A 57,123-nucleotide genomic window follows, 5' to 3' on the forward strand; every position below is an offset into this window, starting at 1 on the left:
GGCCAGTGCCGGAGAACTCGACAGAGGTGACCGCCGCCGGAATCGCCCGGCTCGCGGGCGTCGGCCGCGCCGCCGTCAGCAACTGGCGCCGCAGGCACGCCGACTTCCCGAAGCCGGTCGGCGGCACCGAGGCCAGCCCTTCCTTCGCCCTGCCCGAGGTCGAGCAGTGGCTCCGCGACCAGGGCAAGCTCGCGGAGATCCCGCTGCGCGAGCGGGTCTGGCAGCAACTGGCGGGGCACCCGGGCGGGGCCGTCACCGCCCTCCTCCACGCGGGCTGCGCCCTTCTGCTCGTCCGGGACAGGCCCACCGCCTGGCTGGAGATCACCGCCGTATCGGACGCCCGGATGGCGGGGGTCCTGCCGGGTGCCCTGGACCACGTGCTCGCGGATCGCCTCGGAGCCGGGCGGGCCGTCCCCACGCCCGCCGAGTCGGAGCTGCTCCCGTCCGTGCCGCTGCTGCGCGCCGTCGCCGAACTCGCCGCTGAGACCGGGGCCCGGCAGGCCTTCGACTTCCTCTTCGGCCGGCAACTCGACGCCAACCCGCGTCAGTACACACTCACGCCTCCGGGTCTCGCCGAGCTGATGGCCGACCTCGCCCTGCCCGCACGGGACGCCGCAGGAGCGAGCGGCAGGCGCACCTCACGCACGGTGCTCGACCCGGCCGCCGGAACAGGCGCCCTTCTGCGTGCCGTCGGCCGTCCCACCGGGTTGTACGCCCAGGAGGCCGACCCCGACCTGGCGGCGCTCACCGCTCTCCGCCTCGCCCTGCACGCCCCGGGGGGCGGTGCCGAAGGGTCCGCACCGTCCGTACGGACCGGCGACACCCTGCGCACCGACGCCTTCCCCGGACTCACCGTGGACGCGGTGCTGTGCCACCCCCCGTTCAACGAGCGGAACTGGGGCCACGACGAGCTGGCCTACGACCCGCGCTGGGAGTACGGCTTCCCCGCCCGTACCGAGTCCGAACTGGCCTGGCTCCAGCACGCCCTCGCCCATCTCCGTGAAGGCGGCACGGCCGTGGTGCTGATGCCCCCGGCCGCCGCCTCGCGGCGCTCGGGCCGGCGCATCCGCGCCGACCTGCTCCGCCGCGGCGCGCTGCGCGCCGTGATCGCGCTCCCGGCCGGTGCCGCGCCGCCGTACGGCATCCCGCTCCACATCTGGGTGCTCCGCAAGCCCGGAGCCGAGCAGCCCCCGGCCCCCGAACTGCTCGTCGTCGACACGGCCGAGCCCGAGTCCGCGGGCACGACCTCCGGCCGTGACCGGCTGGACTGGCCCGCTCTGCGCGGGGCGGTGCTGGACGCCTGGACCGCCTTCGACGTGCCGGGACGCCGTGAGCCCGTCGAGGAGCGCCCGGGAACCAGCAGGGCGGTCCCCGTCATCGAACTGCTCGACGACGACGTGGACCTGGCCCCCGCCCGCCACCTGCCACCGCAGGCCGCAGGCGGCGGGGCGGCCGAGCTGGCGCGCGTACGGAAGCGGCTGGACGACACCCTGAAGCTGACCGCCCGGCTCACCCCGCCGCCCGCCGTCCCGGGCGAACCGGCCCGGCGGCCCTTCACCACCGTCGGTGAACTGGCCCGTGCGGGCGCCCTGCGCCTGCGTACGGGTTCCGGTGCGCCGGGCGGCGCCGCGCGGGTCCTCACCGAGCACGACGTCCTGGCCGGCACGGCCCCGAGCGGTACGGCCGCAGCGCCGACGACATCCACGGAGACCGAGCCGCTGCTCCTGGAGCCGGGCGACGTCGTCGTGCCGGTACTGGGCGGCGGCTCGGTGGCCAGGGTCGTCGACGAGGCCACCGCCGGAGCCGCGCTGGGCCGCAACCTCCAGCTGCTGCGCCCGGATCCGGCAGCCCTGGACCCCTGGTTCCTCGCCGGTTTCCTGCGGGCCACCGCCAACAACCGGCAGGCCAGCAGCTATGCCTCCACCGCGACCCGGCTGGACGCCCGCCGCCTCCAGGTGCCACGCCTGCCCCTCGCCGAACAGCAGCGTTACGGAGAGCAGTTCAGGGACCTCGCCGCCTTCGAGGACGCCCTGCGCACGGCCGGGAGGCTGGGCGGGCAGCTGGTGCAGGGGATGTACGACGGGCTCACGGAGGGCACGGTCGCCCCCGGGTGAGGTGAGCGGGGAGGCGCCGGGTGACGTCGGCCGGGAGGCGCGGGACGAGGTGAACCGTGACGGGAACCACAACGGTTGTGCACAACCCGGGACCGGTTGTCCGTGTCGGTGTATACGCTCACTGCACACGTCCGACCCACGCCCTCCGGGAGCAGCACATGCACGGCTACGGCTATCCGCCGGAGCAGCAGCCGAAGCGTCGTCCGTCCTCGGCCACGCTGGTCACGCTGCGCGTGGTCTTCGTCGCGCTCACCTTCCTGAGCTGTGGCCTCCTCGCCTGGGCGGCCATGCTGCGGCTGGCGATCGTGACCCGCAAGCCGCGCGACTGGTGGCTGCTCGCCCTCGTGTTCGCGCTGAACGTCGGACTCATCGTCTACCTCGGGACGTTGCCGGACGACGAGGAGGTGATGTCCGACGCCCAGGCGCTCATCATGCTCACCTGGATGCTGGTCGTCTTCGCGGGCACGGTCACCTACTACCTCTACGCGGAGATCCGCCACTACGGTCCGTACGGCGGCCCGCAGGGCGTTCCGTACGGCTACGCGACCCCGCACCCCGGGGCCTTGGCGTCGCCCGCCGCCGGATACGGACAGCAGACCGTGCCCGTCCCGCCCGCCGTGACGCCCGCCCCGTCCTACGGCTATCCGCCCGCCCCGCCGCAACGGCCGGCCGCCACGCCCCCGTCGGACACCCCGAGGCCCGCCGGGCCCCAGCGCCTGGACCAGGTGCGTGCCGAGCTCGACGAGCTGAGCGACTACCTCCGCAAGGAGGGTGACGGCCGGTGAACGGGCGTGTGATCGCCGGGCGTTACGAGCTGGCGACCATTCTCGGCCAAGGCGGCATGGGGCAGGTCTGGACGGCGTACGACCAGCGTCTCGACCGCAGGGTCGCGGTGAAGCTCCTGCGTCCCGACCGGGTCGCGGGCCCCTCGGGCAGCCAGGCCGCCGACGATCTGCGCCGCAGGTTCGTCCGGGAGTGCCGGGTCACCGCGCAGGTCGACCACCCCGGGCTGGTCACCGTCCACGACGCGGGGAGCGACGGCGAGGACCTCTATCTCGTCATGCAGTACGTCGAGGGCGCCGACCTCGCCGACCATCTCGCCGAGCACGACCCCTATCCATGGCCCTGGGCCGTCGCGATCGCCGCGCAGCTCTGCGCGGTGCTCTCCGCCGTGCACGCCGTGCCGATCGTCCACCGCGATCTCAAGCCGCGCAACGCGATGGTCAAGCCGGACGGCACGCTCACCGTGCTCGACCTGGGCATCGCCTCCGTCATGGACACCGACACGACCCGTCTGACGCACACGGGTTCACCGATCGGCTCCCCGGCCTACATGGCCCCCGAGCAGGCGATGGGCGGAGCCGTCGGCCCGTACACGGACCTGTACGCCCTCGGGGTGCTCCTGCACGAACTGCTGAGCGGGGACGTGCCGTTCGCGGGCTCCACCGCCCTGGGAGTGCTGCACCGCCATCTCTACGAGCCGCCGCTCCCGGTCCGCCATCTCAGGCCCGAGGTCCCCGAGGCGCTCGAGGCACTCGTGCTGCGGCTGCTCTCCAAGGACCCGCAGCACCGTCCCGCCTCCGCCCAGGAGGTGTACGAGTGCCTGCGGCCCCTGCTGCCCTCCGGGGGTTCGCCGGCCGGGCCGCTCGACCCGACCCGGCCCTTCCTCCGTCCGCAGGCGCCCTGGCCGGACCGGGCGGCGGTCCCGGCGCCCGCGCCCGTCCCCGCCCAGCAGGCACCGGCCGCACCGCACGAGCCGCCCTCCCGCCCGAACGTGGCGCAGGCCGTCGACGACGTGAAGCGGCTCCTGGGCGAGGGCCGGATCACCCAGGCCGTCGACATACTCGGGGGCATCCTTCCGGCCGCCGCGGCGGAGCACGGCGAGCACTCCCCGGTCGTACGGATCCTGCGCAAGCAGTACGCGGCCACGCTCATGGACGACGGGCAGTACCGCCGCGCCCTCCCGGAGCTCCGCCGTCTCGCCGACGACCGCACCGCGGAGGCGGGCCCCGCCGATTCCCAGACCCTGCAGTACCGCTACGACGCGGCGCAGTGCCTGGAGCAGCTAGGCGAGGCGGCCGCCGCGCTGGCCGAGTACCGCGCGGTCCTCCCGTACTACGAGAACGCCTACGCGCACTCCGAGGGTCCGGGGCGGGCCTTCGACATCCGTCATCGCATCGGTCACCTGCTGCTCGGGGTGGGCGACCACGCGGCGGGACGCGCCCAGTTGCAGGCACTCCTGTACGACACGGAGCGCACCTACGGCCCGCACCACCCGCTTCCCACGGAGCTGCGGCGCCAACTGACCCACCACCAGGACGTCCGCGGCTCGGTGTGAGCCCGGCGGCGCCCGAAAAGGGTGAGCCGACGGTGTTTTCGGCGCCGACCCCACACTGACGGGTCCGGAAATCGTTGGTCGAAGCAGTGGCCCGAATCACGTCCACTGCCTAACATCGATCACCGCAAGGCTTTGTGCACTGATGCACAAACTCTCCCCGGGAGGCTCCTTTGCACCGCCGTCGTCGCACCGCGCTCGCCCTTTCCGCCGCCGCGCTCCTCGCGGCCCCGCTCCTGACCGCCTGCGGCAGCGAGGCCCATCCGGGCGCCGCGGCCGTGGTCGGCGGCGACCGGATCGACGTGGCCACGGTCCAGGCGCAGGCGTCCGACGTGCGCAGCGCGCAGCGGACGTCGGAGCGGTCCGGAGAACTGGTGACGAAGTCGGGGCAGTTGAACCGGGCCAAGCTGCACAGCCTGATCTTCGGCCAGGTCCTGGACCGGGCCGCGAAGGACGCCGGGGTGACCGTCAGCCGTAAGGAGATCCAGCAGATCCAGGCCGCCGCCGCCGCGCAGTCCGGTGGTGACGAAGGGCTGCGGACGGTGATGCTGGAGCAGCGCTGGGTGGCCCCCGGCCAGATCGAGAACGACCTGCGCAAGGAGGTCCAGCTCCCGAAGCTGGCGCAGGCGCTCGGTGCCGATCTCCAGACCCCCGCCGGCCAGGCGGTCGTCGGGAAGGCGCTCACCGAGGCGTCGAAGGCCCTGCACATCGACGTCAATCCGCGCTACGGCAGCTGGGACGACGAGAAGGTCCAGCTGAGCACGTACAAGGCGCCGTGGATCACGCAGGTCACCACCTTCCAGGCGCAGGAGCCCGAGGCAGGCGCCTGACCCCGTCCGGCCGGAGGTAGGTTCGAGGCGTGAACGCTGAAGACCCCGGCCGTATCGTCCTGCTCACCGCCAGCCACCGGGTCGCGCCCGGACTGCTGTCCTGGCCCGCCTGGCAGACGCTGCACGCCGCCGAACGGGTGGTGTGCCCCGAGCGGGACCACCCGCAGCTGCCGTACCTGCGGGAGGCGGGCGTCGCCGTCGAGCACGCCTCCCCCTCGGCCGAGGAGCTGGTGGACGACTGCGCGGGCGGCCGGACCGTGGTGGTGCTGGTGGGCGGCGAGGGGAACCAGCCGCTCACCGACGGGCTGGCCCGCCTCGGCGGTTCCGGCCGCGTGCACATGCCGGACCTGGAGCTGCTGCCCGGTTCGTACGACCTGCCCGGCGCGCGCCTCCTGGACCTGGTGCAGGTCATGGACCGGATCCGGCTCGCGTGCCCGTGGACCTCGCAGAAGACCCACGAGGGCCTCGCGAAGTACGCCATCGAGGAGGCGTACGAACTGGTCGAGGCCATCGAGGACGGCGACAGGGACGAGCTGCGCGAGGAGCTCGGGGACGTGCTGCTCCAGGTCGTGTTCCACGCGCGCATCGCGCAGGAGGACCCGGAGGAGCCGTTCGGGATCGACGACGTCGCGGGGACGATCGTCGACAAGCTGATCCACCGGCACCCGCACGTGTTCGGCGACGAGACCGCCGAGACCCCGGAGGACGTCCGCGCGCACTGGCTGCGTACGAAGGCGATCGAGAAGCAGCGCGACTCCGTCACCGACGGGGTGCCGCTCGGGCAGCCGGGTCTGGCGCTGGCGGCCAAGCTCGGAAGCCGCGCCCGGACGGCCGGGATCGACGCCGCACTGCCCCAGGGGGACGGGGTCGGCTACCGGCTGCTCGCCCTCGCGGTGCGGGCCGAGCAGGACGGCATCGACCCGGAGGCCGCTCTCCGGGCCGCCGCCCGGGCCTACCGGGACGCGATCCGGGCGGCGGAAGGGCTCGGGGCAGGTCCCGATAGCGTCGAGGAGTGAACGACAGCCCCCGCACCGCCTCCGCGCCCGACGCCGCACCCGAACTCTTCACCTGGGAGTTCGCCACCGACCCGTACCCCGCCTACGCCTGGCTCCGGGAGAACAGCCCCGTGCACCGCACGCCGCTGCCCAGTGGGGTCGAGGCATGGCTGGTGACCCGGTACGCGGACGCCAGGCAGGCGCTCGCCGACACCCGGCTCTCCAAGAACCCGGCGCACCACGCGGGGTCAGCGAACGCCAAGGGGAAGACGGGTATCCCGGGGGAGCGCAAGGCGGAGCTGATGACGCATCTGCTGAACATCGACCCCCCGGACCACACCCGGCTGCGCCGGCTGGTGTCCAAGGCGTTCACCCCGCGCCGGGTGGTGGAGTTCGCGCCCCGCGTGCAGGAGCTGACGGACCGCCTCATCGACACGTTCGTGGAGGAGGGGAAGGCGGATCTCATCCACGACTTCGCCTTCCCGCTTCCCATCTACGCGATCTGCGATCTGCTCGGAGTGCCGCGCGAGGACCAGGACGACTTCCGTGACTGGGCGGGCATGATGATCCGGCACGGCGGCGGTCCGCGCGGCGGGGTGGCCAGATCGGTCAAGAAGATGCGTGGCTATCTCGCCGAACTGATCCACCGCAAGAGGGAGAATCCCGGTGACGACCTGATCTCCGGGCTGATCCGGGCGAGCGACCACGGCGAGCACCTCACCGAGAACGAGGCCGCCGCCATGGCCTTCATCCTCCTGTTCGCCGGCTTCGAGACGACCGTGAACCTCATCGGCAACGGCACCTACGCGCTGCTGCGCAACCCCTCCCAGCGCGCACGCCTGGAGCGGTCGCTCGCCGCCGGGGAGACGGACCTGCTCGCCACGGGCATCGAGGAGCTGCTGCGTTACGACGGGCCGGTGGAACTCGCGACGTGGCGGTACGCCACCGAACCCGTGACGCTGGGCGGACGGGAGATCGCGGCGGGGGACCCCGTCCTGGTGGTGCTGGCCGCCGCCGACCGGGACCCCGAGCGCTTCCAGGATCCTGACACGCTGGATCTCGCGCGGAGTGACAATCAGCACCTCGGATACGGACACGGCATCCACTACTGCCTGGGGGCGCCGCTGGCCCGGCTGGAGGGTCAGGTGGCTCTCGCGACGCTGCTCCGCCGCCTCCCCGACCTGCGGCTCGCTGCGGAACCTGCCGATTTGCGGTGGCGCGGCGGGCTCATCATGCGTGGACTGCGCACGCTTCCCGTGGAGTTCCGGCCGGGGCGCTCCGGCGAAGAAAGTGACAGCCTGTCAACTCCGTGACTTTCACGTGATCTCCGCTGCATCGACTTGTGACACACGTTCGAGTAGGGCTAGGTTCACCGTTCGACTCACCCGTCACATGTCAGTCACACGGAAGGCAATCCCATGGGCTCCGCGACCGGCAGACACCGTCGCCCTCGCCAGGCACCCGCCATCGTCGTCGCCGCAGGCGTCACCGGATCGGCCATCGCCATCCCGCTGCTGGGCGCGGGCGGCGCGCAAGCCGCCGAGGCCACGACCTGGGACCGGGTCGCGGAATGCGAGAGCGGCGGTATGTGGAGCGCCGACCTCGGCAACGGCTACTACGGCGGACTGCAGTTCTCGCAGGACACCTGGTCGGCCTACGGCGGTACCGCCTACGCGCCCCGGGCCGACCTCGCGAGCCGCTCGCAGCAGATAGCGGTCGCGGAGAAGGTGCTGGACGACAAGGGCCCGCAGGCCTGGCCCAGCTGCGCCGTGATCTCCGGGCTCGCCCTGGACGGGACGCTGCCGGGCATCGACCCGGGCGGCGAGCCGTCCGACGGGTCCACGGAGAGCCCGTCCCTGTCCGGGACCCCCTCGTCCAAGGCCTCGGCCCAGGCGGACGCGGCCAAGGGCACCGAAGGGAAGACCGAGGACACGTCCGAGGGCGGGACGGACGAGGCCGGCGGGGCCGACTCCTCGGCGAGTGCCGACGCCTCGCCGTCCGCCACCCCGTCGCCCGAGGAGTCGGAGACCGCCGGCACCTCGAAGGGGGACGCGGCGAAGGGCGGTAAGCACCGTGGCACGCCCGCGCCCGAGTCGAGCGCGGAGTCGGACCTGGAGGACGGGCGTGAGTCCGGTCGGCACGCCTCCCGTGGCGACGCGGACGCGCGCCAGGACGCGGACGGCTCGTACACCGTCCGTACGGGCGACAACCTCTGGGCGATCGCCGACGCGCAGGAGCTCCCGGGCGGCTGGCCCGCGCTCTACGAGGCCAACAAGGACGAGCTGGGCTCCGACCCGGACCTGATCCTGCCCGGCCAGAGTCTGGACCTCGACCTCACGGCGGAGGCAGAGGACACCCAGGACACGCAGGATGCGAAGGACGGTCAGGATGCCCAGGCGAAGGCCTCGGCGGACAACTGATCCAAAGCGGGAAAACGCCCCTGAATCAGGGGTAGTTCAGAGGCCTATGTCCACTTATGCGTAAGTGAGACATGGGTCTCTTTGCTGTCATCGGGGCGCCCCGTCCGTCCGGTCCGTCCATATTGGCTCCGACCTGCGCAAACGATCCGCGGCCCCGCACCAGTACGTGCTGATTAGCCGTTATGTCCATCTTTGAAAGTAGGGGTTGGGTGTGTTTACGGTCGGAGCCGCTCGCACCGCGGGCACCTTCGACCGTCACGCCGAATCCTGCCGTCGGCCGAAGGGGAACCGACGCGTAAAGCGCCGTAGGCAGGAGCGGGGGACCCAGGTAGGCGCCGGGCCCGGCCGTCGGAAGACGGGTACGGGTACGGCTCGGGGTGAAGTCGTCCGCGAGTGCGGGCGACCGGGCAACTCACAGGCCCGAACCCGACAGCTCACCTCGTAGGCGTCGGTGAGGAGAACCATGCTGCTTTCCAGCAAGGGCAAGCACCGTCGCCCGTCCAAGGCCGTCCGTGTCGCCACCCTGGCCGGTGTCGCCGGTGCCGCCGTCGCCGTGCCGCTGATGGGCGCCACCAACGCCTCGGCCGCCTCCGTCCAGACCTGGGAAGCCGTCGCCCAGTGCGAGTCCGGTGGCAACTGGTCCATCAACACCGGCAACGGCTACTACGGCGGTCTGCAGTTCTCGCAGTCCAGCTGGGCCGCCGCCGGCGGTACGCAGTACGCCGCCCGTGCCGACCTGGCCACCAAGAACCAGCAGATAGCCGTGGCCGAGAAGCTCCTCGACCTCCAGGGCCCGGGCGCCTGGGCCTGCGCCGGCGCCGGCGGCCTGACGAACGACGGCGTGGACCCGGGTGTCGACACCGGCTCCGGCACGGCCGAGAAGGCCCAGCCGGAGCGCACGGCCGAGCAGCCCGCCTCGCGCAGCGAGACGCGCACGGAGCCGAAGGCCGAGAAGACCGTCACGACCCCGACCGGCGAGAAGGTCGAGAAGGGTGACGGCGAGTACAAGGTGAAGGCCGGAGACACCCTCGGCAAGATCGCCGACGCGAAGAAGGTCAAGGGCGGCTGGGAGAAGCTGTTCGAGCTGAACGACGACATCGTCGACGACGCCGACCTGATCTTCCCGGGTCAGCAGCTCCACCTGAAGTAGCCGGGACCACCTGAAACGGTCAGGTCCCACCTGAGGTGGATCCGGGTCCCGCGCCCTGAAGCGGTACGGGTTCCACCGAAGCGGTACAGGTTCCATCCGGAGTGGTCCGGGGTTCCTCCTCCTGCCCCGGAGTCCCGGCCCGGCGCGCCCACCCCCCTGCGCGCCGGGCCGGGGCCGTGTCCGGCGCCGCGCAGGCGCCGCGGAACCGTCCACGCAACCCCCTCGGAACCGTCCACGGAGACCCTTCGGGGCCGGACGCGGCACCGCCGGGCGGCCCCGGCCGTCGGGGCCCGCGGGACGCGCCTTCGTTCAACTGTTGTAGTTACTTGCCAGTAAAATTCTGGAGCTTTGCCCGTAATGCAGGTCCTTGGGTCCTTTTTCGTCCCAGGGGACGGGCGGACGGCCGACGGATCAGGCAGAGCCGGTTAGGCTCGTGCCGCAAGGCCACAGTGACCCTGCACAACCAGTGTCAGATCCCAGAAGGAGATGCCTCGTGCCGTCCATCGACGTCGTCGTAGCCAGGGAAATCCTCGACTCCCGGGGCAACCCCACGGTCGAGGTCGAGGTTGGCCTCGACGACGGCAGCACGGGACGTGCTGCTGTTCCGTCCGGCGCCTCCACCGGTGCGTTCGAGGCCATTGAGCTTCGCGACGGTGACCCCAACCGCTACCAGGGCAAGGGCGTCGAAAAGGCCGTCCTCGCCGTGATCGAGCAGATCGGCCCGGAGCTCGTCGGTTACGACGCCACCGAGCAGCGCCTCATCGACCAGGCGATGTTCGACCTGGACGCGACCGAGAACAAGGGCTCCCTCGGCGCCAACGCCATCCTCGGTGTCTCGCTCGCCGTGGCGCACGCCGCGTCCGAGGCGTCCGACCTCCCGCTCTTCCGCTACCTCGGCGGTCCGAACGCGCACCTGCTGCCCGTTCCGATGATGAACATCCTGAACGGCGGCTCGCACGCCGACTCCAACGTGGACATCCAGGAGTTCATGATCGCGCCGATCGGCGCCGAGTCCTTCTCCGAGGCCCTGCGCTGGGGTGCGGAGATCTACCACACGCTCAAGAAGGTCCTGAAGACCAAGGGCCTGTCCACCGGTCTCGGCGACGAGGGCGGCTTCGCCCCGAACCTCGAGTCCAACCGCGCCGCCCTCGACCTCATCCTCGAGGCCATCAAGGAGGCCGGTTACGTCCCCGGCCGCGACATCGCGCTCGCGCTCGACGTCGCCGCGTCCGAGTTCTACAAGGACGGCGTCTACGAGTTCGAGGGCAAGTCCCGCTCGGCCGCCGAGATGACCGAGTACTACGAGGAGCTCGTCTCCGCGTACCCGCTGGTCTCCATCGAGGACCCGCTGTACGAGGACGACTGGGCCGGCTGGAAGGTCATCACCGACAAGCTCGGCTCCAAGGTGCAGATCGTCGGTGACGACCTGTTCGTCACCAACCCCGAGCGCCTCGCCCGTGGCATCGAGGAGGGCTCGGCCAACGCCCTGCTCGTCAAGGTCAACCAGATCGGTTCGCTGACCGAGACCCTGGACGCCGTCGAGCTGGCCCAGCGCAACGGCTTCAAGTGCATGATGTCCCACCGCTCCGGTGAGACCGAGGACGTCACCATCGCCGACCTCGCCGTCGCCGTGAACTGCGGCCAGATCAAGACCGGCGCCCCGGCCCGCTCGGACCGCGTCGCCAAGTACAACCAGCTGCTGCGCATCGAGGAGATCCTCGACGACGCCGCGGTCTACGCCGGCCGTTCGGCGTTCCCGCGGTTCCGCTTCGAGGGCTGACAGCCCGAGTCCGGGGCACCAGCCTCCGTCCGTCCCCGCATCCGGTCCCGTACCGTGTGCGGGGACGGACGTGCGTAACGGGGAGGCGTGAGACATGGCCGGGAAGGACCGCGACCGGTTCTCCACCGCGACCAGGCTGCGGCTGCTCGGTGAGCAGACGGCGGCCCGCGTCTACCGGTCCCAGAACCGCCGTCAGGCACGGCGGTCCCGGCTCACCGGCCGGGCCGCGTTCCTCGCGCTGATCGTCTGTTCCCTGGTGGTCGCCCTCGCGTATCCGATGCGGCAGTACATCTCCCAGCGCGATCAGATCGCCGAACAGGAGAGGCTCTCGCGGGAGGCGCGTTCGCGGACCGAGGAGCTGCGTGACGAGAAGGCGCGGCTCAAGGACGACGCGTACATCCGCCGTCTCGCGCGCGAGCACCTGCACTACGTGCTGCCCGGCGAGACCGGATATACGGTGGTCGACCCGGACGCGGCCGAGGTGCGCCGCGGCGAGCCGGGGGCGACGGGCCGGCCCTGGCACTCCAACCTCTGGGACGGCGTCGACAGCGCGGACCGGGAATGACCTTCCGGACGCGCCGGGCCCTCTTCCCGCACCGATTCATACAGTCCGACCGATGACATTCAAGGCAGGCATGGACACGCCCCCTCCGCAGACCGAATCCACCACGCCCACCGATGCGGACATCGCCGCGTTCGAGCTGCAGCTCGGCCGCCCGCCGCGCGGTCTGCGCGCCATCGCGCACCGATGCCCGTGCGGCAACCCGGACGTGGTCGAGACGCAGCCCCGTCTGGAGGACGGCACGCCGTTCCCGACGACGTACTACCTGACCTGCCCCCGTGCCGCGTCCGCGATCGGCACGCTGGAGGCCAACGGGGTCATGAAGGAGATGACCGAACGCCTGGCCACCGACCCGGAGCTGGCCGCCGCCTACCGGGCCGCGCACGAGGACTACATCGCCCGCCGTGACGCCATCGAGGTCCTGGAGGGCTTCCCGAGCGCCGGCGGCATGCCGGACCGGGTGAAGTGCCTCCACGTCCTGGTCGGCCACTCGCTCGCGGCCGGCCCCGGGGTGAACCCGCTGGGCGACGAGGCGATCGCGATGCTGCCGCAGTGGTGGGCGAAGGGCCCCTGCGTCACGCCGTGCGGCGAGTCCGACGCGTCCTGACCCCGTGCGGTCCACGTACAACCACAGGAGCCCCATGACCCGCGTTGCCGCCATCGACTGCGGTACCAACTCCATCCGCCTGCTCGTCGCGGACGCGGACCCCGCCACCGGACGGTTCACCGAGCTGGACCGCCGGATGCGGATCGTCCGGCTCGGCCAGGGTGTCGACCGGACCGGCCGGCTGGCGCCCGAGGCGCTGGAGCGCACCTTCGACGCGTGCCGCGAGTACGCGGACGTCATCAAGGAACTCGGCGCCGAGCGGATCCGGTTCGTCGCCACCTCCGCCTCCCGCGACGCGGAGAACAGCGCCGTGTTCGTCCAGGGGGTGCTGGACATCCTGGGTGTCGAGCCCGAGGTCGTCACCGGTGACCAGGAGGCGCAGCTCTCCTTCGACGGTGCCACCAAGGAGCTGGAGGGCAGCGACCACCTGGAGAAGCCGTATCTCGTCGTGGACATCGGCGGGGGCTCCACCGAGTTCGTCGTCGGCGACGACCGGGTGCGCGCCGCACGGTCGGTGGACATCGGCTGCGTACGCATGACCGAGCGTCATCTCGTCCAGGACGGCGTGGTCGTGGACCCGCCCACCCCCGACCGGATCGCCGCGATCCGCGCGGACGTCGACGCCGCCCTGGACCTCGCCGAGGAGACCGTGCCGCTCGCCTCCGCGGCCACGCTTGTCGGCCTGGCCGGGACGGTCACCACCATCGCCGCGATCGCGCTGGGGCTGGAGGAGTACGACTCGGAGGCGATCCACCACTCCAGGGTCTCCGCCGGGCAGGTCCGGGAGATCACCGCGAGGCTGCTCGCCTCGACGCACGAGGAGCGGGCGGCCGTCCCCGCGATGCACCCCGGCCGGGTCGACGTGATCGCTTCCGGGGCCCTCGTCCTGCTCGCGGTGATGGAGCGCACCGGAGCGGGGGAGGTCGTCGTCAGCGAACACGACATCCTCGACGGAATCGCCTGGTCCGTCGCTTGATCACAGGGTGGCGGCAGGCGCGGTGAGATGCCGCTCATACGCATTCCGGCCTGCACCTTTGAGCCCGCCGAGGCCCCTCCGGACCCGTCCGGAGGGGCCTTTCGCGAAGCGCCGCCACGAACTTCGTGAACTTCTTCACAAGGAATTCGGCCCCTCTGGGGGAAGTTCTTCCTCCGGAGGGCCGCACGAGTCGCCCACAGGGCCGTGCCGCAGTGATGCGGGGGTGTTGCGCGGGGGTGGCGGCGGTGTGTCCCGCGCTGCCGGTTCGGCTCGCCCGGCGCCTCAAGGGCCAGCTCACAAGCGGTGAACAACGTTCGCCGGGCCGCCGTGGTTCCCCGTCGGCGTCATGACCTGGGTCACGTGGGCGGCGAAGTGTAGCAGAGGGTCGCGCATACCTTGTGAAGGGGCTCACGAGCATGCCCCCCGAGGGGGGTGGATACTCGATGGCATGAGCACCACGGAGCGTCCCAGGATCCTCGTTGTAGGCGGTGGGTACGTAGGCCTGTACGCAGCTCGTCGCATTCTGAAGAAGATGCGGTACGGGGAGGCGACCGTCACGGTCGTCGACCCACGCTCGTACATGACGTACCAGCCCTTCCTCCCCGAAGCTGCTGCCGGCAGCATCTCGCCTCGGCATGTCGTCGTCCCGCTGCGACGCGTGCTGCCCAAGGCTGAGGTTCTCACCGGCCGTGTCACGACCATCGATCAGGACCGCAAGGTCGCCACGGTCGCGCCGCTCGTCGGCGAGGCCTACGAGCTGCCCTTCGACTACCTGGTCATCGCGATGGGCGCGGTCTCCCGTACCTTCCCGATCCCCGGCCTCGCCGAGCAGGGCATCGGAATGAAGGGCATCGAGGAGTCCATCGGCCTGCGCAACCACGTCCTCGAGCAGCTGGACAAGGCTGACTCGACGACCGATGAGGACGTCCGCCGCAAGGCGCTGACGTTCGTCTTCGTGGGCGGCGGCTTCGCCGGCGCGGAGACCATCGGTGAGGTCGAGGACATGGCCCGCGACGCGGCGAAGTACTACACCAGCGTGAAGCGCGAGGACATGCGCTTCATCCTGGTCGACGCCGCCGACAAGATCCTTCCCGAGGTCGGCCCGAAGCTGGGCGCCTACGGCAAGGAGCACCTGGAGAGCCGCGGGGTCGAGGTCTACCTCTCGACGTCCATGGACTCCTGCGTCGACGGTCACGTCGTCCTGAAGAACGGCCTCGAGGTCGACTCCAGCACGATCGTGTGGACCGCCGGTGTGAAGCCGAACCCGGCGCTGTCCCGCTTCGGTCTGCCGCTCGGCCCGCGTGGCCACGTGGACACGTCCGAGAAGCTCCAGGTGCAGGGCACCGACTACATCTGGGCCGCGGGCGACAACGCCCAGGTCCCGGACATGGTCGGCCGCCGTGCGGGCAACCCGAACGCCTGGTGCCCGCCGAACGCCCAGCACGCGCTGCGTCAGGCCAAGGTCCTCGGTGACAACGTCATCTCCGGCATGCGGGGCTTCCCGCAGAAGGAGTACAGCCACGCCAACAAGGGTGCGGTCGCCGGGCTGGGCCTGCACAAGGGCGTCGCGATGATCGTCATGGGCAAGGTGAAGATCAAGCTCAAGGGCCGTCTCGCCTGGTACATGCACCGTGGTTACCACGGCATGGCGATGCCGACCTGGAACCGCAAGATCCGGATCTTCGCCGACTGGACGCTCGCGATGTTCCTGAAGCGCGAGGTCGTCTCGCTCGGCGCCATGGAGACTCCGCGCGAGGAGTTCTACGAGGCCGCCAAGCCGAGCCCCGCGCCCGTCGCGGCCAAGGCCGACGGCGACAAGAGCAAGACCGAGGGTGAGAAGGCCAAGGCCTCCTGACCTCCCGCACGTCACCGAAGGGGTCGTCCGCCATCCGTGGTGCGGACGGCCCCTTCGGCGTGCCCGGGGCGCGCCAACTAGTTGGCCAGTGCAGGTATTTTGCCGTTCCGTTGCCCGCCGGAGGGATGGCTCAGGGGGCCGGTTGCGTTGACCCTGGTGTACCTCACCCCGGCCCCGAGGTGTCGTGGCCCGGTTCGGGTGCGTCTGTGCGAATTTAGGCACGTTCGGAAACACCACCACGGAGGTGAGCGCCATGGCAGACGCCGCGTCGCGGCTGACCGCTCTTGCCGAAGAGTTGCTGGGAGAACCCCTGCCGGTCCGGATCCGGGCCTGGGACGGCAGTGAATCCGGGCCGCCGGGTGCGCCCACCCTCGTCCTGCGTCACCGCCGTGCCCTGCGCCGGCTGCTCTGGAAGCCCGGCGAACTGGGCCTGGCCCGCGCCTGGGTGGCCGGCGAGATCGACGTCGACGGTGACCTGTACGCGGTGCTGGACGCCGTGGCCTCCCTGCTCTGGGAGCGCGGCGCCGACGCGAAGGACACCGTCCACCCCGTCCGCGATCCGAAGGTGCGTGCCTTCGGCCGCGGCCTCGTCGAGCTGGCCGGTCCCTGGCCGCCGCCGCCCCCGCCCGCCGAGGAGGTCCGCCGCCGGACCGGGCCGCTGCACACCAGACGCCGGGACAAGGAAGCGATCAGCCACCACTACGACGTGGGCAACGACTTCTACGCGATGGTCCTCGGCCCCTCGATGGTGTACTCCTGCGCCTACTGGCAGGACGGCTCCACGCTCGAGGACGCCCAGCGCGACAAACTCGACCTCGTCTGCCGCAAGCTCGCGCTCAAGGGTGGCGACCGCCTCCTCGACGTCGGCTGCGGCTGGGGCTCCATGGCCATCCACGCCGCCCGCGAGTACGGCGCCCGGGTCACCGGCGTGACCCTCTCCACCGAACAGGCCGCCTTCGCCCGCAAGCGCATCGCCGAGGAGGGCCTCACCGACCGGATCGAGATCCGGGTCCAGGACTACCGGGATGTCAGGGACGGTCCGTACGACGCCATTTCCTCGATCGGCATGGCCGAGCACGTCGGCTCGGTCCGCTTCCGCGAGTACGCCGACGACCTCTACGCACTCCTCAAGCCCGGCGGCAGGCTGCTCAACCACCAGATCGCCCGCCGCCCCGAGAAGGACGAGTCGGCCTACCGCATCGACGAGTTCATCGACGCCTATGTCTTCCCCGACGGCGAGCTGGCCCCGGTCGGAAGCACCGTCTCCACCCTGGAGGCGGCCGGCTTCGAGGCCAGGGACGTCGAGGCGATCCGTGAGCACTACGCCCTGACCCTGCGCCGGTGGGTCACCAACCTGGAGGAGCACTGGAAGGAGGCCGTACGGGCCACGTCGCCCGGCCGCGCCCGCGTGTGGCGGCTCTACATGGCCGCCTCCGCGCTCTCCTTCGAGCGCAACAAGATCGGCGTCAACCAGATCCTCGCGGTGCGCCCGCTGGAGGGCGGCGGGTCCGCCATGCCGCTGCGGGCCCGGGACTGGACGGCCCAGGCGCACGGTTGAGACCGGACGGCCTCGGCGCACGGCTGAGCACCGGTCCGGGAACGCCGAAGGGCCGGTACCCGCACGGGTACCGGCCCTTCCGCCTGCGCCTACTCCGTCTTGATCGCGGTCAGCATGTTCAGCTTTGCTCCGCTGCGGGCCGGCCAGAGGGAGGCCAGCACTCCCACGAGGCCGGCCAGCACCAGGAAGAGCGCGAGCCGGTCCCACGGGATGACCAGGGCGTAGCCCGGGATCGAGGCGGACAGGCTCTTGCCGATCGCCCAGCCCAGGAACGTACCGAGGCCCACTCCGACCACCGCTCCGAAGAGCGAGATGACCACGGCCTCCAGCCGGATCATGCGCTTGACCCTGCGCCGGTCGAGGCCGATCGCCCGCAGCATGCCGATCTCCTGCTGGCGTTCGAAGACCGACATGGCCAGGGTGTTCACGACGCCGAGCACCGCGATGATCAGGGCCATCGCCAGCAGGGCGTACATGATGTTCAGCGCCGTGTTGATGAAGCCGCCGAACATGTCCCGGATGCCCTGGCGGTCCATGACGCTCATCGCCGGGTTGTCGCCGAGCGCGTCGACCACGGCCTGCTCGTTGGCCTCGCTCTGGCCGCCGTCCATGGTCAGCCAGACCTCGCGGATGTCGGCGAGGGTCTCGTGCGGGTCGACGACCTCCTCGGGGATCAGGACCGGGGACAGGAACTCGTTGCCCTCGTAGAGCGCGCCGACCTTCAGCGTCTCCTTCTTGTCGTCCTGGAACGTCACCGGAACGCTGTCGCCGGTCTTCCAGCCGTGCGACTTCGCGGTCTTGCGGTCGACCGCGATCTCGCCGTCCTTCAGGGAGGCCAGGGAGCCGGAGACCGTCTTCAGAGCGAAGACCTTCTCGACGTCGCCCGGAGTGACCCCGGAGGCCGATACGCCGTCGTCGTCACCGACGGTGAGCCAGACGGCCCGCTGGGGAGAGGCGGCGGCCACGCCGTCGGCCTTGCGCAGCGCGGCGAGCGCCGACGCGTCGAGCGGGTCCCCGCTGGCCATCGAGACCATGTAGTCGGCCCGGATGTTGTCCGTCGTCATCTTGTCGATGGCCTGGCCGAGCGTCACGCCCAGCACCGAGATGCCGGTGACCAGGGTGAGGCCGATCGCCAGGGCGGAGGCCGTGGCACCGGTGCGGCGCGGGTTGCGGACCGCGTTCTGCGCGGCCAGCTTGCCGGAGACCCCGAAGAGTCCGCGCAGCAGCGGGCGGGCCAGGGCGATCACCGGCCGCGAGAGCAGCGGGATGAGCACGATGATCCCGACGAGGGCCAGGAAGGCCCCGCCGCCGATGAGCCAGCGGCCGTTCTCGTCGCCCTGGGCGGCGCCGCCGATGATGGCCGCGGATCCGAGGAGGGTGAGCACCCCGCCGATGGAGTTCCGCACGACCAGCGACTTGGTGGTGGCAACCGCGTGCACGCTGCTCATCGCCGCCACCGGCGGGATCTTGGCGGCACGGCGGGCGGGCAGCCAGGCGGCGAACACAGTGATCAGCACGCCGACCGCGAAGGCGGAGACGACCGCGGTGGGGGAGACGACCAGCGGGCCGGCCGGGATCTTGCCGCCGAACATGCCCATGGCGGAGCGCAGCCCCGTCGCGAGGCCGACGCCGAGCGCGAAGCCGATCACGGAGGCGATCAGGCCCACCACGCCGGCTTCGAGCAGGACGGACCGCTTGATCTGCCGGCGGGAGGCGCCGACGGCGCGCATCAGGGCGAGTTCCTTGGTGCGCTGGGCGATGAGCATGGTGAAGGTGTTGGCGATCAGGAAGACGCCGACGAAGAGCGCGATGCCCGCGAAGGCCAGCAGCATCGTGTTGAGGCTCTTGAGACCGGACTCGGTCATCTCGGCCTCCTCGTCCGCGAGGGCCGCCCCGGTCTTGGCCTCGGCGTTCTCGGGCAGCAGGGGCTTCACCGCGGCCAGCAGCGCCGTGTCGGAGGCGCCGGGCTCGGCGACGACGGTGACGTCCTTGAACTCGCCGGGCCGCAGGTAGAGCTGCTGGGCGACCTCGGTGTCGAAGAGGACCAGGCTGCCGCCCGCGTTCACGGCGCCGTCCTCGGTGGTGAAGACACCGGAGAGGGTGTACTCCTTCACCGGGCCGTTCGTGGCGACCCGGACCTTCTCGCCGACGCGGTAGTCACCCTTGTCCGCGGTGGTCCGGTCGAGGGCGACCTGCCCCGCCTCGACCGGGCCGGCGCCGTCGGTGAAGGTGTACTGCGCGTCCTCGCCGTTCTTCCCCGGGGCGAAGTTGGACCCGGTGTTGGACCAGCCGTTGCCGATGAGCTTGCCGTCGGGGTCGGCGACCCCGGCGAATCCGGAGACCCGTCCGGTGGCCTCGGCCACGCCGTCGAGGGCCTGGATCTTCTCGAGCGTGGCCCGGTCGACGGAGGGGGTCTCCTCGTCGCCGCGCTCGGCCCAGGTCGTGACGGCGACCGCCACGTCGTCGTAGTTCTTGGCCGACTGGTTGCGGAAGGCGTTGCCGAGGGTGTCGGTGAAGACGAGGGTGCCGGAGACGAACGCTACGCCGAGCATGACGGCGAGCACGGTCATCAGCAGCCTGGCCTTGTGCGCGAGCACATTGCGCAGGGCGGTACGGAACATGTCTGTGTGTCCTGGGATGGGTTCCGGAAGGGGGTCGGGAGCGGCGGCCGGCCGCGTCAGCTCGTGCGGCCCTTCGCCTCGAACGCCTTCATCCGGTCGAGCACGCCGTCCGCGGTGGGCTGGGTCATCTCGTCGACGACGGCACCGTCGGCGAGGAAGATCACGCGGTCCGCGTAGGAGGCGGCGACCGGGTCGTGGGTCACCATCACCACGGTCTGGCCGAGTTCGCGCACCGAGTTGCGCAGGAAGCCGAGGACCTCGGCGCCGGAACGGGAGTCGAGGTTCCCCGTCGGCTCGTCACCGAAGATGATCTCCGGCTGCGAGGCCAGGGCGCGGGCCACCGCGACGCGCTGCTGCTGGCCGCCGGAGAGCTCGGTGGGACGGTGCTTCAGCCGGTCGGAGAGGCCCACCATGTCGATGACCTTCTGCAGCCAGGCCGCGTCGGGCTTGCGGCCGGCGATGTCCATCGGCAGCGTGATGTTCTCCAGCGCGGTCAGCGTGGGCAGCAGGTTGAAGGCCTGGAAGATGAAGCCGATCTTGTCGCGGCGCAGCTGGGTGAGCTGCTTGTCCTTCAGCGTCCCCAGCTCGGTCTCGCCGATGCGCACGGAACCGCTGCTGAAGCTGTCGAGACCGGCCACGCAGTGCATCAGCGTGGACTTGCCGGAGCCCGAGGGGCCCATGATCGCGGTGAACTCGCCCTGCGGGAAGTCGACGGTCACCCGGTCCAGGGCGACCACCTGGGTCTCACCCTGGCCGTAGACCTTCGACAGCTCCGTGGCACGGGCGGCGACCGCGGTGGTGCGGTGAACGGTGGTGGTCGTCACAGGGGTACTCCTGGTTCGGGCGGCTGGTGCGCTGGGACCCCTCCATCGTCTCCGCCGAATTCCGCCCGGTCGTCAGTCCCCGTGCCCGTTCCGGGGGCCCTCTTGAGTCGCACCCGCCCACCCGCGGTGTACGTCTGAGGTAGGAGACCGGCCCCGAGGGCCCCGGGTGCTCACCGGGGCGGGGCGGTGGATCCGCGGGGCACCAGGCGGGCCGCCGCGTCCTCGAAACCGGGGGCCGTGCCGTCGGCCACCATCGTCAGGAGCGTGCGGGCCGCATGGCTGCCGTACGCGGAGATGTCCCTGCTCAGGGCGGTCAGCGGAGGCCTCACGACGCGGGAGAGCTGGGAGTCGTCCCAGGCGACCAGCGAGAGATCGGCGGGCACGTCCAGGCCCATCTCCTGCGCGACGGAGAGGCCGGCGACGGCCATGATGTCGTTGTCGTAGATGACGGCGGTGGGCCGCGCGGGCGAGCTGATCAGCCGCCGCGTGGCGTGCGCGCCCTCGTCGCCGGAGTAGTCGGTGTGCACCACCACCGGCTCGTCCAGGCCGAGTTCGGCGCTGATCTCACGCTGGGCGCGGTCGCGCAGCTGGGTGTGGATCAGCTCGGGCATCCCCGCGACCCGGGCGACGGAGCGATGACCGAGCGCGCTCAGATACGTCAAGGTGTCCCGCAGCGCCGCCGCGTCGTCCGACCACACGGGGGTGAGCGATCCGGCCGCCGACGGGTGACCGATCACGACGGCCGGCATGCCCAGCTCGGCGATGCCCTCGATCCGCGGGTCGGGGGAGCGCACATCGGCGACGAACACCCCGTCCACGCGGCCCTCGCCCCACCAGCGGCGGTACATCTCCAGCTCCTGCGCCGGGTCGGTGACCACCTGGAGGAGCAGGGCGCAGCTCCGGGCGGACAGCTCGGTCTCGATGCCGCTGATGAGCTCCATGAAGAACGCCTCGGCCCCGAGCATCCTGGCCGGCCGCGACAGGGCGAGCCCCACGGTGCCGGCGCGCGCCTGGGTGAGGGCGCGGGCCGCGCTGTTGGGGCGCCAGCCGATCTCCTGCGCGATGGCCTTGATCGAGGCACGGGTCGCGGGGGAGACCCCGGGGCGGTCGTTCAGGGCGTACGACACCGCGACTTTGGAGACCCCGGCGCGACGCGCGATGTCGGCGATCGTGGGGCGCTGCTTGGACATGCGACCTCGCTTAACCGGTTCGTGTTCATGCGGCATCCTAGTCGCAGGCCGCTGACCTCTGTCTTCCCCGTCGCGGTCCAGACCTCTACGGGACGCCCTGCAAAAACTGGAATGGGAGCGCTCCCGCTCTCTTGACACGGCTCCGGGGCCCCCATACCTTCACGGCACTTACCCGGTTCAGTAACTCCGCTCGGCAGGGACGGCGCGGGGAAAAAGGAGGGGTTATGGGTACGCGTACCCGGCTGCGGGTCACCACCGCACTCGCCGTGTTCACACTCGCCGCGACCGCGTGCACGGGAGGCGGTTCGGACACGGGCGGCAGTGGCGGCCCGGTCGGCAAGGGCGGCTCGCTGCCGCGCAACGAGACGCTCTACACGACCGGCACCCAGTGGGGGCCTCCGGCCAACTACAACCCGCTGCGCAACTGGGACCACGCGACCGGTACCAAGGGACTGGTCTACGAGACCCTGTTCCACTTCGACCCGAACGAGGGGAAGCTGAACCCCTGGCTCGCGGAGTCGGGCAGCTGGACAGGCGACAAGGCGTACGAGGTGAAGCTCCGTCCGGGCATCACCTGGGCGGACGGCAAGCCGCTGACCGCCAAGGACGTGGCGTACTCCTACGGCCTCGGCAAGATCGAGGCCTCCGCCTTCCACTCGCTGTGGAGCTGGCTGTCCGACGCGACGGCGGTGGACGACACCACGGTCCGCTTCACCTTCAAGGAGGCCCGCTACCAGGAGTGGGACTCCACCCTCTACAGCCAGCCGATCGTCCCCGAGCACGTGTGGAGTTCGCGTACCGACGAGGACATCCTCAACGGCGTCAACGACAAGCCCGTCGGCACCGGGGCCTACAAGCTGAAGAGCAAGACCCAGGACCGGGTCGTGTGGGAGCGGCGCGACGACTGGTGGGGCACGAAGGCGCTGAGCATGACACCGGCCCCGCGCTACATCGTGGACGTCTCCAACCCGAGCAACGAGGTCGTCATCGGCCAGCTGGGCCAGGGCCAGCTGGACCTCAGCAACAACTTCCTGCCCGGCGCCTCCTCGCTGATCAAGAGCAAGAAGGTCGTGTCGTACTACGACAAGGCCCCATACATGCTCTCGGCCAACACCGCCTGGCTGGTGCCCAACACCACCAAGAAGCCGATGGACGACGCCGCCTTCCGCCGGGCACTCGCCGCCTCCGTCGACACCGGGAAGATCGTCAAGGGTGTGTACGGCGACCTCGTCAAGCCGGCCTCCCCGACCGGGCTGCTGCCGCAGTGGGAGCAGTTCGACGACAAGGCCCTCATCGCGGAGAAGGGCTTCACGCACGACGCCGCCGCCGCGAAGAAGGAGCTCGCGGACGCCGGCTACAAGGACAAGGACGGCGACGGCTTCGTCGAGAACAAGGACGGCTCCGCCCTCAGCCTGAAGCTGGCCGTGCCCTCGGGCTGGACCGACTGGATGGAGGCGGCCAAGGTCATCGCGGCCGGGGCGAAGGACGCGGGCATCAGGATCAGCACCGAGTTCCCCGACCAGAACGCCCTCAACGAGCAGCGCGGCAAGGGCGACTTCGACCTCGTCATCAACAACGAGCGCCAGCTGTCGAACACCCCCTGGACCTACTACGAGTACATGTTCCAGCTGCCGGTCCAGAAGCAGCAGAACACGGTCAACTTCGGGCGCTACGAGAACGAAGAGGCCTGGAAGCTGGTCCAGGAACTCGGCGGGGTCAAGACCGACGACACCGCGGGCATGAAGGCCGCCGTGTCGAAGATCCAGGAGATCCAGCTGACCGAGATGCCCATCATCCCCCTCTGGTACAACGGCCTGTGGTCGCAGTCCACCACCGGAGCCTGGAAGAACTGGCCGTCGGACGCCGCCGGAGCACCGAAGACCGCACCGGCCCTGTGGCGCAACTGGCTGGAGATGGGCGGCTTCGAGACGCTCACCCAGCTGAAGCCCGCCAAGTGACGTCGCCGACTCCATGACCGCCCCGCCGTGCGCGCACACCTGACCGTGCGCGCACGGCGGGGCTCTCCACCAGGGGAGCACCCTTGCGCCGCTATTTCGCCCGCAAACTTCTGATCTACGGACTGACCTTCGTCGTCGCCGTCACCGTCAACTGGATGATCCCGCGCTTCATGCCCGGAGACCCGGTCTCCGCCATGGTCGCCCGCGCCCGGGTCTCGCAGCCGGAGGCGGCGGAGGCGATGCGCACGTACTACAACAACCTGTTCGGCTTCGACGAGCCCCTGTGGCAGCAGTACCTCCACTTCTGGGGGGCCCTGCTCCAGGGCGACTTCGGGATCTCCATCTTCGTCTTCCCCACGCCCGTCGGGGACGTCCTGCTCGACGCCCTCCCGTACACCCTGGGCCTGATGATCCCGGCCGTCCTGCTCAGCTGGTTCGTGGGCAACTGGATCGGCGCGCTGTCCGCCCGGCGCAAGGTCCTCGACAACACCGTGCTGCCGGCCGGATATCTGCTCACCGCCATGCCGTACATGTGGATCGCCGTCATCCTCGCCTGGGCGCTCGGGGCCAAGGCGGGCTGGTTCCCCATATCCGGGGGCTACAGCCTGGACATCCAGCCCGGCTGGAGCGCCGACTTCGCCCTCGACGCCCTGCACCACTGGGTGCTGCCGTTCCTCTCGCTGTTCCTGGTCGCGCTCGGCGGCTGGGCCATCGGCATGCGGAACATGATCATCTACGAGCTGGAGTCCGACTACTCGTCGTACCTCGCGGCCCTCGGCGCACCCCAGCGGCTCATCCGCCGTTACGCGTTCCGCAACGCCGTCCTGCCCCAGGTCACCGGGCTCGCGCTCCAGCTGGGCGTGCTGGTCGCCGGAGCGCTCGTCACCGAGATCGTGTTCGCCTACCCGGGGCTCGGCTCGCTGATCCTCGCCGCGATCCAGAACCAGGACTTCTTCCTGCTCCAGGGCGCCTTCCTGTTCATCGTCATCGGCGTACTGATCGCCAACTTCCTCATCGACATCGTGTACGTCGTCGTCGACCCCCGCACCCGTACGGGCATGGCAGGAGGCACGTCATGAGCACACTGTCCGACCCGGCGCCCGAGGCCCCCTCGGCCGAGACGCCCGTGGCCAAGCCGGGCCGCGAGTCGCTGCACTACGCGGTGCGCAACCCCAAGCTGATCATCGGCGTGAGCCTGGTCGCGATCCTGCTGGCGGTCGGCGTCGTCGGCCCGATGCTGCTCGGCAACGGCAACCCCAACGAGTACGTGGGCCCGCAGGCGTCCGCGCCCGACGGCACCTACTGGATGGGCACCACCACCTTCGGCCAGGACGTGTACGCGCAGTTCGTGCACGGGCTGCGCGCCACCTTCCTGGTGGGCGTGGTCGGCGGTGCCATCGCCGCCGTCATCGCCATGGTCGTCGGCTTCCTCGCCGGCTACCGGGGCGGCATCACCGACGAGATCCTCAACATGCTCACCAACGTCGTGCTGGTGATCCCCGCCCTCGCCGTCCTGCTGATCATCAACGCCTACATGGGGGTGCGCAGCGTCGCCGTGCAGGGGCTGTTCATCGGCCTGACCTCGTGGCCGTGGGCGGCCCGCGCGATCCGGGCGCAGACCTTCTCGCTGCGCACCCGGGAGTTCGTGGACCTGGCCCGGCTCAGCGGCAGCGGCACCTGGCGGATCGTCTTCCGCGAGATCGCGCCCAACATGAGCTCCTACCTCTTCATGATGTTCATCCTGCTCTTCGGCGGGTCCATCCTCATCGCCTCCTCGCTGGACTTCATCGGGCTCGGCCCGACCGAAGGCGTCTCGCTGGGCCTGATGCTCCAGAGCGCCCAGCAGTGGAGCGCGCTCCAACTCGGCATGTGGTGGTGGTTCGTCCCGCCGGGTGCCGGGATCACCGCGATCGTCGGCGCGCTCTACGTCGCCAACGTGGGCCTCGACGAGGTCTTCAACCCGAAGCTGAGGGAGTCCTGAGCAGATGACCCTGACCGTCAAAGATCTGCGGGTCCACTACCGCACGCTGCGCGGCGAGGTCCGGGCCCTGGACGGCGTCGGCTTCGACCTGGCGGACGGCGAGATCCTGGGCCTGGCGGGCGAGTCCGGCTGCGGCAAGACCACCCTGGGCAAGGCCCTCATCCGGCTCGACGGCCGGATGCGGCACGTCGGTGGCAGCGTGACGCTGGACGGCGACGAACTGCCGCTGTCCGACGACCGGGCGATGAACGCCTACCGCTTCCACAAGATCTCGCTCGTCCCGCAGTACTCGATGAGCGCGCTCAACCCCACCCGCCGCATCGGACGCATGATCCGCGAACTCCTCGCCTCCCGCGGCGTCACCGTGGACACCGGCGAGCTCCACCGCCGCCTCGCGCTGGTCGGTCTGGAGCCCGACGTACTGGACCGCTATCCGATCGAGCTGTCCGGGGGGATGAAGCAGCGCGCCGTCATGGTGATCTCCACGCTGCTCGACCCGTCCGTCCTCGTCGCCGACGAGGTGACCTCGGCCCTGGACGTCTCCAACCAGCAGGCCGTCGTCGGCGCCCTCACCGGGCTGCGCGACAAGGGCCTGGTCACCAGCATGATCTTCGTGACCCACGACCTCGGGCTCACCTCGCACATCGCCGACTCGATCATGGTGATGTACGCCGGCAAGCTCGCCGAGAAGGCCCCCACGAAGGTCCTGACGACCGAGCCACGCCACCCGTACACCAAGATGCTGATCGGCTCGCTGCCGCAGGTCGGGGCCCGTTTCGTGGACAAGCCGCTCAGCGGCATCGAGGGCTCCCCGCCCTCCCTGCTGAATCCGCCCGCCGGCTGCCGCTTCCGCGCCCGCTGCCCGCTCGCCGACAGCGGGTGCGCCGAGGAGCCCCCGGTCGTCGAGGTAGCCCCCCGCCACACCGTCGCATGCTGGAAGGCGGCCTGATGCTGACCCTCGACCGTGTCACCAAGACCTTCCGGGCCGGCGCCTTCGGCGGCGGCTCCACCACCGCCGTCGACCGGGTGTCGTTCTCGGCGGCCCCAGGCGAACTGGTCTCCCTCATCGGCGAGAGCGGCAGCGGCAAGTCCACCATCGGCCGCATGGTGCTGGGCCTGACCCAGGTCAGCTCCGGCAGCCTCACCCTGGACGGCGAACAGGTCCGGCCCGGCAAGGACTTCTACCGCCGCGTCCAGGGCGTCTTCCAGGATCCCTTCAGCTGCTACAACCCCGTCTTCAAGGCCGACCGCGTCTTCGCGCTGGTGCGCCGCGCCTACCACCCGGACGTCTCCGACAGGGAGTGGGCCGACCGCGTGGAGAAGGCCGTACGCGACGTACGCCTGGACCCCGGTCAGGTGCTCGGCCGCTACCCGCACCAGCTCAGCGGCGGACAGCTCCAGCGGCTGCTGATCGCCCGCGCCCTCCTGCTCGACCTGCGTTTCCTGGTCGCCGACGAGATCACCAGCATGCTCGACGCCTCGACCCGCATCGATGTGCTGAATCTCCTCGCCGGCCTCAAGGAACGCGGTCTCGGTGTCCTCTACATCACGCACGACCTGTCGCTCGGCACGTATCTGGCCGAGAAGACCGTGGTGCTGCGCAGCGGCCGTGTCGTCGAACGCGGGGACACCCAGAAGGTCTTCGGCAACCCCCTCCACCCCTACACCCGCACACTGCTCGCCGCGGTGCCCCGGCTGAACCAGCCCTGGACCACCGCCGAACCTGTGGCGGCCTGCGCCTACCACGAGGGCGGCGCGCGGGACGGCGACCTGTACGAGACCGAGCCGGACCACTTCGTGGCCTGCGCCGGACTCCCCGACTGCGGAAGGACCCCCGCGTGACACCGCGCCACCTGCCCCTGCACGACGGCTGGACGCTCACCGCCGACGGCCCCGTGCCGGTGGGCCTCCCCGCGGGCGGCGTACCGGCGGCCGTCCCCGGCTGCGTGCACACCGACCTGCTGGCCGCCGGGCTGATCGACGACCCGTACCTGGACGACAACGAGAAGCGGCTCGGCTGGATCGGCCGTACCGACTGGACGTACCGCACCGAGTTCGTGTGGGCCGGTGACGGGCACGAGTTCACCGACCTGTGCTTCGACGGCCTCGACACCGTCGCCACGATCCTGCTCAACGGCACCGAGATCGGCTCCACCGCCAATCAGCACCGCGGCTACCGCTTCCCCGTCCGGCCGCTGCTGCGCGAGGGCCTCAACACCCTCGCCGTCCGCTTCACCGCGCCGTACACCTACGCCGAGGCCCTGCGGGACGAGCTCGGCGACCGGCCCGGCGCCTACACCGAGCCGTACGCCTTCATCCGCAAGATGGCCTGCAACTTCGGCTGGGACTGGGGTCCGACGCTGGTGACCTCCGGCATCTGGCGGCCGGTCGCGCTGGAGTCCTGGACGGGCCCGCGCATCGCCGAGGTGAAGGTACTCGCCGACCTCGACGGGGACGGGGTGCCGCGCCTGGCCCTCACCCTGGACGTGGACCGGGCAGGGGACGGCCCCCTGGAGGCGTCGGTGGAGGTGGCCGGCGAACGGGCCGTGCTCACCGTCCCCGCCGGGGAGGACCGCGGTGCTGTCACCCTCTCCGTCCCCGGGGCCGCCCGCTGGTGGCCGCACAGCCACGGCGAGCAGCCCCTGTACGACGTCACCGTCCGCCTCGGGGACGAGGCGTGGAGCGGCAGGACCGGCTTCCGGGGAGTCGTCCTGGAGCACGAGGCGTTCCGTATATCGGTCAACGACGAGCCCGTCTTCGTGCGCGGGGTGAACTGGATACCCGACGACTGCTTCCCCGCACGGGTGACCCGGCAGCGGATCTCCGACCGCTTCGACCAGGCGATCGCCGCAGGCGTCAACCTGGTCCGCGTCTGGGGCGGCGGCCTCTACGAGAGCGACGACTTCTACGAGCTGGCCGACGAGAAGGGGCTGCTGGTCTGGCAGGACTTCCCGTTCGCCTGCTCGGCCTATCCGGAGGAGCAGCCCCTGTACGACGAGGTGGCCGCCGAGGCACGCGAGAACCTCGTCCGGCTTGCTCCGCACCCCTCGCTGGTGCTGTGGTGCGGCAACAACGAGAACCTGGAGGGCCACGCCGACTGGGGCTGGCAGGAGAAGCTCGAGGGCCGCACCTGGGGCCACGCCTACTACCACGAGCTGCTTCCCGCCCTGTGCGCCGAGACCGACCCGACCCGCCCGTACTGGCCGGGCTCGCCCTACTCCGGCTCCCCGGATCTGCCCCCGAACGACCCCGCCCGGGGCACGGTCCACCTCTGGGAGGTCTGGAACCGGGCCGACTACACGCACTACGCCGAAGCGGCCCACCGCTTCGTGGCCGAGTTCGGCTTCCAGGGCCCGCCCGCGTACGCCACCCTGCGCCGTGCCGTCAGCGGGCCGCTCGGCCTCGGCGCCCCGTCGATCGCCCACCACCAGAAGGCGGAGGACGGCGACGCCAAGCTGCTGCGCGGTCTGGGGGACCACCTCCCGCAGCCCACGTCCTTCGACGACTGGCACTGGCTCACACAGCTGAACCAGGCCCGCGCGGTCGCCTTCGGCATCCGTCACTTCCGCTCGCACACCCCGTACTGCATGGGCGCGATCGTGTGGCAGCTCAACGACTGCTGGCCGGTCGTGTCCTGGTCCGCGGTGGACGGCGACGGCCGCCGCAAGCCGCTCTGGTACGCGCTGCGCTCGGTGTACGCCGACCGTCTGATGGCCGTACGCGACGGGGCCCTGCACCTGGTCAACGACTCGCCCCGCCTCTGGGAGGGTGCGCTGCGGCTGACCAGGCGCTCGCTGGACGGCGCGGTCCTGGCCGAGGAGACGGTCGTGGTGGGCACGGCGGCCCGCGGAGTCACCCGCGTGCCCCTGCCGCCCTCGGTCGCCGAACCGGCGGACAGCTCGGGCGAGGTGCTCGTGGCGGAGCTGGGCGATCTGCGGGTGGTCGAGTTCTACGCGGAGGACACCCGCCTGGCGTTGCCGCCGGCCCGCTACGACGTGTCCGTCACACAGGGTGACGAGTCGGGTATCGGGTACCGGGTCACGGTGACGGCGCGGACCCTCCTGCGGGACCTGTCACTCTTCCCCGACCGGCTCGACCCCGCGGCCGAGGTGGACGACATGCTCGTCACCCTGCTGCCGGGTGAGAGTGCCGTGTTCCACGTCACGGGAGCGGTGCTGAAGGACCCGGAGGCCCTGGGCCGGCGGCCGGTCCTGAGGTGCGTCAACGACACCGCCGCCGGGTGAGGTGGCGGGACCCTGGCGAACGGTGGCGCGGCCCCTGGCGAATGGGCCGTGCGAGTGCGGCGAGTTTCCGTCATTCCCGTTTGCCAGGGTTCGTACCGATCGGACGGTCCGGGCGTGTGCTGATGCGGTACGGGCTGTCTGACGGACCCTCAAGCAGTCAATAAAATAAGACAACATCGAGCGGGTGTTCCGCTGTTCGAGGGACGCCCCCGGATAGGGTCTTGTGCCAACGCGGAGTCGCGCACCCACGCCCGGGTGGTGGAATGCAGACACGGCGAGCTTAAACCTCGCTGCCTCCTCGGGGGCGTGCCGGTTCGAGTCCGGCTCCGGGCACCACCGCACCGCCGGTGGCATCCGGCAGACCGCGCGGTACTTCAGGCGTCAACTTCCTCAAAGATCCTCCCCTGGCACTAGGGTCATTGTTTTGCCTACCCATTACTCTTGTGACAAGGCCACGCACGGTGGCCATGGAGGAGTGAAATGAGGAGCAGCAACCCGGTCTTCTCGCGACGGGGGTTCAGCCGCGACAACGGCTACGCGGGCTTCAACGCGGCGCCGCAGGCCGGGGCCCCCGCAGCGGGTGCCAACCCGTACGCGCAGGGCGCCGCCGCCAACCCGTACGCCACGAACCCCTACGCCCAGCAGGACACCCAGTACGGCGCCCCGCAGGCGCCGGCGCGCTCCGGCGCGATGACGATCGACGACGTCGTCACGCGTACGGCCATGACGCTGGGCACCGTGGTGCTCACCGCCGCGCTCTCCTGGGCCCTTCTGCCGGTCGACGAGGCCAATCTCGGCAAGTCCTACGGCATCGCCGTCGGCGCTGCCCTGGTGGCGTTCGTCTTCGCGATCATCCAGTCCTTCAAGCGCAAGGCGTCGCCCGCGCTGATCCTGGCCTACGCCGCCTTCGAGGGTGTCTTCCTCGGAGTGATCTCCAGCACGGTCAGCACCTACATCAGCCCTGGCACGGTGATGCAGGCGGTCATGGGCACCATGTGTGTCTTCGCCGGTGTCCTCATCGCGTACAAGATGCGCTGGATCCGCGTCACCCGCCGTTTCTACGGCTTCGTGATGGCCGCGGCCATGGGCTTCGTGCTCCTGATGATGGTCAACCTGCTGTTCAGCGTCTTCGGTGGCGGTGACGGCCTCGGCTTCCGCAGCGGCGGCCTCGGCATCCTCTTCGGAGTCATCGGCATCATCCTGGGCGCGTGCTTCCTGGCCCTGGACTTCAAGCAGGTCGAGGACGGCATCGCCTTCGGCGCCCCGCGCGAGGAGTCCTGGCTGGCGGCCTTCGGCCTCACCCTGACCCTGGTGTGGATCTACCTGGAGATGCTGCGTCTGCTCTCCATCCTCAACGGGGACGACTGACCCCGTAGGTGTCACGACGACGGACGGCCCGCAGGCGATTCGCCTGCGGGCCGTCCGTCGTCGCGGGGCGCGCGGTCCCGGCGCAGCTTCCGGGCGGCTCTCCGGAGGCCGTACGCGTGGACGGTCCCGTCGGCGAGCCCGGGCGCCCGCGCGTTGGCAACCATCCCCCAGGGGCGCGTAGGGTCACGGCGTGCTCGATACGACCCCCCTCGTCACCGCCGTCGACCGATTCGCCGACCGGCTGCGCAGCGCCCCGCAGAGCCGGCTGCAGCGCGGCGCGGCCGCGGAGGGCCTGGCGACCGCCCGGGAGCTGTCCGCCCGGGCCCAGCGCGCCGAGTCGCCCGGCCGGGAGCCGCGGATCATGCCGGACGCAGGGATGTTCGCGGTCGGTGACCAGCTCGCGGTCGCGGGCCGGGATCTGGCGGTGGCACTGGAAACGGCCTCGTCCCAGGAGCTGGACGAGGCCGTGCGGTGTGTCGACGAGGCGGCGGCGCGTGCGTTCGCACCCGGTCCCCGCTAGAACGAGGCGATGACGCGGTCGGCGAGGATGTAGACGTTCTCCTCGCCGCACGAGAAGGTCAGCGCGTAGGCGCCGGAGACCCCGGAGCCGCCCAGCAGCACCGGCTGCTGACCCGAGCGCAGCGAGTCGGCGAGCCGCTCGGCGGTCTCCCGGTGACCGGGGGTCATGCAGAGCGTGGTGCCGTCCGCGAAGACGTACACGTCCAGCGTCCCGAGCGGGCCGGGGCGCACGTCCGTGAGCTCCGTACCGGTGTCGGCGAGCCGCTCCAGCCGGTTCACGGTACGCTCATGGTCGGTGACCACGGGTGTCTGCACGGGGACGAAGTCCGGGTGCGAGGGGTGGCGGCGGCGGGCCGCTGCCAGCTCGGGGGAGTCCTCGGCGAACTCCGCGTACTCGGCGATCTCGGGCAGGTCGGTCAGTTCCGCGAGCTCCGCCAGCTCGTCGAGGGCGTCACCGGCGTCGAGGTCCATCGCGTCCAGGCCCGCGAAGTCGCTCTGGCGGGGCATGAAGAACGGGGCGTCGTCACCCAGCCCGCCCAGCAGGGACGGGGCGTCGGCGGCGTCGCGGGCTTCCTGGGCGGCCCAGAAGGCGCGCGCCTCGGCCAGCTCGCGCTCACGCTCCTCGGCGAGCGCTTCGGCGACGGCCGCGCGTATCTCCTCGGCGGGGGTGGCGGTGCTGCGGTCCTGCTGTTCGGGGACGGACGTGCGGAGGCTCCGGCCCTCCGCCAGCTCCGTGCGCAGGGCGCTGACCTGCTTGCGCAGCCCGTGAGCAGCGTGCAGAGCGGCGGCGCCGACGGCCGTGGCAGCGGCGGTGGTCAGCAACAGGGCAAACGGCATGGCGCTCACTGACATACTCCCGGTTTCAATCGACACCCCCGACTTCCTACATCAGCTTGTCCTGTACTTGTGCTTCCTGTCAGTGCATTACGTCACGAATTGGACAGGTCTTTGGGCCCGGTGTTTAGCTCTGGGGTAGGTGTGACCTGCGAAAACGACTCTCCCCCAGGACGCAGATCACATCCTGGGGGAAATTCGGTCACGATCGGGGCTCGGCCGGTTCGACGGGGCCCTCGCGTGGGAGTGAAGAGCGGGCTCTCGCCCCTGTGCAAGGGCTCAGCTCAGCTCAGCCGCTTCGCGTCGTCGGTCGCGTTCGCTTCGCCTCCGCTGCGGGCTGGTGCCGCCCTCGTACCTCGGACGACCCCAACCCTCCGCTGCGGCTCAGCTCAGCCGCTCTGCGTCATCGGTCGCGTTCGCTTCGCCTCCGCTGCGGGCTGGTGCCGCCCTCGTACCTCGGACGACCCCAACCCTCCGCTGCGGCTCAGCTCAGCCGCTCGATCACCATGGCCATGCCCTGGCCGCCGCCCACGCACATCGTCTCCAGGCCGAACTGCTTGTCGTGGAACTGCAGGCTGTTGATCAGCGTGCCGGTGATGCGGGCGCCGGTCATGCCGAAGGGGTGGCCGACGGCGATGGCGCCGCCGTTGACGTTCACCTTGTCCAGCGGGAGACCGAGGTCCCGGTAGGACGGGATGACCTGCGCGGCGAACGCCTCGTTGATCTCGGCCAGGTCGATGTCGTCGATGGTCAGCCCCGCGCGCTTGAGCGCCTGCTTGCTGGCCTCGACCGGCCCGTAGCCCATGATCTCCGGGGACAGGCCGGAGACGCCGGTCGAGACGATGCGCGCCAGCGGGGTCAGGCCCAGCTCGCGGGCCTTGGTGTCGGACATGATGACGAGCGCGGCGGCGCCGTCGTTGAGCGGGCAGCAGTTGGCGGCGGTGACGAGCCCGTCGGGGCGGAACACCGGCTTCAGGCCCTGCACGCCCTCCAGGGTGACGCCCGCGCGCGGGCCGTCGTCCTTCGAGACCACCGTGCCGTCCGGCGTCGTCACCGGGGTGATCTCGCGCTCCCAGAAGCCGTTCTTGAGGGCTTCCTCCGCCAGGTTCTGCGAGCGCACGCCGAACTCGTCCATGTCCTGGCGGGTGACGCCCTTGATACGGGCCAGGTTCTCCGCGGTCTGGCCCATCGCGATGTACGCGTCCGGGACCAGGCCCTCCTCGCGCGGGTCGCTCCAGCTCGTGCCGGACTGCTCCGCGCGGGCCGCGGTGCGGGCCTCGGCCTCGGCGAAGAACGGGTTGCGGGTGTCCGGCAGGCTGTCGCTGTTGCCCTTCGCGAAGCGGGACACCATCTCGACGCCGGCGGAGATGAAGACGTCGCCCTCGCCCGCCTTGATGGCGTGCAGCGCCATGCGGCTGGTCTGCAGCGAGGACGAGCAGTAGCGGGTCACCGTGCAGCCGGGGAGGTGGTCCATCCCCATCTGCACGGCGATGATGCGGCCCAGGTTGTTGCCCTGCTCGCCGCCGGGGAGGCCGCAGCCGAGCATCAGGTCGTCGATGTCCTTCGGGTCCAGCTCGGGGACCTTGGCCAGCGCGGTCTGGATGATGGTCGCGGTCAGGTCGTCCGCGCGCAGGTCCTTGAGGGACCCCTTGAAGGCCCGGCCGATGGGCGAACGGGCAGCAGAGACGATCACGGCTTCGGGCATCACGCGGCTCCATGAGGACTGGAAGGCAGGAAGGCTGGGCTGCCTTGGAAGTTACCCGGACGTATAGCTGAGGTCACCCGACAGGCGATGTGATGCGGACCTCTTTTCTAAGCAACCGCTCAGTCGCCCGCAATGTTCCCGCATGGACGGAACGCGGGCGGAAGCGTTTGCCGAACGGCCCGCGGTGACCGTCCGCCCGGCAGGTGCCCCTACGCCCGGCGCCAGGTCGCCCCGAAGCCGTGGCCGGGCATCCTGCCGTGCGTGCCCGTCCCGGCGTTCTTCCCGTTGCCGCTTCCCGGACCGCTGCCGGTGCCGCCCCCCGGCTCCGTGTCCTCGTGGGGCACGGGCTCCGTGTGGGCGGGCAGGCGCCGCCGCCTGCGGTGCTTGAGCAGGGCCCAGGGCGCCCGGACCCCCGTGACCTCCGTGCCCGCCTCCCGTGCGGCCCTGGAGGCCGCCTTGGCCACAGGGAGCATGCCCTCGCGCCGTGAGCTGTCCAGATGGTCGGACTCCGGCCACAGTCCGAGCGCCGCGCACAGTGTGGGCAGCATCGCCATGGAGGCCGTCGCGTACCCCTCGGCCGAGGGGTGGTAGTTGTCGGGCCCGAAGAGTTCCCGGGGGTTCGCCTCGAACTCCGGTCCGAGCAGATCGCCCAGCGAGACCGTCCGGCCGCCCTGTTCCACCGCGCCGATCGTCTGAGCCGCCGCCAGCTGCCTGCTCACCCGCCGCGCCAGCCAGCGCAGCGGCTGGTAGACCGGCTCGATCGTGCCCAGGTCGGGGCAGGTCCCCACGACGACCTCCGCGCCTGCCGTGCGCAGCCGTCGTACGGCCGTGCTCAGGCAGCGCACGGACTGGGTGGCCGGCATCCGGTGGGTCACGTCGTTCGCGCCGATCATGATCGCGCAGACGTCCGGCACCCCGGACGGATCCGCCAGGACCAGGGACACCTGGCGCTCCAGATCGTCGGACCGGGCACCCGGCAGTGCCACGTTCCGCAGATCCACCGGCCGCTCCGCCACCGCCGCCAGGCCGGACGCCAGCAGCGCCCCCGGGGTCTGGCCGGCCCTGCGCACCCCCTGGCCGGCCGCCGTCGAGTCGCCCAGCATCACGAAGCGCAACGGATCGGCGGGCCCGGCGAACGCCACCCCGTACCGTCCGTCCGCGCTCGGCGGGACGGGTGCCGTGCCGCCGCCCACCTGCCGTTTCGCCAGCTGCACCTCGGCCAGCACCAGGCCGACCGTCGCCGCGCCGATCAGCCCTACGCTGCCGCCCCCGTAAGCCGCACCCGCCGCGATCCGCCGTGCCACCCTCGCTCTCGACACAGTCCGGTCCACCTCCTCCGTGCAGTACAGCCGTACACAGCACTACCTGCCCCGTGGGGGGCATTGCTCAATCGCTTCGGCCGATCTCGTGCCCGTACGCATACTCTTGGCTGACCATCACGGAGATCCCGGAGTACACGGTGCAATTCCACGATTCGATGATCAGTCTTGTCGGCAACACCCCGCTGGTCAGGCTGCGCAATGTGTCGGCAGGCATTCAGGCGACGGTCCTGGCCAAGGTCGAGTACTTCAACCCCGGCGGGTCGGTCAAGGACCGCATCGCGCTGCGCATGATCGAAGCCGCCGAGCAGAGCGGCGAGCTCCAGCCCGGCGGCACCATCGTCGAGCCCACCAGCGGCAACACCGGTGTCGGGCTGGCCATCGTCGCCCAGCAGAAGGGCTACAAGTGCGTCTTCGTCTGCCCGGACAAGGTGTCCACGGACAAGATCAACGTGCTGCGCGCGTACGGCGCGGAGGTCGTGGTCTGCCCGACGGCCGTCGACCCGGAGCACCCGGACTCGTACTACAACGTCTCCGACCGTCTGGTCCGTGAGACCCCCGGAGCCTGGAAGCCCGACCAGTACTCCAACCCGAACAACCCGCGCTCGCACTACGAGAGCACCGGTCCCGAGCTCTGGAAGCAGACGGACGGGCGGATCACCCACTTCGTCGCGGGCGTCGGCACCGGCGGCACGATCACCGGAACGGGCAGCTACCTCAAGGAGGTCAGCGAGAACCGGGTGCGGATCATCGGCGCCGACCCGGAGGGCTCCGTCTACTCCGGCGGTTCCGGGCGCCCGTACCTCGTGGAGGGCGTCGGTGAGGACTTCTGGCCGAGCGCCTACGACCGTACGGTCACGGACGAGATCGTCGCGGTCTCCGACAAGGACTCCTTCCAGATGACCCGCCGCCTCGCCAAGGAGGAGGGGCTGCTCGTCGGCGGCTCCTGCGGCATGGCGGTCGTCGCGGCCCTGGAGGTCGCGAAGCGGCTGGGCCCCGAGGACGTGGTCGTCGTCCTGCTCCCCGACAGCGGGCGCGGTTACATGAGCAAGATCTTCAACGACGAGTGGATGGCCGACTACGGCTTCCTGGAGGACTCCGGGCCTTCCGCCCGGGTAGGTGCCGTCCTCGACTTCAAGGACGGCCCGCTGCCCTCGCTCGTCCACATGCACCCGGAGGAGACGGTCGGCGAGGCCATCGACGTGCTCCGGGAGTACGGCGTCTCCCAGATGCCGATCGTGAAGCCGGGCGCGGGGCACCCGGACGTCATGGCCGCCGAGGTCATCGGCTCGGTCGTGGAGCGTCAGCTCCTGGACGCCCTGTTCACCCAGCGGGCCACGCTCTCCGACCCGCTGGAGAGGCACATGTCGGCCCCGCTGCCGCAGGTCGGCTCGGGTGAACCGGTCGAGGACCTGATGGCGGTGCTCAGCGGCACGGACGGCGCCGACGCGGCGATCGTCCTGGTCGAGGGCAAGCCGACGGGGGTCGTGAGCAGGCAGGACCTGCTGGCCTTCCTCGCCAAGGGCACGGCGCCCAAGTCGTGAGGGATGTCTTTCCCGGGTTAGCGAAAACGGTACGAGCGCGACACGTGGGCGCAGCACCGGCTTAACACGGCTCCGGCAGAGTAATGGGTGTCGGCAGGGAAACCCGCCGGCACCCGATACGGCGACACGGACTACGGAGCGGCTCCCGGACCTCCACCGTCGCCCGGACGCGAGACCCGGCCCTGACCCGGGACCGCGTCCCTCGCGGGGACCGCCGTCGTCCCGCCCCCTGGGAAACCGGGGGTGCGGCGGTCCCCGCGATTATCCGTGCGTGCGGTCGACGCCTCGGTCGCCTCAGTCGTCCCAGCCGGAGGACGTCCGCTTCCTCTCCTGGCCCCAGGGCCACGTGCGGGCGGCATGCACGGCGTTCACGCCGAAGATCCCGAGCCAGGTCACGACGAGCCCCTCGATCCCCGCGTTCGCGACGCCGATCGCGGACAGCGGGACGGCCAGCACCAGCGAGACGGCCCCGAAGCCGAAGCGCTCCCCGAAGCTTCCCCCGGGCCTGGCGGGCTCCGCACGGCCCCGGGCGGTCGTCGTCCGCTGCTCGGCGAGGCTGCGCCGCATCCGCCGGTCGAGGGTGCCGTCGAGCCGCTGCTCGACCTTTTCCAGGAACGAGTCGATGAGCGCGGACTCGTATGCGGGCCCCAGCTCGGCGCGGGCCTGAAGGGTGGCGTCGAGCTCTCGCCTGAGCTCGGGTTCACGGGCTTCCATGCGCTTCACGGTACGGATCCGAGGGGTCCGGGTCAGTAGGGTCAGCCCCCGGTTTCGGGGGTCCTGCGAGCAGGGCGGGCCGTGCCCTCTCGGCGTAGCGTGGATGCCGGGAGACGGGAGGCGTGCCCATGGCCACCACGACGTCGTCCGCCCGCGCCGTTCCGCGTACGTACGGGACGCGGGCCCGCCTGGTCAACGAGGCGGAGCTGCGGGCGACCCTGTCCACGTTCCGTGAGCTCTCCGACGAGGACTGGCAACGCCCCACCGTGTGCGACGGCTGGACGGTCCGGGACATGCTGGCCCACACCGTCGGGCAGTACGAGGAGCTGTCCCGGCCCTGGGCCGCCGTGCGCCGGGTGCGCAGGGCCGCGCGGACCCATCCGGGGCTCGGCCGGCTCGACGGCCACAACGAGTGCCAGATCGAGGACCGGAAGGCCGTCCCGGGGCGCGAGCTGATCGGCGCCCTCGCGCACTTCGCGCCGCAGGGCCTCATCGCCCTGCGCCGGATGCCCGCCCCGGTCCGCCGCAAGGTCCGGCTGAGCCTGCTCTATCCGGAGGCCAGAGCCCTGCCGGACGACTCGGTGGACTACCTCGGCAACGTCCTCGTCACCCGTGACACCTGGATGCACCGGGTGGACCTCAGCGACGCCACCGGCGCCGAGCTCGTTCTCGACCGGCACGACCGGGAGATCGTCGGCCAGGTGGTGCTCGACCTGGCTCTCTCCTGGACGGGGCCCCCGGCCGAACTCGACCTTCACGGCCCCGCGGGAGGCGACTACCTGCTCGGCATCGGCAGCCCTGCCGCCACGCTCCACGCGGACGCGGTCGACTGCGCCCGGCACCTGTCCGGGCGGCCGACGCGGGGCCGCCTGGAGCTGGAGGGGGACCCGGAGGCGGGAGCGGCGCTGCTGGCGGCCCGCGTCGTGTTCTGAGGCCACGCCCGGAGCGAGTCCCGTGCCGGCTGGACAGAGGCGCACGGACGGAGCCCGGGGCCGGGCGCCGCCGGGGTGGCGGGTGTTCACGGGGGCGCCCCCGGGGGGAGCAGGTGTTCAGGGGGGCGCCCCGGGGAAGCGGGCGTTCACGGGGGCGTGACCTCGGCGAGGAAGGCCTCGGGCGTGACCGCGTATCCCATGCTGTTGATGACGGCCACCGGTGTGCCGTCGATCAGGACCGTCGGGGTGGACCGGACGCCGCTCTGCTCGAAGGCGGCCGACACCTGTGCCGCCCAGGGCAGATAGGTGCGCTCGGCGACCTTCTGCCGGAAGGAGTCGGTGTGCAGCGCCTCGACCTCTCCGGCCAGCCGCAGCAGGTTGTCCCGGTCGGCGAAGGCATCGACGTCCTCGCTGGGCTGATCGGCGTAGAGCACCCGCAGGTACTGCATGAACGGCTTCTGTCCCTCGTCCGCCGCGGCGCCGAGCGCGGCCAGCGCCTCCAGGGACCCGCTGCCGCCCGCCGAATCGTCGATGAACGTGCCGAAATGGTGGTCCACCGCGAAGCTGCCCTCGTCCGCTGCCCGCTCCATCACCGCCCCGAGGTCCAGCTCCATGCGCTTGCAGTACGGGCAGCGCAGATCGGCGTAGACGCTCAGCACGTGGGCGGCGTCGGCGTCGCCGTAGCGGACGACGATGCCGCCGGGCCCTCTCGTATTGGCTGGGATCATGCTCCAAGGGTCGGCAGGGGAGAGCGGTCCCGCAATGCGAGTCCGCCGCCGGGCCGGCCGCGCCCTTCCGCGGACCTGGCCGGACCGCCGGATGTATATGGACATGCAGACTGCTTGCTGGCTGAATGGATTCCTCGGGTGCCGGACCGGCGCGGCGGAATCACTGGAGGGGACAGCATGAGCGGGAGCGGCCCGGCGGCGCGGTTGCAGCAGCTCTTCGAGGGGCAGCGGCTCACGCCCACCCAGCGGCGTATCGCGCACTCCATGGTGCGGCGGGCCGCCGACGCCCCGTTCCTGTCGAGCGTCGAGCTGGCCGAGCTGGCCGGGGTCAGTCAGCCGTCCGTCACGCGCTTCGCCGTGGCGCTGGGGTTCGACGGCTACCCGGCTCTGCGCAAGCACCTGCGGGAGGTCGCACCGGCCGGTACGGAGGGTGGCGCGGCGGACTCCCTGAACGAATATCAGCAGGCGGTGCGGGCCGAGATCGAGAATCTTCGCCAGCTGGCCGATCTGCTCGCCGATCCGGCCCCGGTGGAACGGGCGGGACGGCTGCTCGCCGCGTCCCGGCCGCTGCTCGTGCTCGGCCTGCGGGCCGCCTCCCCGCAGGCCCGGGGGTTCGGCTACTTCGCCGGCAAGGTGCACCCGGACGTGCGGGTGCTCGACGAGGGCGGCAGCATGCTGCACGACCGCATCGACGCCGCCCGCCGGGCGGGCGCGAGCGCGCTGATGTGCTTCGCGCTGCCGCGGCACCCCCGCGAGGCCGTGGACGCGCTGGCGTACGCACGGGAGCAGGGGCTGACCGTCGTGACCGTGGCCGACTCGGCGTTCGCCCCGGTGGCCGCCCAGAGCGATCTGCTGCTCCCGGCCGCCGTGGGGACGGGCCTGGCCTTCGACACCGCGTGTGCGCCGATGCTGCTGGGGCGGGCACTGCTGGAAGCGATGTGCGACGAGCTGCCCGAGGCGCAGGCACGGCTGGAGGAGTTCGACGCGAAGGCCGCCGCGCGAGGGCTGTTCGTCGAGTAGCCGGGAGCCGGGGGCCAGGGGCTTTCGTAAGCCACTGAGCCGTGGGCCGGGAGCTGTGAGCCATTGAGCCGTGGGCTGTGGGCCATAAGCCGTGGGCCGGAGCCGGGCTCCTGCTGTGGGGCCGGTGGCCTGTCGTGGACCGGTGCCCGCCATGGGTCCGGGCGGCTCCGGAATCCGGGCGGGCCGCTTCTGCGGATTCTCAGACGTCGCTCATCTGTGCCTATTAATCTCCGCGCCCAGAAGGTGCACAGGGAGCTGCGGGAGAGGGGTACGGACGTGGGGCGCGGAGCGCAGTCGTTGGCGAGGGTGGCCGTGATCGTACGGGCCGGGGCCGCGCCGATGTGGTGGCCGGGGCTGCTGGCGGCAGCCGTCGGGGCGTTCGTACCTGGGCTCGCCGGGCGGCGGATCGGGCTGCTGGCCGGCGCCGCGATGTTCCTGGTGACCCTGGCCGTGGTGGCGTTCGCACGGACGGGGCGGTACGCGGAGCTCGCCCGCGGCGCCACCCGGGCGGGGCGGAGCGACTTCCTCCAGGACCGGGATGTGACCGTGCGGAACTGGCGGCGCGGCCACCGGTGGTGGCTGCTCGGCGCGTTCCTGGTGGCGGTGGCGACCGCGGCCGTGCTCCCGGGGGCGGGCGGACTCGTGCTGGCCGGGGCGGGCGCCGGGCTCTGGCTGAAGGCCGCGCGGTTCGGCCGCCGGGAGGTGCGGGACGACGTCCTGTACTGGGTGCGCACCGACCGGGTGGAGAACGGCCGGCCCGCCGGCCGGCAGGTGAAGGCGTACCGGACGACCGGGCCCGTGGCGGGGGACGCCGCACCCGGTGGGGCGCGGCGTCGCCGCCAGTGAGATCGGTGGCCCGGAGGGTCAGACCTCCAGCTCGGCCTCGATCCTCCTCAGCTGGTGACGGGCCATGGCGAGGTTGGCCCTGACCTTGTCCAGGACGAGGTAGAGGAACAGGCCGTTGCTGCCACGGGTCTTGAGCAGCCGGATCAGGTGGTACTGACCGCCGAGAGTGATCAGGACGTCCTCGATCTCGTCCTTGATGCCCAGGTGCTCCATGGTCCGGAGCTTCGCGCGGATGACGTCCGTGTTGCCCGCGGCGGCGACCTCCAGGTTGAAGTCCTTGCCACCGCCGAGGGTGCCCAGGGCCATGCCGCTCGTGTAGTCGACGAGTGCGACACCGAGGGTCCCCTCGATCGACGCCATCGCTTCCTTCAGTGACGCTTCGGTGTTGGCCATAGTGCTCGTTTCCTTTCCCTGGCCGGCCCGTTGGCCGGTCCGTTTCTGGCTGCGTACGGGTGTCACAAGGGATCCGGTGTCGTGGCACGGCGGGGCAGCGCCCCGGACTGCTGTGCGCGCGGAGGTGTCACCGTCCGGTCGGCGTGTTCCTGTGCGGCGTCGACCACTTCGCCGATGCGCGCGCCGGCCCGGCGGCCTTCGAGGTGGAGGCGGCCGACGTTGATGCGGTCCTCGGCCAGCAGGGTGAGGACGGCGGAGGAGCCCGCCGCGTAGGTGGCGATGTAGCCGTTCTCGCCCCGGATCAGGAGTTCGCGGAATCCGCCGCGGCCGGTGGCGTCGGCCATCCGGATCGAGACGCCCAGCGCGGCGGCGGTGAGGGCGGCGACGCCCTCCGCCTCGATGCCCGGTGTGTCGTGGGCGACGACCAGGCCGTCGGTGCTGGCGGCGAGTGCGCCGGTCAGGAGCGGTACCCGGGCGCGTAACCGCTGGAGCTCGTCGAGGACATCCTTGACTTCGGCCTCGGGCACCATCAGCTGTCTCCTCCCGGCACGCTGTCTGAGCGCGCGTATCACAGGGCCTCCAATGCGTCTCTGAGCCGGCGGAGCAGGGCGACGTCGGGGTCCGTGGTGACCTCGGGCAGCGTGATCCGGCCGGGCTCGGACCCCGGCGTGGCCGGGCGGAGCGCTTCGACGAGTCCGGCCGCGGCGAGCCGGCGCAGATCGACCAGGATGTGGAAGGCGGAGCGGCCCAGTTCCCGGGCGATGTCCGTGGCCGTGCGCTCCCCGTCGACCAGGGCCAGGACACGGCGCTGACGCGGGGGCACCGGTGCGTCCACCGGGTGCGCCGTGGGGATGAGCGGGGCGCTGTCGGTGAGCGCGTCCGGCCAGATCCGGTCCAGGAGTTCACGTCGCCGGAGCGTCTCGCGCTGCACGGCGTGCACGGGTACGGGACGGACGGGGCCCATCCAGTGGGAGACCCCGTAGCGGAAGCGGGCCGGGGTGTGGGTGGGGGCCAGGGCGAAGTAGGCCGCGTCGTACAGAGCCCCCAGATGGCAGAGCTCCAGGGCGCCGCCGGGGACCCGGCCGCTGTCCACGAGGTAGCGGCCGACCCGTCGGCCGGCGCCCGCCTGGGCGACCGCGTCCCACCAGCCCTCGGAGCGCAGGGCCCCGCCGGTGGTCAGCAGGACGTCGATCCCGGGGGTGGCCGGGCTCTCGGCGTGGACGACCTCGCCGTCGGCGAGATAGAGGGTGCCGCGGTCACGCATCAGCGCGCCGGTCGCGCGCTCGGCAGCGAGCCGTTGGAGCATCGGGGACGGAGCGGCCCGTTCCGGCAGGTCCGCCGGGGCGGCGGCGGTGGGGCTCATGCCAGGACCAGCCGCTCCGCTATCTCGCCGAGCTTTATGCGGGCGAGGGCGAGATTGCCTTCCGCGCGGTCCAGCCAGAGGTGGAGGAAGACGCTGCTGTCGAACGCCGTCTCGACGAAACGGAGGATGTGGTAGCCGGGAGCGGTGGTGACGATGACGTCCTCGACGGCGGGGGCGGGCGGGCCGGCCGAGCCGGCGGGCGCCTCGGCCTGCGCGAAGACGGGCTGTTCCGCGGCCATCCTCGCCACCTCGGCCGTCTCGGCGGCCGTGGCCTCGTGGTCGCCGTTGGGCGACTCACCTATGGTGCCGAGGGCGAGACCGCTGGTCCAGTCGACCACCGCGGCGCCTCGGGCACCGGGCAGCCTCATGACTTCGATGAGGCACTCGTCGATTCCGGGCACCGCGGATTCCCCTCCCGAACGTGGCGTACGGATGTAGTGGAGAGGCTACGCAACGTGTGCACGCCGGGTGGGAGTTCTGGCATTTTCCAGTGGTACATGCGAACGAACGTGTAGGAGCCCGCAGGTGGACGCGGGGCGGCCTGTCGGAAGTTGTCCGGCCGGTTGTCCGACCGTGGCTGAATCCGGCCCTCCGGTGAGTGCTCTCAGGCCCCCTCGGTGCCCGGCATCACCAACTTGTCGATCACCTGGAGACCGATTCCGATCGTGAGGAGCGCGAGGAGCGCGAGGAGCGCGAGGAGCGCGAGGACGCGGTCGGCAGGGCGGCGCCGAAGCCGGTCGGGGGTTCCCCCGTGGGCGAAGTCGTCCGCGCCGTGGTCGAGGTGCCTCCCGGAGAGTGGTGCGAGGGCGACTGCCCGGCCTGGCGGGGACCTCGCCTGTTGACTAGGACTATTCATGTCGCCAGGATGTGAATAGGAGAGTCACATTCGCGAGGAGGCATCCGCCATGTCAGGACCCCGCCCCGTACGGGCACCGCGCGGTACGGAACTGAGCGCCCTGGGATGGCAGCAGGAAGCCGCCCTCCGCATGCTGCAGAACAATCTCGACCCCGAGGTCGCCGAACACCCCGACAAGCTCGTCGTCTACGGCGGCACGGGGAAGGCCGCCCGCGACTGGCGGTCCTTCGACGCCATGGTCCGTACGCTGCGGACGCTCAAGCAGGACGAGACGATGCTCGTCCAGTCGGGGCGGCCGGTCGGCGTCATGCAGACCCACGAGTGGGCGCCCCGTGTCCTGATCGCCAACTCCAACCTGGTGGGCGACTGGGCCAACTGGGAGGAGTTCCGCCGTCTGGAGGCGCTCGGGCTCACCATGTACGGGCAGATGACCGCGGGCTCCTGGATCTACATCGGGACCCAGGGCATCCTCCAGGGCACCTACGAGACGTTCGCCGCCGTCGCCGCCAAGCGGTTCGGCGGGACGCTGGCCGGCACCATCACGCTGACGGCGGGGCTCGGCGGCATGGGCGGCGCCCAGCCGCTGGCCGTCACGATGAACGACGGTGTGGCCCTCTGCATCGACTGCGACCCCCGAGCCATCGAGCGCCGGATCGAGCACCGCTACCTCGACGTGCGGGCGGACTCGCTGGAGCACGCGCTCCAGCTGGCCGTCGAGGCCCGCGACGCGCGGCGCCCGCTCTCCATCGGCCTGCTCGGCAACGCGGCGGAGCTGCTGCCGCGCATGCTCGCCGAGGGCGCCCCCGTCGACATCGTCACCGACCAGACCAGCGCGCACGACCCGCTCGCCTACCTGCCCGTGGGTGTCGACCACGACGACATGGCTTCGTACGCGGCCGAGAAGCCCGCGGACTTCACCCGGCGCGCCCGTGAGTCGATGGCCGCGCACGTCGAGGCCATGGTCGGTTTCATGGACGCCGGGGCCGAGGTCTTCGACTACGGCAACTCGATCCGCGGCGAGGCCCAGCTCGCGGGTTACGCGCGGGCGTTCGACTTCCCGGGCTTCGTGCCCGCCTACATCCGGCCCCTCTTCTGCGAGGGCAAGGGGCCTTTCCGTTGGGCCGCGCTGTCGGGCGAGGCGTCGGACATCCACAAGACGGACAAGGCGCTGCTCGAACTCTTCCCGGAGAACGAGTCGCTGCACCGGTGGATCCGCATGGCGGGGGAGCGGGTCCACTTCCAGGGGCTGCCGGCCCGCATCTGCTGGCTCGGCCAGGGCGAACGCGACAAGGCGGGCGACATGTTCAACGACATGGTCGGCAACGGCACCCTCGCCGCCCCGCTCGCGATCGGCCGCGACCACCTGGACTGCGGTTCGGTGGCTTCCCCCTACCGCGAGACGGAAGCCATGCTCGACGGCTCCGACGCGATCGCGGACTGGCCTCTGCTGAACGCCATGGTCAACGTCGCCTCTGGGGCGTCCTGGGTCTCCATCCACCACGGCGGCGGCGTCGGTATGGGCCGCTCCCTCCACGCGGGCCAGGTCTCCGTCGCCGACGGCACGAAGCTGGCCGGCGAGAAGATCCGCCGCGTCCTCACCAACGACCCCGGCATGGGTGTGATCCGGCACGTGGACGCCGGCTACGACATCGCGGAGTCGGTCGCGGACGAGCGCGGCGTGCGCATCCCGATGCGGGAGGAAGGCACCGCGTGAGCGACACCTTCCACGCCATGTGGCGCTCGCTGCTGCCCATCGGCCGCAACGACGCCTCCGGCGGCTACCGTCGCCACGCCTGGACCGGGGCGGACGCGGAGTGCCGCCTGTGGTTCCGGGCGCAGGCCGAGGCGCGCGGCCTCGTCCACGAGACCGACCGCAACGGCAACCAGTGGGCCTGGCTCGGCGATCCGCTCGCGGGGGACGCCGTGGTCACCGGCTCCCACCTCGACTCCGTACCCGACGGCGGCGCCTTCGACGGCCCTCTGGGCGTGGTGAGCTCCTTCGCGGCGCTCGACGAACTCCGCCGCAGGGGAGCGGAGTTCACCAGACCACTCGCCATCACCAACTTCGTCGACGAGGAGGGGGCCCGCTTCGGGCTCGCCTGCGTCGGGTCCCGGCTTGCCGCCGGGCAGCTGACCGTCCAGGACGCGCACCGGCTCCGGGACGGGGACGGCGTCTCGTTGCCGCAGGCCATGGAGGCCGCAGGACACGACCCCGACGCCATCGGGCCCGACCCCGGTCGCCTCGCCCGCATCGGCGCGTTCGTCGAGCTGCATGTGGAGCAGGGGCGCGCCCTCGACCTGAGTGGGGACCCGGTGGGCGTCGCCTCCGCCATCTGGCCGCACGGCCGCTGGCGCTTCGACTTCCGCGGCGAGGCCAACCACGCGGGCACCACCGGGCTCGCCGACCGGCGCGACCCGATGCTCACGTACGCCGAGACCGTGCTCGCGGCCCGGCGCGAGGCGGAGCTCGCCGGCGGCCTGGCCACCTTCGGCAAGGTCGCCGTGGAGCCGAACGGGGTCAACGCGATCCCCTCCCTCGTGCGGGGCTGGCTCGACTCGCGGGCCGCGGACCAGGCGACCCTGGACACCGTCGTCGCCGGTGTCGAGCGGGCCGCGCGGGAGCACGCCGAGCGGGCCGGGATCGATCTCGCCGTCGTACGGGAGTCGTTCACGCCGGTCGTGGAGTTCCAGCACGCGCTGCGTGACGAGATGCGCCGGCTGCTGGGACGGCACGGTCCCGGTCCCTCGGGCCGCGCCGTGCCCGTGCTCGGCACCGGGGCGGGACACGACGCGGGTATTTTGTCCGCTTCCGTGCCGACCGCCATGCTGTTCGTACGGAACCCCACCGGGATCTCGCACTCGCCCGCCGAGCACGCCGCGGAGGACGACTGCGTGGCCGGGGTGAGGGCACTCGCCGACGTACTGGAAGGTCTCGCGTGCAGCTGACAACGCAACCGACGGGCACACGGGTCACCGCGACGTACTGGATGTCGCACGCCTGGCTCGGCACCCACGTCGAGCCGGGGGTCCTCCTGGACGTGGCCGGCGGGCGCATCGCCGGTGTCCGCACGGGCATCGACACGCCGCCGCCCGGTGCCACCACGCTGCGCGGCCTCACCGTCCCGGGGCTGGCCAACACGCATTCGCACGCCTTCCACCGCGCCTTGCGGTCCACCGTGCAGGTGGGATCCGGCACCTTCTGGACGTGGCGCGAGACGATGTACCGCACGGCCGCCCGGCTCACCCCCGACAGCTACTACGAGCTGGCCCGCGCCACGTACGCCGAGATGGCGCTCGCGGGCATCACCGCGGTGGGCGAGTTCCACTACCTGCACCACGCGCCCGGCGGTACGCCCTACGACAACCCGAACGCCATGGGCGAGGCGCTCATCGCGGCTGCCTCCGAGGCGGGCATCCGCATCACCCTGCTCGACACCGCCTATCTCGCGGCCGGTTTCGGCGAGAAGCCCAGCCGCCACCAGCTCCGCTTCTCCGACACCACCGCCGACGCCTGGGCGGAGCGCGCCGGTCTCCTCAAGGGGGACGGCGACATGGTGCGCATCGGGGCCGCGGTCCATTCCGTACGGGCCGTCCCGGCCGGGCAGTTGTCCACCGTCGCGGAGTGGGCGCGCGAGCGCGCCGCCCCGCTGCACGTCCACCTCTCCGAGCAGACGGCGGAGAACGACGCCTGCCTCGCCGCCCACGGCCGCACCCCCGCCCGGCTCCTCGCCGACCACGGGGTCCTCGGACCCCACACCACCGGAATCCACAACACCCACCTGGGCGCCGAGGACATCGAGCTGCTGGGCAGCTCCCGGACGGGCACCTGCATGTGCCCCACCACCGAACGCGACCTCGCCGACGGGATCGGACCCGCCACCGCACTGCAGACCGCGGGCTCGCCGCTCTCGCTGGGCAGCGACAGCCACGCCGTCATCGACCTCTTCGAGGAGGCCCGGGCGATGGAGCTCAACGAACGCCTGCGCACCCATGTACGCGGTCACTGGACGGCGGCCGCACTCCTCAGGGCCGCCTCCGCCGACGGGCACGCCGCACTCGGCCGGCCGGACGCGGGCGTGCTGGAACCGGGCGCGCCGGCCGATCTCACGACCGTCGCGCTCGACTCCGTCAGGACGGCCGGGCCGGTGCCCAGGCTGGCCGCGGAAGCGGCCGTATTCGCCGCCTCCGCCGCGGATGTGCGGCACACGGTGGTCGCGGGACGGCACATCGTCCGGGACGGCCGGCACACACGGATCGACGACGTGCCCGGAGCGCTGGCCTCCGCAGTCTCCGCCCTGCACGGCTGACCCCCCGGCGGACACCCCGGACCGGGTCCCCCGCCCCCGCAGGGGCCCCGCCCCCCGCCGGCGCCCCACCTCGCGCAGGGGTCCCGTCCTCCGCCGGAGCCCCCGCCGCTGCCGAAACAACGCCCCCGCGCCCGGCAGTCCTGCCGGGCGGCGACCCCGACGAAAGCCGCACGCTGATGACGACCCCGACGGCCCCGACGACCGCCATCACCCACATCGCGAACCTGGTCACCAACAACCCCTCCCTCGGCGACGGGACCCCCCTGGGTCTGATCCGGGACGCGGCCGTCGTCATCGAGGGCGACCGCGTCGTGTGGACCGGTGAGTCAAGCAAAGCACCCGCCACCGACAACGCCTTCGACGCGGGCGGCCGGGCCGTGATCCCGGGCTTCGTGGACTCCCATTCCCACCTGGTGTTCGCGGGCGACCGCACCGCCGAGTTCAACGCCCGCATGTCAGGCCGCCCCTACTCCGCGGGAGGCATCCGCACGACCGTCTCCGCCACCCGCGCCGCCTCCGACGAGGAACTGTCGGCCAACGTCGCGCGCTACCTCGCCGAGGCGCTCCAGCAGGGCACCACCACCCTGGAGACCAAGTCCGGCTACGGGCTCACCGTCGAGGACGAGGTGCGGTCCCTGCGCGTCGCCGCCCGCCACACCGACGAGGTCACCTTCCTGGGTGCCCACATCGTGTCCCCCGACCACGAAGACGACCCCGCCGCCTACGTGGACCTGGTCACCGGCCCGATGCTCGCCGCCTGCGCCCCTCACGCCCGCTGGATCGACGTCTTCTGCGAGCGGGGCGCTTTCGACGAGGACCAGGCGCGCACGATCCTCACCGCGGGTCTCGCGGCCGGTCTGCACCCCCGGGTCCACGCCAACCAGCTCGGTCACGGTCCCGGCGTCCGCCTCGCCGTCGAGCTCGGCGCGGCCTCCGCCGACCACTGCACCTACCTCGACGACGCCGACCTCGAAGCGCTCGGCCAGGGGTACACGGTCGCCACCCTGCTGCCCGGCGCCGAGTTCTCCACCCGTGCGCAGTGGCCCGACGCCCGGCGGATCCTCGGGGCGGGCGCGACCGTCGCCCTGTCCACCGACTGCAACCCGGGCTCCTCCTTCACCTCCTCCATGCCGTTCTGCATCGCCCTCGCCGTACGGGACATGGGCATGACCCCCGACGAGGCGGTCTGGTCCGCCACCGCCGGAGGCGCGGCGGCGCTGCGGCGCACCGACATCGGCCGTATCACCCCCGGAGCCCGTGCGGACCTCGTGCTCCTCGACGCCCCCAGCCACGTCCATCTCGCCTACAGGCCGGGAGTCCCGCTGGTCAGGGCCGTGTGGCGGGGCGGACAGCGGGTCGTGTGACGTCGACGCGCGGGCGGTCCGGTTTTCACCACGCCCTGAAGACCGGCGGGCTCACGGTGTACGCGGGCGCCTCGGTCGGGCCCGGCGCGGGGGGCGGCCCTCCAGTGGTCTTCAGCGGACGACGTCATCGCCGATCCGCACCGGCTCAGCGCCCTCACCCTGCCGTCGGTGAGGATCCCGGGCCGGCGTGTGTCACCGGCCTGATCCTGACCCGCCCCGCTGGACAGCCGAATGCACGGTCACACCGGGCAGTTCGCCGACCAGCTCGACGCGATCGCCGCCGACGGGCGTACCCCGGTGATGCTCGGCGCTCTCGCCGCTCATCTCGTCGGACGTGAGCCGCTGCCGGAGCGGCCCGTCGTCCTCAGCTTCGACGACGGTTTCGCGGATCTTGCGGGGCCGACGGACGAGGCGCTCGCGGACCGGTCCAGGCCCGCCACCGCGTATCTGACCACCGGCGACCTCAAGGGGGGCGCCGGCAGCCTGCTGCCGCCCGCGCCGAGGGCGGGCACGGCCCCCGTGGTGGCCCGCGCTGTACTGCGGCGCACCACCAATGGCCATCCAGGGCGTGCCCGCCGTCCTGTACGACTCGGAGCGCTACCCCTGGGCCTCTGAATATACGACGCCGTGATCGACCACCTGCTGGCCGAAGGCGAACCGCGCGTGCCACTTCGTCAACAATGCGGAAGGACCCGCCCGTCAGCCGGGGCAGGTCCTTCCGCAGGGGCGTTCCGGGGTGCCGGAACGGGGGCTCACTCCTCGACGGTCAGCCCCTTCCGGAGCTTGACCAGGGTCCGGGAGAGCAGCCGGGACACGTGCATCTGCGAGATGCCGAGCTCTTCACCGATCTCCGACTGCGTCAGGTTGGAGACGAAGCGCAGGGAGAGGATCGTACGGTCGCGCAGGGGCAGCGCGGCGATGAGCGGCTTCAGGGACTCGATGTACTCGATGCCCTCGATGCCGTGGTCCTCGTAACCGATGCGGTCGGCGAGGGCCCCGTCGGTGCCGTCCTCGTGGTCGTCGTGCTTGGCGTCCAGCGAACTCGCGGTGTACGCGTTGCTCGCGGCCATGCCCTCGACGACCTCGTCCCTGGTGAGTCCGAGGCGCTCGGCGAGCTCGGCGACCGTGGGTGCGCGGTCCAGCTTCTGGGCCAGCTCGTCGCCCGCCTTGGCGAGGTCGAGCCGGAGCTCCTGGAGCCGGCGCGGCACACGCACGGACCAGCTGGTGTCACGGAAGAAGCGCTTGATCTCGCCGATGATGGTGGGCATCGCGAAGGTGGGGAACTCCACCCCGCGGCTGAGCTCGAAGCGGTCGATCGCCTTGATCAGGCCGATGGTGCCGACCTGGACGATGTCCTCCATGGGCTCGCTGCGCGAGCGGAACCGGCCGGCGGCGAACTTCACCAGGGCCAGGTTGAGTTCCACGAGGGTGTTGCGGACGTAGGCGTACTCGTGGGTGCCCTCCTCGAGGGCCTCCAGCCGCGCGAAGAGGGTCTTCGAGAGGGCCCTCGCGTCCAGCGCGCCGACTTCGGCGTAGTGGGGGATCTCGGGGAGACCTTCGAGCCCTTCGAACTCCTCGGCCGAGAACGCGTCGTCGAGGGCCGGAGCGGTGGTGCGGGTGGTGCGGGTGCTGGTGCGCTGGCCGGGAACGGCGCTCGCCACAGCGGAGTCGGAATCGGTCGGTCCCTGAGGACATGCCGACGTCGCGATGGGGGTACGCGATACGTCGAGCCGGGGTGACATGGTTCTCCTCCATCGTTCTCGGCATATGGCTGCCGATGCCCATACGTGTTCCTGCGGTGAAGCGGCGCCTCCGAAGCCGATCGAGTCCTGTGGTGATGTCCCTCTACCCTTACCCGGTTCCGACCGGGAGTTACAAGTGCCAAATACGCCTATATGTCCGGTTTGTTGAGTTCTTCGACTACCGTGTGGCGAGGGAAACGCGTAATGTTTCAGGCACGTCGAGGGCATCCACGATGGCAACCGCGGGCATACGGTCCCGCGGACGGTGAGGGACGGCGAAGAGGGGCGGCATGGACCGCGGGACGGTCGGCAGTGCGAACCGGGGTCGGCTACAGGTCGATGTCCGGACAGAGGGCGGCAGCGAGGTCGTGACGCCGGTGGGTGAACTCGATCACCACACCGCCGATCTGCTGCGCGAGCCGCTGGAGAGCGCGCTCGACCAAGGACGTACACGTCTGGTGGTCGACTGCTCACGCCTCGAGTTCTGTGACTCCACCGGGCTCAACGTGCTGCTCGGCGCGCGCCTGAAGGCGGAGGCAGCCGGGGGAGGGGTTCACTTGGCCGGAATGCAGCCTGTGGTGGCTCGCGTCTTCGAGATCACGGGGGCGGAGGCGGTCTTCACCGTCCACGCCTCGCTCGAAGAGGCTCTCAGCAGCTGAGGGCGGCGCTCTCCATGCGTCTTCCCCGTCTCGGACACCTCCCCTTTCGCGCCTGTCACGCTCATGGCGTAGGCGAAGTGGGTGTTGTCACCATTCAGCCGGGCAGGAGAGACCCGTCGGGGTCATGGAGCCCGCACACTCTGTATCTGATCAGTATCTGTTCGATGGCAACACACGGTGAATCGGTGAGGTGAAGCGCTGATGAGCACCACCCGGCAACATCCGCCGGGCGGCCTCGGCCGCGAGCCGGAAGGCACGGGCACCGCCTCTGTCGCGCCCGCTGACCGGCAATGGCGCACGCTCTCGCTGAGAGAGGCCACGGGCATCGTGCCCATGGCCCGTGACTTCGCCCGGCAGGCGCTCCACGAGTGGGGCTGGCTGCCCGCCTCCGGAGCCGACCGCAGGGCCGCCGCCGAAGACGTCCTCCTGGTGGTCTCCGAGCTCGTCACGAACGCCTGCCTGCACGCGGACGGCCCCGAGGAGATGCGGATCGCCTTCTCCTCGAAGGTGCTCCGGGTCGAGGTCGTCGACCGGGGCGCCGGCCAGCCCACGCCTCGCACCCCGCACCGCGCGGGGCGGCCCGGGGGGCACGGCATGTTCATCGTGCAGCGGCTCTGCCTGGACTGGGGCGTGACGCGCACGCCCGAGCAGCCCGGCAAGACCGTCTGGGCGGAGCTCGCGGCACCCGCGTAGCTCCCGGTCACCTCGTTCCGCGTACGCCACGACGACGCGTACGCCACGACGACTCAGGGCCCCGCACCGATCCGATCGGTGCGGGGCCCTGAGTCGTGCGGGCGGGGTCCGTGTCAGCGGACGTCGCCCATGAGCTCCTTGACCTTGCCGCGGTACGAGAAGATCGCGACACCGGCGACGACCGCGAGGGCCGCCTGGAGGGCCACCACCCCGGTGCCGTTCAGCTCGACACCGGCGAGCGACAGCAGACCCGTGGTGCAGTCACCGGCGGTCACGGCCAGGAACCAGACACCCATCATCTGGCTGGCGTACTTGGCCGGGGCCATCTTCGTGGTGACCGAGAGGCCGACCGGGGACAGCGTCAGCTCACCGACGGTCTGCACGAAGTAGATCGCGACCAGCCACATCGCGGCGGCCTTGTGGCCGTCGCCGGCGATCGTCAGCGGCGCCAGGAAGAGGAAGAACGACGCGCCGACCAGCACCAGACCGGAGCTGAACTTCACGACCGTGCTCGGCTCCTTGCCCCGCCGGTTCAGCGCCATCCAGAAGGCGGCGAAGACCGGGGCCAGCGCCATGATCAGGACCGGGTTGACCGACTGGTACCAGGAGACCGGGAAGTCCCAGCCGAGCACCGAGTTCTCCGCGGAGGAGTCGGCGAAGATCGCCAGGGTCGAACCGCCCTGGTCGTAGATCATCCAGAAGATGGCGGCGGCGACGAAGAACCAGATGTAGCCGGACATCTTCTTCTGCTCGGTCTGGCTGAGCTCCTTGTCGCGCTTGATGCGCACCAGGACCATGACCGGGATGACCAGGCCGGCGATCGTGATCGGGACCAGCAGCCAGTTCAGCGTGTAGACGCCGGTGACGACGGTGCCGATGTAGAAGACGGCCGCGATGCCCAGCCAGATCATCGACTTGCGCAGCGTGGACGCGCGCTCGTCGGCGGAGAGCGGCTTCGGTACGACGAGGCTGCGCTCGTTCAGGTGGCGGGTGCCGAGCAGGAACTGGGCGACACCGAGTCCCATGCCGAGCGCGGCCAGGGCGAAGCCCAGGTGCCAGTTCACGTTCTCACCGACGGTGCCGATGATCAGCGGGGCGGCGAAGGCACCCATGTTGATGCCCATGTAGAAGATCGTGAAGCCACCGTCACGGCGCGGGTCGTCCGGACCGTCGTAGAGGTGACCGACCATCGTGGAGATGTTCGACTTCAGCAGGCCCGAACCGATGGCGACCAGGCCGAGCCCGGCGAAGAAGGTGCCCTCGGACGGCAGTGCCAGCGTCAGGTGGCCGAGCATGATGACGCCGCCCGCGATGGCGACGGTCTTGCGGGGGCCCCAGACACGGTCGCCGAACCAGCCGCCGGGCATGGCGAGCAGGTACACCAGCGACAGGTAGACGGAGTAGATCGCCGTGGCCGTGGCGGGGTTCATGTGAAGCCCGTTGGGAGCGATCAGGTAGAGCGGGAGAAGGGCGCGCATGCCGTAGTAGCTGAAGCGCTCCCACATCTCCGTCATGAAGAGTGTGGCCAGGCCGCGGGGGTGGCCGAAGAAGGTCTTCTCGGTGCCGGTGGAACTGGCCGAGTCCTTCGTCAGGCTGGACGCCATGGTCGATCCTTGCTGGTCGGGACGCGTCGCCTCGTGAGCGTGCGCGCCCGGTGGGGGGTAGCCGGCACCGGTGCGGAGGCGCCCCACCCCCGACGCCTCGAGGAGTTTCGATCCGGCCACGACTCCGTACGGAGTCTCGGGGGCGGAATCGCGGGACCGACCGCTCCGGGATCCACGCCCGGTGCGCGTCCTCGCGCTCCGGGCCCGGCCCACAGGTCATTCACTGATCGGGGCCGGTGGAAAACCGGCCCGTACACAAAAGCGACCCTTGGCGCGAAACGCTGCCCAAAGGTCCTTCGGTGGTGCAACAGGCGTCGAGCAACCATACGACATGACACGCACCGATATGGAAGGACTTGAGAGATGGATCACAGGTTCCGATGGAACCAAGGTCGCACATTCAAAGGCGGATGACCGATTCGTGGCCCTGAGCCGCAGGGCCTGTCGAGGGCCTCACTCCGGCGGCCCCGCGCGGACTACCATCACTGCATGACCCGTGTACTGCTCGCCGAGGACGACGCATCCATCTCGGAGCCCCTGGCCCGCGCCCTGCGTCGGGAGGGTTACGAGGTCGAGGTCCGCGAGGACGGTCCGACCGCCCTCGACGCCGGACTCCAGGGCGGCATCGACCTCGTCGTGCTGGACCTGGGGCTCCCCGGGATGGACGGCCTGGAGGTCGCCAGGCGGCTGCGGGCGGACGGCCACGCCGTGCCGATCCTGGTGCTGACCGCCCGGGCCGACGAGGTCGACACTGTCGTCGGCCTGGACGCGGGGGCCGACGACTACGTCACCAAGCCCTTCCGTCTCGCCGAACTGCTCGCCCGGGTCCGCGCCCTGCTGCGCCGCGGCGCCACGGAGCCCGTCCCGCAGCCCGCCACCCACGGCGTCAGGATCGACGTCGAGTCCCACCGTGCTTGGATGGGCGACGAGGAACTCCAGCTCACCGCCAAGGAGTTCGACCTCCTGCGCGTCCTCGTCCGGGACGCCGGCCGGGTCGTCACCCGCGACCAGCTGATGCGGGAGGTCTGGGACACCACCTGGTGGTCCTCCACCAAGACGCTGGACATGCACATCTCCTGGCTCCGCAAGAAGCTCGGCGACGACGCGGCCAATCCGCGTTACATCGCCACCGTCCGGGGCGTCGGCTTCCGGTTCGAGAAGAGCTGACGTACAGAGACAGTCATGCGCCGCCGACTGATCAATTCCACGCTCGCCGTGGTGCTCGTGGTGATCGCCGTCTTCGGCGTCTCCCTCGTCATCGTCGAGACCCGCACCATCAGCAACAGCGCCCAGGAGAGCGTCGACTCCGAGGCGTTCCGGCTGATCAGCGTCGTCGAGAGCCGGCTGCTCGGGGCCGAACGGATCACTCCGCAGGTCCTGGCCGAACAGGTCGACCCCAGCCGCTACGCCCGCGTCGAGATCCCCGGGCGGGCGCCCATCGAGGTCGGCGACCGCCCCACGGACAGCGTCATCCGCAGCACCGAGACGGGCGAGCAGGGCGAGAAGGTCACCGTCGAGGAGTCCCGCTCCGCGGTGACCCGTGAGGTCGGCAGGACCCTGCTGATCATCGGAGCCGTGGCGCTGCTCGCCATCGTCTCCGCCGTCCTCCTCGCCGTGCGCCAGGCCAACCGGCTGACCTCCCCGCTCACCGACCTCGCCGAGACGGCCGAGCGCCTCGGATCGGGCGACCCCCGCCCCCGGCACAAGCGGTACGGGGTGGCCGAGCTGGACCGCGTAGCCGACGTCCTGGACTCCTCCGCCGAGCGCATCGCCCGGATGCTGACCGCGGAACGGCGTCTCGCCGCGGACGCCTCGCACCAGCTCCGTACGCCGCTCACCGCGCTCTCCATGCGCATCGAGGAGATCTCCGTCACCGACGACCCGGACACGGTGAAGGAAGAGGCGAACATCGCGCTCACCCAGGTCGAGCGCCTCACGGACGTCGTGCAGCGGCTGCTGACGAACTCCCGTGACCCGCGCACCGGGTCCGCCGTCGTCTTCGACCTCGACGAGGTCGTCAAGCAGCAGATCGAGGAGTGGCGTCCCGCCTACCGCAGCGCCGGCCGCGCCGTCGTCTGCTCGGGCAAGCACGGGCTGGAGGCCGTCGGCACCCCGGGCGCCGTCGCCCAGGTACTCGCCGCGCTGATCGAGAACTCGCTGATGCACGGAGGCGGCACGGTGGCGCTGCGCACCCGCGTGACCGGCAACCAGGTCGTCGTCGAGGTCACGGACGAGGGTCCCGGTGTTCCCGCCGACCTGGGGGCGCGGATCTTCGAGCGGACCATCAGCGGCCGCAACTCCACCGGCATCGGCCTCGCCGTGGCCCGGGACCTCGCCGAGGCCGACGGGGGCCGGCTCGAACTGCTCCAGCAGCAGCCCCCGGTCTTCGCCCTCTTCCTCAGCCGGGTCGCACCGAGCCGCAAGGACTCCGCCCGCCCGGTGCGCTGACCCGCCGTACGCCCGGCGGGCGCGGGATCAGCGGGGCACAGGGGCCGCCCGGCGGGGGCGGGATCAGCGGGGCACAGGGCCCGGAGTCACCTCTTCGGCCGGCCGCCGCTGCTCCAGAAATCGTTCCGCGTCGAGCACGGCCTCCTTGGCGGGGAGGGCCCGGAA

At 71.2% G+C, this 57,123-nt stretch carries 50 protein-coding genes, 1 tRNA gene, 1 pseudogene and 1 riboswitch (1 of these 53 running past the window's edge); of the genes and pseudogenes, 36 read left to right on the forward strand and 16 right to left on the reverse strand.

Features of this window, described 5'->3' with window-relative positions; translation table 11 throughout:
- Positions 1–5: 5 nt before the first annotated feature.
- The 14 genes from ACFYQ6_RS27675 (at position 6) to ACFYQ6_RS27740 (ending at position 17,182) form a co-directional block, all read left to right on the forward strand.
- Positions 6–2,114: an N-6 DNA methylase gene (locus ACFYQ6_RS27675; RefSeq protein ID WP_388765459.1), complete on the forward strand. Its 2,109-nt coding sequence runs from the start codon at positions 6–8 to the stop codon at positions 2,112–2,114.
- Between the two features lie 158 nt (positions 2,115–2,272).
- Complete coding sequence (locus ACFYQ6_RS27680; protein WP_388765461.1) at positions 2,273–2,899, forward strand: hypothetical protein; 627 nt, start codon at positions 2,273–2,275, stop codon at positions 2,897–2,899.
- On the forward strand, positions 2,896–4,452 hold the full coding sequence (locus tag ACFYQ6_RS27685; RefSeq protein WP_361575181.1) for a serine/threonine-protein kinase: 1,557 nt from the start codon (positions 2,896–2,898) through the stop codon (positions 4,450–4,452). Before ACFYQ6_RS27680 ends, ACFYQ6_RS27685 begins: the two co-directional genes overlap by 4 nt.
- Before the next feature lie 170 nt (positions 4,453–4,622).
- The gene (locus ACFYQ6_RS27690; protein ID WP_388765464.1) at positions 4,623–5,279 is read left to right on the forward strand and encodes a SurA N-terminal domain-containing protein; all 657 of its coding nucleotides are present in this window, start codon (positions 4,623–4,625) and stop codon (positions 5,277–5,279) included.
- Between the two features lie 29 nt (positions 5,280–5,308).
- Complete coding sequence (locus ACFYQ6_RS27695; protein ID WP_361575175.1) at positions 5,309–6,295, forward strand: nucleoside triphosphate pyrophosphohydrolase; 987 nt, start codon at positions 5,309–5,311, stop codon at positions 6,293–6,295.
- Positions 6,292–7,587 carry a cytochrome P450 gene (locus tag ACFYQ6_RS27700; RefSeq protein ID WP_388765466.1) on the forward strand — a complete coding sequence of 432 codons (1,296 nt, stop codon included), beginning with the start codon at positions 6,292–6,294 and terminating at the stop codon, positions 7,585–7,587. Before ACFYQ6_RS27695 ends, ACFYQ6_RS27700 begins: the two co-directional genes overlap by 4 nt.
- A 105-nt stretch (positions 7,588–7,692) precedes the next feature.
- On the forward strand, positions 7,693–8,694 hold the full coding sequence (locus ACFYQ6_RS27705) for a transglycosylase family protein (RefSeq protein ID WP_388765468.1): 1,002 nt from the start codon (positions 7,693–7,695) through the stop codon (positions 8,692–8,694).
- Between the two features lie 291 nt (positions 8,695–8,985).
- A riboswitch (cyclic di-AMP (ydaO/yuaA leader) is annotated at positions 8,986–9,157 on the forward strand.
- A complete protein-coding gene (locus ACFYQ6_RS27710; protein ID WP_388765470.1) occupies positions 9,158–9,844 on the forward strand; it encodes a transglycosylase family protein in 687 nt (228 codons plus the stop codon).
- Positions 9,845–10,337: 493 nt separating this feature from the next.
- Positions 10,338–11,624 carry a phosphopyruvate hydratase gene (gene eno, locus ACFYQ6_RS27715; RefSeq protein WP_073753119.1) on the forward strand — a complete coding sequence of 429 codons (1,287 nt, stop codon included), beginning with the start codon at positions 10,338–10,340 and terminating at the stop codon, positions 11,622–11,624.
- Between the two features lie 94 nt (positions 11,625–11,718).
- A complete protein-coding gene (locus ACFYQ6_RS27720) occupies positions 11,719–12,189 on the forward strand; it encodes a septum formation initiator family protein (RefSeq protein ID WP_361575162.1) in 471 nt (156 codons plus the stop codon).
- 70 nt (positions 12,190–12,259) lie between these two features.
- Positions 12,260–12,793 (forward strand): DUF501 domain-containing protein, encoded by a 534-nt coding sequence (locus tag ACFYQ6_RS27725; RefSeq protein WP_145809372.1) that lies wholly within the window; start codon positions 12,260–12,262, stop codon positions 12,791–12,793.
- A 34-nt stretch (positions 12,794–12,827) separates the two neighbouring features.
- Entirely contained in the window at positions 12,828–13,769 is a 942-nt protein-coding gene (locus ACFYQ6_RS27730) for a Ppx/GppA phosphatase family protein (RefSeq protein WP_361575159.1), read from the forward strand.
- Positions 13,770–14,217: 448 nt separating this feature from the next.
- The gene (locus ACFYQ6_RS27735; RefSeq protein WP_361575156.1) at positions 14,218–15,624 is read left to right on the forward strand and encodes an NAD(P)/FAD-dependent oxidoreductase; all 1,407 of its coding nucleotides are present in this window, start codon (positions 14,218–14,220) and stop codon (positions 15,622–15,624) included.
- A gap of 253 nt (positions 15,625–15,877) precedes the next feature.
- Positions 15,878–17,182, forward strand: a complete 1,305-nt coding sequence (locus tag ACFYQ6_RS27740; protein ID WP_361575153.1) for a cyclopropane-fatty-acyl-phospholipid synthase family protein — start codon at positions 15,878–15,880, stop codon at positions 17,180–17,182.
- 89 nt (positions 17,183–17,271) lie between these two features.
- Here the strand turns inward: ACFYQ6_RS27740 and ACFYQ6_RS27745 are convergent, their stop codons facing one another.
- From ACFYQ6_RS27745 to ACFYQ6_RS27755, 3 genes are all read right to left on the reverse strand, one after another.
- Positions 17,272–19,803 (reverse strand): ABC transporter permease, encoded by a 2,532-nt coding sequence (locus ACFYQ6_RS27745; RefSeq protein ID WP_361575150.1) that lies wholly within the window; start codon positions 19,801–19,803, stop codon positions 17,272–17,274.
- Positions 19,804–19,859: 56 nt separating this feature from the next.
- Positions 19,860–20,627, reverse strand: coding sequence for an ABC transporter ATP-binding protein (locus ACFYQ6_RS27750; protein ID WP_356742416.1), 768 nt, complete (start codon positions 20,625–20,627; stop codon positions 19,860–19,862).
- Between the two features lie 170 nt (positions 20,628–20,797).
- Entirely contained in the window at positions 20,798–21,817 is a 1,020-nt protein-coding gene (locus tag ACFYQ6_RS27755) for a LacI family DNA-binding transcriptional regulator (protein WP_361575146.1), read from the reverse strand.
- 224 nt (positions 21,818–22,041) lie between these two features.
- Between ACFYQ6_RS27755 and ACFYQ6_RS27760 the strand changes: the two genes are divergently transcribed.
- The 9 genes from ACFYQ6_RS27760 to ACFYQ6_RS27800 all read left to right on the forward strand — a co-directional run bounded on the left by ACFYQ6_RS27760 (position 22,042) and on the right by ACFYQ6_RS27800 (position 31,888).
- Positions 22,042–23,775 carry an ABC transporter substrate-binding protein gene (locus ACFYQ6_RS27760; protein WP_388765475.1) on the forward strand — a complete coding sequence of 578 codons (1,734 nt, stop codon included), beginning with the start codon at positions 22,042–22,044 and terminating at the stop codon, positions 23,773–23,775.
- 83 nt (positions 23,776–23,858) lie between these two features.
- Positions 23,859–24,854, forward strand: a complete 996-nt coding sequence (locus ACFYQ6_RS27765) for an ABC transporter permease (RefSeq protein ID WP_145808978.1) — start codon at positions 23,859–23,861, stop codon at positions 24,852–24,854.
- Positions 24,851–25,756 (forward strand): ABC transporter permease, encoded by a 906-nt coding sequence (locus tag ACFYQ6_RS27770; protein ID WP_388765478.1) that lies wholly within the window; start codon positions 24,851–24,853, stop codon positions 25,754–25,756. Before ACFYQ6_RS27765 ends, ACFYQ6_RS27770 begins: the two co-directional genes overlap by 4 nt.
- Before the next feature lie 4 nt (positions 25,757–25,760).
- Positions 25,761–26,705: an ABC transporter ATP-binding protein gene (locus tag ACFYQ6_RS27775; RefSeq protein WP_361575136.1), complete on the forward strand. Its 945-nt coding sequence runs from the start codon at positions 25,761–25,763 to the stop codon at positions 26,703–26,705.
- Positions 26,705–27,598 (forward strand): ATP-binding cassette domain-containing protein, encoded by an 894-nt coding sequence (locus ACFYQ6_RS27780; RefSeq protein ID WP_361575133.1) that lies wholly within the window; start codon positions 26,705–26,707, stop codon positions 27,596–27,598. Before ACFYQ6_RS27775 ends, ACFYQ6_RS27780 begins: the two co-directional genes overlap by 1 nt.
- A complete protein-coding gene (locus ACFYQ6_RS27785) occupies positions 27,595–30,000 on the forward strand; it encodes a glycoside hydrolase family 2 protein (protein ID WP_388765481.1) in 2,406 nt (801 codons plus the stop codon). Before ACFYQ6_RS27780 ends, ACFYQ6_RS27785 begins: the two co-directional genes overlap by 4 nt.
- A gap of 249 nt (positions 30,001–30,249) precedes the next feature.
- Positions 30,250–30,336, forward strand: a tRNA-Leu gene (locus tag ACFYQ6_RS27790).
- A gap of 144 nt (positions 30,337–30,480) precedes the next feature.
- Entirely contained in the window at positions 30,481–31,368 is an 888-nt protein-coding gene (locus tag ACFYQ6_RS27795) for a Bax inhibitor-1/YccA family protein (protein ID WP_356742428.1), read from the forward strand.
- A 190-nt stretch (positions 31,369–31,558) separates the two neighbouring features.
- Complete coding sequence (locus ACFYQ6_RS27800) at positions 31,559–31,888, forward strand: hypothetical protein (protein WP_388765483.1); 330 nt, start codon at positions 31,559–31,561, stop codon at positions 31,886–31,888.
- On the opposite strand, the gene ACFYQ6_RS27805 is transcribed toward ACFYQ6_RS27800, so the two are convergent.
- The 3 genes from ACFYQ6_RS27805 to ACFYQ6_RS27815 all read right to left on the reverse strand — a co-directional run bounded on the left by ACFYQ6_RS27805 (position 31,885) and on the right by ACFYQ6_RS27815 (position 35,730).
- Positions 31,885–32,724 (reverse strand): hypothetical protein, encoded by an 840-nt coding sequence (locus ACFYQ6_RS27805; protein ID WP_388765485.1) that lies wholly within the window; start codon positions 32,722–32,724, stop codon positions 31,885–31,887. The two genes, ACFYQ6_RS27800 and ACFYQ6_RS27805, sit on opposite strands and share 4 nt — an antisense overlap.
- Positions 32,725–33,205: 481 nt before the next feature.
- Positions 33,206–34,426 (reverse strand): acetyl-CoA C-acetyltransferase, encoded by a 1,221-nt coding sequence (locus ACFYQ6_RS27810; protein ID WP_361575122.1) that lies wholly within the window; start codon positions 34,424–34,426, stop codon positions 33,206–33,208.
- Between the two features lie 209 nt (positions 34,427–34,635).
- Complete coding sequence (locus tag ACFYQ6_RS27815; protein ID WP_361575771.1) at positions 34,636–35,730, reverse strand: SGNH/GDSL hydrolase family protein; 1,095 nt, start codon at positions 35,728–35,730, stop codon at positions 34,636–34,638.
- A gap of 155 nt (positions 35,731–35,885) precedes the next feature.
- Here ACFYQ6_RS27815 and ACFYQ6_RS27820 point away from each other — a divergent pair, with 155 nt between their 5' ends.
- Entirely contained in the window at positions 35,886–37,289 is a 1,404-nt protein-coding gene (locus tag ACFYQ6_RS27820) for a cystathionine beta-synthase (protein WP_388765487.1), read from the forward strand.
- Between the two features lie 294 nt (positions 37,290–37,583).
- Here the strand turns inward: ACFYQ6_RS27820 and ACFYQ6_RS27825 are convergent, their stop codons facing one another.
- Positions 37,584–38,003, reverse strand: a complete 420-nt coding sequence (locus tag ACFYQ6_RS27825; RefSeq protein ID WP_361575117.1) for a hypothetical protein — start codon at positions 38,001–38,003, stop codon at positions 37,584–37,586.
- A gap of 128 nt (positions 38,004–38,131) precedes the next feature.
- Between ACFYQ6_RS27825 and ACFYQ6_RS27830 the strand changes: the two genes are divergently transcribed.
- Positions 38,132–38,935 carry a maleylpyruvate isomerase family mycothiol-dependent enzyme gene (locus tag ACFYQ6_RS27830; RefSeq protein WP_361575114.1) on the forward strand — a complete coding sequence of 268 codons (804 nt, stop codon included), beginning with the start codon at positions 38,132–38,134 and terminating at the stop codon, positions 38,933–38,935.
- Positions 38,936–39,081: 146 nt separating this feature from the next.
- On the opposite strand, the gene ACFYQ6_RS27835 is transcribed toward ACFYQ6_RS27830, so the two are convergent.
- Entirely contained in the window at positions 39,082–39,663 is a 582-nt protein-coding gene (locus tag ACFYQ6_RS27835) for a thioredoxin domain-containing protein (RefSeq protein ID WP_361575111.1), read from the reverse strand.
- Between the two features lie 177 nt (positions 39,664–39,840).
- Between ACFYQ6_RS27835 and ACFYQ6_RS27840 the strand changes: the two genes are divergently transcribed.
- Positions 39,841–40,683 (forward strand): MurR/RpiR family transcriptional regulator, encoded by an 843-nt coding sequence (locus tag ACFYQ6_RS27840; protein ID WP_361575108.1) that lies wholly within the window; start codon positions 39,841–39,843, stop codon positions 40,681–40,683.
- Positions 40,684–40,989: 306 nt separating this feature from the next.
- Complete coding sequence (locus ACFYQ6_RS27845; protein WP_361575105.1) at positions 40,990–41,529, forward strand: hypothetical protein; 540 nt, start codon at positions 40,990–40,992, stop codon at positions 41,527–41,529.
- Between the two features lie 18 nt (positions 41,530–41,547).
- Here the strand turns inward: ACFYQ6_RS27845 and ACFYQ6_RS27850 are convergent, their stop codons facing one another.
- The 5 genes from ACFYQ6_RS27850 to ACFYQ6_RS27870 form a co-directional block, all read right to left on the reverse strand.
- On the reverse strand, positions 41,548–41,922 hold the full coding sequence (locus ACFYQ6_RS27850; RefSeq protein WP_361575102.1) for a hypothetical protein: 375 nt from the start codon (positions 41,920–41,922) through the stop codon (positions 41,548–41,550).
- 62 nt (positions 41,923–41,984) lie between these two features.
- On the reverse strand, positions 41,985–42,452 hold the full coding sequence (locus ACFYQ6_RS27855) for a roadblock/LC7 domain-containing protein (protein ID WP_361575099.1): 468 nt from the start codon (positions 42,450–42,452) through the stop codon (positions 41,985–41,987).
- A 38-nt stretch (positions 42,453–42,490) separates the two neighbouring features.
- Positions 42,491–43,285, reverse strand: coding sequence for a helix-turn-helix domain-containing protein (locus tag ACFYQ6_RS27860; protein WP_361575097.1), 795 nt, complete (start codon positions 43,283–43,285; stop codon positions 42,491–42,493).
- The gene (locus tag ACFYQ6_RS27865; RefSeq protein ID WP_361575094.1) at positions 43,282–43,686 is read right to left on the reverse strand and encodes a hypothetical protein; all 405 of its coding nucleotides are present in this window, start codon (positions 43,684–43,686) and stop codon (positions 43,282–43,284) included. Before ACFYQ6_RS27865 ends, ACFYQ6_RS27860 begins: the two co-directional genes overlap by 4 nt.
- Positions 43,687–43,889: 203 nt before the next feature.
- Positions 43,890–44,141 carry a hypothetical protein gene (locus ACFYQ6_RS27870; protein WP_388765493.1) on the reverse strand — a complete coding sequence of 84 codons (252 nt, stop codon included), beginning with the start codon at positions 44,139–44,141 and terminating at the stop codon, positions 43,890–43,892.
- Between the two features lie 49 nt (positions 44,142–44,190).
- On the opposite strand from ACFYQ6_RS27870, the gene hutU reads away from it, so the two are divergent.
- From hutU to ACFYQ6_RS27895, 5 genes and pseudogenes are all read left to right on the forward strand, one after another.
- Positions 44,191–45,855: a urocanate hydratase gene (gene hutU, locus ACFYQ6_RS27875; RefSeq protein WP_388765495.1), complete on the forward strand. Its 1,665-nt coding sequence runs from the start codon at positions 44,191–44,193 to the stop codon at positions 45,853–45,855.
- A gap of 17 nt (positions 45,856–45,872) precedes the next feature.
- Complete coding sequence (locus tag ACFYQ6_RS27880) at positions 45,873–47,087, forward strand: allantoate amidohydrolase (protein ID WP_388765561.1); 1,215 nt, start codon at positions 45,873–45,875, stop codon at positions 47,085–47,087.
- A complete protein-coding gene (locus tag ACFYQ6_RS27885) occupies positions 47,078–48,448 on the forward strand; it encodes a formimidoylglutamate deiminase (protein WP_388765497.1) in 1,371 nt (456 codons plus the stop codon). The genes ACFYQ6_RS27880 and ACFYQ6_RS27885 overlap by 10 nt, the downstream gene beginning before the upstream one ends.
- A 176-nt stretch (positions 48,449–48,624) precedes the next feature.
- A complete protein-coding gene (gene hutI, locus ACFYQ6_RS27890; protein ID WP_361575082.1) occupies positions 48,625–49,812 on the forward strand; it encodes an imidazolonepropionase in 1,188 nt (395 codons plus the stop codon).
- A 187-nt stretch (positions 49,813–49,999) separates the two neighbouring features.
- A pseudogene (locus ACFYQ6_RS27895) lies at positions 50,000–50,313 on the forward strand (polysaccharide deacetylase family protein); the annotation flags it as partial.
- A 251-nt stretch (positions 50,314–50,564) separates the two neighbouring features.
- On the opposite strand, the gene ACFYQ6_RS27900 reads toward ACFYQ6_RS27895, so the two are convergent.
- Entirely contained in the window at positions 50,565–51,554 is a 990-nt protein-coding gene (locus tag ACFYQ6_RS27900; protein ID WP_388765499.1) for an RNA polymerase sigma factor SigF, read from the reverse strand.
- A gap of 290 nt (positions 51,555–51,844) precedes the next feature.
- Here ACFYQ6_RS27900 and ACFYQ6_RS27905 point away from each other — a divergent pair, with 290 nt between their 5' ends.
- Together ACFYQ6_RS27905 and ACFYQ6_RS27910 are read left to right on the forward strand one after the other, a co-directional pair.
- Complete coding sequence (locus tag ACFYQ6_RS27905) at positions 51,845–52,213, forward strand: STAS domain-containing protein (RefSeq protein ID WP_361575055.1); 369 nt, start codon at positions 51,845–51,847, stop codon at positions 52,211–52,213.
- A 201-nt stretch (positions 52,214–52,414) separates the two neighbouring features.
- A complete protein-coding gene (locus tag ACFYQ6_RS27910) occupies positions 52,415–52,906 on the forward strand; it encodes an ATP-binding protein (protein WP_361575052.1) in 492 nt (163 codons plus the stop codon).
- A gap of 113 nt (positions 52,907–53,019) precedes the next feature.
- On the opposite strand, the gene ACFYQ6_RS27915 is transcribed toward ACFYQ6_RS27910, so the two are convergent.
- Positions 53,020–54,510, reverse strand: coding sequence for an oligopeptide:H+ symporter (locus ACFYQ6_RS27915; RefSeq protein WP_388765503.1), 1,491 nt, complete (start codon positions 54,508–54,510; stop codon positions 53,020–53,022).
- Positions 54,511–54,999: 489 nt separating this feature from the next.
- Between ACFYQ6_RS27915 and ACFYQ6_RS27920 the strand changes: the two genes are divergently transcribed.
- Positions 55,000–55,677 (forward strand): response regulator transcription factor, encoded by a 678-nt coding sequence (locus ACFYQ6_RS27920; protein WP_388765505.1) that lies wholly within the window; start codon positions 55,000–55,002, stop codon positions 55,675–55,677.
- A gap of 15 nt (positions 55,678–55,692) precedes the next feature.
- Positions 55,693–56,958 carry an ATP-binding protein gene (locus ACFYQ6_RS27925; RefSeq protein WP_361575045.1) on the forward strand — a complete coding sequence of 422 codons (1,266 nt, stop codon included), beginning with the start codon at positions 55,693–55,695 and terminating at the stop codon, positions 56,956–56,958.
- A 63-nt stretch (positions 56,959–57,021) separates the two neighbouring features.
- Here the strand turns inward: ACFYQ6_RS27925 and ACFYQ6_RS27930 are convergent, their stop codons facing one another.
- Positions 57,022–57,123: the end of a GtrA family protein gene (locus ACFYQ6_RS27930; RefSeq protein ID WP_361575042.1), read on the reverse strand. The gene runs 417 nt beyond the window's last position; 102 of the gene's 519 nt are visible here — the last part of the coding sequence; the start codon falls outside the window, past its right edge; the stop codon is at positions 57,022–57,024.

The organism is Streptomyces sp. NPDC005494 (genome assembly GCF_042872025.1).
GTDB lineage: Bacteria > Actinomycetota > Actinomycetes > Streptomycetales > Streptomycetaceae > Streptomyces.

Bases quoted from the DNA above. Each gene is read 5' to 3' on its own strand.
- ACFYQ6_RS27680 (WP_388765461.1), top strand. From the start codon at position 2,273: ATGCACGGCTACGGCTATCCGCCGGAGCAGCAGCCGAAGCGTCGTCCG.
- ACFYQ6_RS27705 (WP_388765468.1), top strand. From the start codon at position 7,693: ATGGGCTCCGCGACCGGCAGACACCGTCGCCCTCGCCAGGCACCCGCC.
- ACFYQ6_RS27710 (WP_388765470.1), top strand. From the start codon at position 9,158: ATGCTGCTTTCCAGCAAGGGCAAGCACCGTCGCCCGTCCAAGGCCGTC.
- ACFYQ6_RS27720 (WP_361575162.1), top strand. From the start codon at position 11,719: ATGGCCGGGAAGGACCGCGACCGGTTCTCCACCGCGACCAGGCTGCGG.
- ACFYQ6_RS27725 (WP_145809372.1), top strand. From the start codon at position 12,260: ATGGACACGCCCCCTCCGCAGACCGAATCCACCACGCCCACCGATGCG.
- ACFYQ6_RS27730 (WP_361575159.1), top strand. From the start codon at position 12,828: ATGACCCGCGTTGCCGCCATCGACTGCGGTACCAACTCCATCCGCCTG.
- ACFYQ6_RS27735 (WP_361575156.1), top strand. From the start codon at position 14,218: ATGAGCACCACGGAGCGTCCCAGGATCCTCGTTGTAGGCGGTGGGTAC.
- ACFYQ6_RS27740 (WP_361575153.1), top strand. From the start codon at position 15,878: ATGGCAGACGCCGCGTCGCGGCTGACCGCTCTTGCCGAAGAGTTGCTG.
- ACFYQ6_RS27745 (WP_361575150.1), bottom strand. From the start codon at position 19,803: ATGTTCCGTACCGCCCTGCGCAATGTGCTCGCGCACAAGGCCAGGCTG.
- ACFYQ6_RS27755 (WP_361575146.1), bottom strand. From the start codon at position 21,817: ATGTCCAAGCAGCGCCCCACGATCGCCGACATCGCGCGTCGCGCCGGG.
- ACFYQ6_RS27760 (WP_388765475.1), top strand. From the start codon at position 22,042: ATGGGTACGCGTACCCGGCTGCGGGTCACCACCGCACTCGCCGTGTTC.
- ACFYQ6_RS27770 (WP_388765478.1), top strand. From the start codon at position 24,851: ATGAGCACACTGTCCGACCCGGCGCCCGAGGCCCCCTCGGCCGAGACG.
- ACFYQ6_RS27775 (WP_361575136.1), top strand. From the start codon at position 25,761: ATGACCCTGACCGTCAAAGATCTGCGGGTCCACTACCGCACGCTGCGC.
- ACFYQ6_RS27780 (WP_361575133.1), top strand. From the start codon at position 26,705: ATGCTGACCCTCGACCGTGTCACCAAGACCTTCCGGGCCGGCGCCTTC.
- ACFYQ6_RS27795 (WP_356742428.1), top strand. From the start codon at position 30,481: ATGAGGAGCAGCAACCCGGTCTTCTCGCGACGGGGGTTCAGCCGCGAC.
- ACFYQ6_RS27805 (WP_388765485.1), bottom strand. From the start codon at position 32,724: ATGCCGTTTGCCCTGTTGCTGACCACCGCCGCTGCCACGGCCGTCGGC.
- ACFYQ6_RS27810 (WP_361575122.1), bottom strand. From the start codon at position 34,426: ATGCCCGAAGCCGTGATCGTCTCTGCTGCCCGTTCGCCCATCGGCCGG.
- ACFYQ6_RS27825 (WP_361575117.1), bottom strand. From the start codon at position 38,003: ATGGAAGCCCGTGAACCCGAGCTCAGGCGAGAGCTCGACGCCACCCTT.
- ACFYQ6_RS27830 (WP_361575114.1), top strand. From the start codon at position 38,132: ATGGCCACCACGACGTCGTCCGCCCGCGCCGTTCCGCGTACGTACGGG.
- ACFYQ6_RS27835 (WP_361575111.1), bottom strand. From the start codon at position 39,663: ATGATCCCAGCCAATACGAGAGGGCCCGGCGGCATCGTCGTCCGCTAC.
- ACFYQ6_RS27840 (WP_361575108.1), top strand. From the start codon at position 39,841: ATGAGCGGGAGCGGCCCGGCGGCGCGGTTGCAGCAGCTCTTCGAGGGG.
- ACFYQ6_RS27850 (WP_361575102.1), bottom strand. From the start codon at position 41,922: ATGGCCAACACCGAAGCGTCACTGAAGGAAGCGATGGCGTCGATCGAG.
- ACFYQ6_RS27855 (WP_361575099.1), bottom strand. From the start codon at position 42,452: ATGGTGCCCGAGGCCGAAGTCAAGGATGTCCTCGACGAGCTCCAGCGG.
- ACFYQ6_RS27860 (WP_361575097.1), bottom strand. From the start codon at position 43,285: ATGAGCCCCACCGCCGCCGCCCCGGCGGACCTGCCGGAACGGGCCGCT.
- ACFYQ6_RS27870 (WP_388765493.1), bottom strand. From the start codon at position 44,141: ATGAATAGTCCTAGTCAACAGGCGAGGTCCCCGCCAGGCCGGGCAGTC.
- hutU (WP_388765495.1), top strand. From the start codon at position 44,191: ATGTCAGGACCCCGCCCCGTACGGGCACCGCGCGGTACGGAACTGAGC.
- ACFYQ6_RS27880 (WP_388765561.1), top strand. From the start codon at position 45,873: ATGTGGCGCTCGCTGCTGCCCATCGGCCGCAACGACGCCTCCGGCGGC.
- hutI (WP_361575082.1), top strand. From the start codon at position 48,625: ATGACGACCCCGACGGCCCCGACGACCGCCATCACCCACATCGCGAAC.
- ACFYQ6_RS27900 (WP_388765499.1), bottom strand. From the start codon at position 51,554: ATGTCACCCCGGCTCGACGTATCGCGTACCCCCATCGCGACGTCGGCA.
- ACFYQ6_RS27905 (WP_361575055.1), top strand. From the start codon at position 51,845: ATGGACCGCGGGACGGTCGGCAGTGCGAACCGGGGTCGGCTACAGGTC.
- ACFYQ6_RS27910 (WP_361575052.1), top strand. From the start codon at position 52,415: ATGAGCACCACCCGGCAACATCCGCCGGGCGGCCTCGGCCGCGAGCCG.
- ACFYQ6_RS27915 (WP_388765503.1), bottom strand. From the start codon at position 54,510: ATGGCGTCCAGCCTGACGAAGGACTCGGCCAGTTCCACCGGCACCGAG.
- ACFYQ6_RS27920 (WP_388765505.1), top strand. From the start codon at position 55,000: ATGACCCGTGTACTGCTCGCCGAGGACGACGCATCCATCTCGGAGCCC.
- ACFYQ6_RS27925 (WP_361575045.1), top strand. From the start codon at position 55,693: ATGCGCCGCCGACTGATCAATTCCACGCTCGCCGTGGTGCTCGTGGTG.